The 41,644-nt window shown below is 75.0% G+C and carries 31 protein-coding genes, 2 tRNA genes and 1 pseudogene; 21 read left to right on the top strand and 13 right to left on the bottom strand.

Going from position 1 to position 41,644, the window contains the following annotated elements; genetic code table 11:
* Positions 1–211 (top strand): hypothetical protein (locus ACFV04_RS26285; protein ID WP_380532844.1); only part of this gene is annotated, 211 nt, incomplete at its 5' end.
* Positions 212–422: 211 nt separating this feature from the next.
* Here ACFV04_RS26285 and ACFV04_RS26280 read toward each other — a convergent pair.
* From ACFV04_RS26280 to ACFV04_RS26265, 4 genes are all read right to left on the bottom strand, one after another.
* On the bottom strand, positions 423–1,097 hold the full coding sequence (locus ACFV04_RS26280) for a nucleoside/nucleotide kinase family protein (protein WP_380532841.1): 675 nt from the start codon (positions 1,095–1,097) through the stop codon (positions 423–425).
* Between the two features lie 106 nt (positions 1,098–1,203).
* Positions 1,204–2,166 carry an LD-carboxypeptidase gene (locus tag ACFV04_RS26275; protein WP_380532838.1) on the bottom strand — a complete coding sequence of 321 codons (963 nt, stop codon included), beginning with the start codon at positions 2,164–2,166 and terminating at the stop codon, positions 1,204–1,206.
* 169 nt (positions 2,167–2,335) lie between these two features.
* Positions 2,336–3,340 (bottom strand): tryptophan--tRNA ligase, encoded by a 1,005-nt coding sequence (gene trpS, locus ACFV04_RS26270; protein WP_380348386.1) that lies wholly within the window; start codon positions 3,338–3,340, stop codon positions 2,336–2,338.
* 290 nt (positions 3,341–3,630) lie between these two features.
* Positions 3,631–5,199: an APC family permease gene (locus ACFV04_RS26265; RefSeq protein WP_380532850.1), complete on the bottom strand. Its 1,569-nt coding sequence runs from the start codon at positions 5,197–5,199 to the stop codon at positions 3,631–3,633.
* A 242-nt stretch (positions 5,200–5,441) separates the two neighbouring features.
* On the opposite strand from ACFV04_RS26265, the gene ACFV04_RS26260 reads away from it, so the two are divergent.
* A complete protein-coding gene (locus ACFV04_RS26260; protein WP_380532835.1) occupies positions 5,442–6,572 on the top strand; it encodes an ABC transporter substrate-binding protein in 1,131 nt (376 codons plus the stop codon).
* A gap of 180 nt (positions 6,573–6,752) precedes the next feature.
* A complete protein-coding gene (locus ACFV04_RS26255) occupies positions 6,753–8,039 on the top strand; it encodes a hypothetical protein (RefSeq protein ID WP_380532832.1) in 1,287 nt (428 codons plus the stop codon).
* A 125-nt stretch (positions 8,040–8,164) separates the two neighbouring features.
* Here the strand turns inward: ACFV04_RS26255 and ACFV04_RS26250 are convergent, their stop codons facing one another.
* On the bottom strand, positions 8,165–8,710 hold the full coding sequence (locus ACFV04_RS26250) for an NUDIX domain-containing protein (protein WP_360253147.1): 546 nt from the start codon (positions 8,708–8,710) through the stop codon (positions 8,165–8,167).
* A 128-nt stretch (positions 8,711–8,838) separates the two neighbouring features.
* Between ACFV04_RS26250 and ACFV04_RS26245 the strand changes: the two genes are divergently transcribed.
* Positions 8,839–9,795, top strand: a complete 957-nt coding sequence (locus ACFV04_RS26245) for an ATP-grasp domain-containing protein (RefSeq protein WP_380532829.1) — start codon at positions 8,839–8,841, stop codon at positions 9,793–9,795.
* A 159-nt stretch (positions 9,796–9,954) separates the two neighbouring features.
* Here the strand turns inward: ACFV04_RS26245 and ACFV04_RS26240 are convergent, their stop codons facing one another.
* Together ACFV04_RS26240 and ACFV04_RS26235 are read right to left on the bottom strand one after the other, a co-directional pair.
* A complete protein-coding gene (locus ACFV04_RS26240) occupies positions 9,955–13,914 on the bottom strand; it encodes an ABC transporter ATP-binding protein (RefSeq protein WP_380532847.1) in 3,960 nt (1,319 codons plus the stop codon).
* Between the two features lie 471 nt (positions 13,915–14,385).
* Complete coding sequence (locus ACFV04_RS26235; RefSeq protein WP_380532826.1) at positions 14,386–15,141, bottom strand: TetR/AcrR family transcriptional regulator; 756 nt, start codon at positions 15,139–15,141, stop codon at positions 14,386–14,388.
* 128 nt (positions 15,142–15,269) lie between these two features.
* On the opposite strand from ACFV04_RS26235, the gene ACFV04_RS26230 reads away from it, so the two are divergent.
* The 4 genes from ACFV04_RS26230 to ACFV04_RS26215 all read left to right on the top strand — a co-directional run bounded on the left by ACFV04_RS26230 (position 15,270) and on the right by ACFV04_RS26215 (position 21,753).
* Positions 15,270–16,982, top strand: a complete 1,713-nt coding sequence (locus ACFV04_RS26230) for a carboxyl transferase domain-containing protein (RefSeq protein ID WP_380348352.1) — start codon at positions 15,270–15,272, stop codon at positions 16,980–16,982.
* Between the two features lie 162 nt (positions 16,983–17,144).
* Positions 17,145–19,418 carry an acetyl/propionyl/methylcrotonyl-CoA carboxylase subunit alpha gene (locus ACFV04_RS26225; RefSeq protein ID WP_380532823.1) on the top strand — a complete coding sequence of 758 codons (2,274 nt, stop codon included), beginning with the start codon at positions 17,145–17,147 and terminating at the stop codon, positions 19,416–19,418.
* The gene (locus ACFV04_RS26220; RefSeq protein WP_380532820.1) at positions 19,415–20,401 is read left to right on the top strand and encodes a hydroxymethylglutaryl-CoA lyase; all 987 of its coding nucleotides are present in this window, start codon (positions 19,415–19,417) and stop codon (positions 20,399–20,401) included. Before ACFV04_RS26225 ends, ACFV04_RS26220 begins: the two co-directional genes overlap by 4 nt.
* Before the next feature lie 161 nt (positions 20,402–20,562).
* Positions 20,563–21,753: an acyl-CoA dehydrogenase family protein gene (locus ACFV04_RS26215; protein WP_380532817.1), complete on the top strand. Its 1,191-nt coding sequence runs from the start codon at positions 20,563–20,565 to the stop codon at positions 21,751–21,753.
* 183 nt (positions 21,754–21,936) lie between these two features.
* Here the strand turns inward: ACFV04_RS26215 and ACFV04_RS26210 are convergent, their stop codons facing one another.
* Positions 21,937–22,476, bottom strand: a complete 540-nt coding sequence (locus tag ACFV04_RS26210; RefSeq protein ID WP_380348358.1) for a universal stress protein — start codon at positions 22,474–22,476, stop codon at positions 21,937–21,939.
* Between the two features lie 752 nt (positions 22,477–23,228).
* Between ACFV04_RS26210 and ACFV04_RS26205 the strand changes: the two genes are divergently transcribed.
* Positions 23,229–24,350, top strand: coding sequence for an HAD-IA family hydrolase (locus ACFV04_RS26205; protein ID WP_380532814.1), 1,122 nt, complete (start codon positions 23,229–23,231; stop codon positions 24,348–24,350).
* Positions 24,351–24,549: 199 nt separating this feature from the next.
* On the opposite strand, the gene ACFV04_RS26200 is transcribed toward ACFV04_RS26205, so the two are convergent.
* On the bottom strand, positions 24,550–25,350 hold the full coding sequence (locus ACFV04_RS26200; protein WP_380532811.1) for a GNAT family N-acetyltransferase: 801 nt from the start codon (positions 25,348–25,350) through the stop codon (positions 24,550–24,552).
* A 965-nt stretch (positions 25,351–26,315) separates the two neighbouring features.
* On the opposite strand from ACFV04_RS26200, the pseudogene ACFV04_RS26195 reads away from it, so the two are divergent.
* The 5 genes and pseudogenes from ACFV04_RS26195 to ACFV04_RS26175 form a co-directional block, all read left to right on the top strand.
* Positions 26,316–27,314, top strand: a pseudogene (locus ACFV04_RS26195) (helix-turn-helix domain-containing protein); the annotation flags it as partial.
* An 839-nt stretch (positions 27,315–28,153) separates the two neighbouring features.
* Positions 28,154–28,756: an oligoribonuclease gene (gene orn, locus ACFV04_RS26190; protein WP_360253163.1), complete on the top strand. Its 603-nt coding sequence runs from the start codon at positions 28,154–28,156 to the stop codon at positions 28,754–28,756.
* 151 nt (positions 28,757–28,907) lie between these two features.
* Positions 28,908–28,983: transfer RNA gene (locus tag ACFV04_RS26185), tRNA-His, on the top strand.
* Positions 28,984–29,143: 160 nt separating this feature from the next.
* Positions 29,144–29,590: a DUF4442 domain-containing protein gene (locus tag ACFV04_RS26180; RefSeq protein ID WP_189919419.1), complete on the top strand. Its 447-nt coding sequence runs from the start codon at positions 29,144–29,146 to the stop codon at positions 29,588–29,590.
* Positions 29,591–29,714: 124 nt separating this feature from the next.
* Positions 29,715–30,578 carry a hypothetical protein gene (locus ACFV04_RS26175; RefSeq protein ID WP_380532808.1) on the top strand — a complete coding sequence of 288 codons (864 nt, stop codon included), beginning with the start codon at positions 29,715–29,717 and terminating at the stop codon, positions 30,576–30,578.
* 443 nt (positions 30,579–31,021) lie between these two features.
* Here the strand turns inward: ACFV04_RS26175 and ACFV04_RS26170 are convergent, their stop codons facing one another.
* Together ACFV04_RS26170 and ACFV04_RS26165 are read right to left on the bottom strand one after the other, a co-directional pair.
* On the bottom strand, positions 31,022–31,927 hold the full coding sequence (locus tag ACFV04_RS26170) for a spermidine synthase (protein WP_380532806.1): 906 nt from the start codon (positions 31,925–31,927) through the stop codon (positions 31,022–31,024).
* A 164-nt stretch (positions 31,928–32,091) separates the two neighbouring features.
* Complete coding sequence (locus ACFV04_RS26165) at positions 32,092–32,604, bottom strand: hypothetical protein (RefSeq protein WP_380348370.1); 513 nt, start codon at positions 32,602–32,604, stop codon at positions 32,092–32,094.
* A gap of 263 nt (positions 32,605–32,867) precedes the next feature.
* Here ACFV04_RS26165 and ACFV04_RS26160 point away from each other — a divergent pair, with 263 nt between their 5' ends.
* Positions 32,868–34,490, top strand: coding sequence for a tetratricopeptide repeat protein (locus ACFV04_RS26160; protein WP_380532804.1), 1,623 nt, complete (start codon positions 32,868–32,870; stop codon positions 34,488–34,490).
* A 48-nt stretch (positions 34,491–34,538) separates the two neighbouring features.
* Here ACFV04_RS26160 and ACFV04_RS26155 read toward each other — a convergent pair whose 3' ends face one another.
* A complete protein-coding gene (locus tag ACFV04_RS26155; protein WP_380348374.1) occupies positions 34,539–35,195 on the bottom strand; it encodes a histidine phosphatase family protein in 657 nt (218 codons plus the stop codon).
* A 188-nt stretch (positions 35,196–35,383) separates the two neighbouring features.
* Here ACFV04_RS26155 and ACFV04_RS26150 point away from each other — a divergent pair, with 188 nt between their 5' ends.
* The 3 genes from ACFV04_RS26150 (at position 35,384) to ACFV04_RS26140 (ending at position 39,783) form a co-directional block, all read left to right on the top strand.
* Positions 35,384–36,625 carry a hypothetical protein gene (locus ACFV04_RS26150; protein WP_380532801.1) on the top strand — a complete coding sequence of 414 codons (1,242 nt, stop codon included), beginning with the start codon at positions 35,384–35,386 and terminating at the stop codon, positions 36,623–36,625.
* A 141-nt stretch (positions 36,626–36,766) separates the two neighbouring features.
* Positions 36,767–38,392, top strand: coding sequence for a hypothetical protein (locus tag ACFV04_RS26145; RefSeq protein WP_380532799.1), 1,626 nt, complete (start codon positions 36,767–36,769; stop codon positions 38,390–38,392).
* Complete coding sequence (locus ACFV04_RS26140) at positions 38,392–39,783, top strand: AAA family ATPase (RefSeq protein ID WP_380532796.1); 1,392 nt, start codon at positions 38,392–38,394, stop codon at positions 39,781–39,783. The genes ACFV04_RS26145 and ACFV04_RS26140 overlap by 1 nt, the downstream gene beginning before the upstream one ends.
* 112 nt (positions 39,784–39,895) lie before the next feature.
* On the opposite strand, the gene ACFV04_RS26135 is transcribed toward ACFV04_RS26140, so the two are convergent.
* A complete protein-coding gene (locus ACFV04_RS26135; protein ID WP_380348382.1) occupies positions 39,896–40,207 on the bottom strand; it encodes a hypothetical protein in 312 nt (103 codons plus the stop codon).
* A 231-nt stretch (positions 40,208–40,438) separates the two neighbouring features.
* Here ACFV04_RS26135 and ACFV04_RS26130 point away from each other — a divergent pair, with 231 nt between their 5' ends.
* The 3 genes from ACFV04_RS26130 (at position 40,439) to ACFV04_RS26120 (ending at position 41,631) form a co-directional block, all read left to right on the top strand.
* The gene (locus tag ACFV04_RS26130) at positions 40,439–40,795 is read left to right on the top strand and encodes a hypothetical protein (protein WP_360253183.1); all 357 of its coding nucleotides are present in this window, start codon (positions 40,439–40,441) and stop codon (positions 40,793–40,795) included.
* Positions 40,796–40,931: 136 nt separating this feature from the next.
* Positions 40,932–41,489 carry a bifunctional DNA primase/polymerase gene (locus ACFV04_RS26125; RefSeq protein ID WP_380348384.1) on the top strand — a complete coding sequence of 186 codons (558 nt, stop codon included), beginning with the start codon at positions 40,932–40,934 and terminating at the stop codon, positions 41,487–41,489.
* A gap of 68 nt (positions 41,490–41,557) precedes the next feature.
* Positions 41,558–41,631 (top strand) — tRNA-Lys (locus tag ACFV04_RS26120).
* Positions 41,632–41,644 lie beyond the last annotated feature (13 nt).

Here is a 41,644-nt window from a genome sequence, read left to right as displayed (position 1 = left end):
ACCCCAGGAAATCCTGAGGCCGGGGATGTCAACATATCTGGCGTTGACTTTTGGCACGCTGTTGAGTTCTCAAGGAACGGACGCTTCCTTCGGACTGCCTTCCAGCAGGCCCTCCGGGCTTCGTTCTTTCGTGTTTCCAGCTTATCAGATGTTTTCCGCTCCGTTTCCGGGGCTTCGTTCATCCAACTCGCCGGTGTCTTCCGGGGCTTGACGCCCTGTCCGACGTTTCAAACTCTAGCCGATCCGTACTCCGAAAAGCGAATCCGCCGCAATCCGATAAAACGAACACGCCAAACAGGAACCGAGCCACGACGCAGAAATGCGAACGCAACCCAGCCCGAACCTGGGAAGTGGTGTTTCAGAGGATTGGCCGCCCCGGGACCGTCCGCGCTGATGCGTGTCCGGTGCTCCCTGCCGAGCGACTAGGAAACACTACCCCTGTCCGGTGCCGGAGGCAAACCGGCCCCGGGGACGGTCCGGGTGCAGACGGCCCGGCCCGGCTTCACGTACTCGCCGTTGGGGTGGTCGTTGCCGGTGACCCAGTGGCGGGCGGTGGCTTCGTCACGGCCGCCGTCGCGGTGGCGGCCGAGTAGGCGCTCCTCGCGGACGGCGTCGTCGGTGTGGACGTACCAGAGTTCGCGCAGCAGTCGGCGAGCGTCCGGCCAGGGGGTGTCGGAGGAGGCGAGGTAGTTGCCCTCGGTGATGACGAGGCGGGTGTGCGGGCGGACCACGTGTCGGGCGGCGACCGGTTCGTCCAGGGTGCGGTCGAAGTCCGGGACGTAGATGTCCTGGAAACGGTCGGCGGCGATGCGGCGCAGCAGGGCGACGTAGCCGTGGGCGTCGAAGGTGGCCGGGGCGCCCTTGCGGTGGGTCAGGCCGAGGCGGTCGAGCTGGGCTCCGGAGAGGTGGAAGCCGTCGAGCGGGACGTAGGCGGCGGTGCCGGGTCCTTCGGCGCGCTCGACCTCGGCGACCAGGCGGCGGGCCAGGGTGGACTTGCCGGCGCCGGGCGGGCCGGCAAGTCCGAGGATCGTACGGGCGTTGCTGCCCGGGCCGCGGAGGAAGCCGAGGGCTAGGGCGGTGAGACGGTCCTCGTTCATGGCCGCACCCTACTCACCGGGGGTTCGCGAAGCGGGGCCTTCGGTCGCCCGACGGCCGGAGCGGCCGTTCGCTCAGTGGGGCCGTTCGGCCAATGGGGCCATTCGCTCAGTGGGGCCGTTCGGCCAGTGCGGGCAGCTCGAGGGTGAGCGTGCCGGCGTCGGCGTCGAGCACGGCGGGGACGCCCAGCGGGACGGTGAGGGTGGACGGGCAGTGTCCGAAGCCCAGTTCCCAGAGCACCGGTATGCCGAGCCCGCCGAGCCGGTCGAGCATCACCTCGCGGACCCGGTCGGGCCGTCCGCAGCCCTCCCAGGAGCCGAGGGCGATGCCGGCCACGCCGTCGAGGGCGCCGGAGCGCAGGAACTGGGTGAGGAGGCGGTCGAGCTGGTAGGGGTGTTCGTTCACGTCTTCGAGCACCAGGATGCTGCCCGCGAACGAGGGCCGGGCGGCGGGGGTGCCGCGCTCCGCGGCGAGGACGTGGGTGCATCCTCCGGCGGTGATGCCGCGGGCCCGGCCGCCGACGAGTGGGGCGGCGGTGGGCGAGGTGAGGACCGTGGTGGCGGCGGGGTCGAAGAGGGTGCGGCGCAGGTGCTCGGCGGTGGGCCCGTCGGAGATGAAGGAGGCCCCGGCGGCCAGCGGCCCGTACAACGTGGCGAGGCCGAGGCGCTGGGCGAAGGCCTCGTGCAGGGAGCTGACGTCGCTGAAGCCGATGAAGGGTTTGGGTGCGGCGGCGCGCATCGCCGTCCAGTCGATCAGGTCGACCATGCGGTGCACGCCGTAGCCGCCGCGGGCGCAGATGACGGCGTCGACGGTGGGGTCGAGCCAGGCGTTCCGGAGGTCGGCGGCGCGGTCGGCGTCGGTGCCGGCGAGGTAGCCGAGGGCGGGGTGGGTGTCGAGGACGTGCGGGGCGACGGTGACGCGCAAGCCCCAGGAGCGGAGGATCGCGCAGCCGGCGGTGAGGCGTTCGGGTTCGATCGGGCCGCTGGTGGCGACAACGGCGATGTGGTCGCCGGGGCGCAGGTGCGGCGGGCGGGTCAGCCCCTGGCCGGGTGTGGTCGGGTGCTGGTCCATGGGCCGGGCCGCCTTTCGGGCGCGGGAGCGGGGTGTGGGCGGCCGCGGTGTGGTCGCGGCCGCCCGGTGACGATATGCCCCGTGTCAACCGGCCGATGTCTCCGGGGCGGGGCGGGGTCTGCGTGCGGTCCGGCCCGGTCCGGCGGGGCCTCGCCGGGGTGAGTGCTCTTCAGATCACGGCGCCCATCACGTCCCTCACCTCCGTCAGGGTGGCGTCGGCGACGGCGTTGGCGCGCTCGGCGCCGTCGCGCAGGACCTGCCGCAGGTGGCCGCGGTCGGCGGCGAGTTCGGCACGGCGGGCGCGCAGCGGGCGGAGGTGCTCGTTGACGGAGTCGATGACGACGCGCTTGAGTGCGGCGGCCCCGCCGGCACCGATCTCCTCGGCAACGGCTTCGGGGGCGCGGTCCTGGCAGAGCGCGGCGAGCAGGACGAGGTTGGCCACCTCGGGACGGCGGACCGGGTCGTAGTCGATGTGGCGGTCGGCGTCCGTCCTGGCGCCGCGGATGATCTGCGCGGTCTCGTCCTCGCCGGCGCCGAGGGTGATGGCGTTGCCCCGGCTCTTGCTCATCTTGCCGCCGTCGGTGCCGAGCAGCATGGGGGCGTCGGACAGCAGCGCCTGCGGGCGGGGGAAGACGGCGGTGCCGTCGGCGTGCGGGTAGCGCTCGTTGAAGCGTCGGGCAACGGTGCGGGCGACTTCGAGGTGGGGCAGCTGGTCCTGGCCGACGGGGACGAGGTCGGCCTTGCAGAAGAGGATGTCGGCGGCCTGGTGGACGGGGTAGGTGAACATCAGCCCGTTGACGGCGGACTGGCGGGAGTGCGCGATCTCGTCCTTGACGGTGGGGTTGCGGTTCAGCTCGGCGACGCTGACCAGGCTGAGGAGGGGCAGCAGCAGTTGGTTGAGGGCGGGGACGGCGCTGTGCGCGAAGATCGTGGCCCGTTCGGGGTCGAGACCGGCTGCGAGGTAGTCGAGGACGAGGCCCTCGGTGTGCTCGGCGAGCCGGTCGGCGATGTCGCGGTCGGTGATGACCTGGTAGTCGGCGACCACGACGAACATCCCGACGCCCTGGTCCTGCAGCCGGACGCGGTTGCGCAGGGTCCCGAAGTAGTGGCCGAGGTGGAGCGGGCCGGTGGGGCGGTCCCCGGTGAGGACGCGGTGGGCGGTCGGGTCGTCGATGAGGTCGGGCGCGGACGCGGGACCGGTGGTGGCGGACGCGGGGCCGGTGGTGGCCGCGGCAGCAAGGTCGGTGGCAATGGCGGTGGCGGTGGCGACGGTCTCGGCGGTCACGGGTTTCTCCTCGGTACGGCGGTGGTGGCGGCCGTCCGGGCGAGGGCCCGTCCCGCGGGAGCGGGAAACACAACAGGGCCGTCCATCCCGGACGGCCCTGGTCAGGCGAGTGCTGGTGGCCGTCCTAGGACGGCCACCAGTTCAGGCCCACGAAGCGCTTCATGGGCCCAAGCGTAGCGTCAGTCCGCCACCAGCGCGGGGGTTTCCTTGCGCAGCGTCTCGCCCCGGAAGAACTCCGGCCGCACCAGGGCGTAGCAGGTCATCAGCACGGCGCCGAGCAGCAGGATGCCGACGCCGATGACGAACACCGAGCCGATGCCGAGGACGGCGCCGCTGCCGTAGTCGGGGGCCCAGGCGTCGGTGAGGGTCTGCAGGAAGACCCCGCTGAGCAGCACGCCGCCCAGGAACGGGGCGATGCCCTTGAGCACCAGGTCGCGCAGGCCGGTGCGCAGCGAGCGGCGGAAGTACCAGACGCAGGCGAAGGCGGTCAGCGCGTAGTAGAAGCAGATCATCAGGCCGAGCGCCAGGATGGTGTCCTGGACGACGTTCTCGCTGATCAGGCTCATGCCGACGTAGAAGACGGCGGTGGCGACGCCGGCCGCGACGGTGGCGTAGCCGGGGGTGCGGAAGCGCGGGTGGACGGCGCCGAAGCGCGGCGGCACGGCGCGGTAGGCGCTCATCGCGAGCAGGGTCCGGGCCACCGGGATGAAGGTGGTCTGCAGGCTGGCGGCCGCGCTGGCCACCACGGCCAGGAAGAGCAGGATGCTCCACGGCGATCCGAGCACCGGACGGGCGAGCGCGGCGAAGACGTTGTCGGCGGTCCCCGGGTTGCCGAGGCCGTTGCCGGTGGTGCCGACGCCCGCGAACATCTGGGCGGCGATCGCGACCAGCAGGTACGAGCCGACCAGGGCGACCATGGTGACCATCGCGGCCCGGCCGGGGGTCTTGGCACTGCCGAGGGTCTCCTCGTTCATGGTCAGGCAGGTGTCCCAGCCCCAGTACATGAAGATCGACAGCGACAGCCCGGCCGTGAACGCGCTGAACGAGCCGACCTGGAACGGGTCGAGCCAGGAGAAGGAGAAGCCGATCGAATCGGGCAGGTCGCCGGCGGTGGCCTTGCCGACGGCGATCCCCGAGAAGAGCAGCAGCACGGCCAGCTGGAGTCCCACCAGGCCGTACTGGAACCACTTGGTGGCGGTCATCCCCCGGTAGCTCATCGCGGTGGCGCCGGCGATCAGCAGGACCACGGTCAGCAAGTGGACGGCCTGGTTCCCGTCGAGGCCGGCGACCCGGTCGCTGCCGGTCATCTCGCCGAGCATCAGGTAGAGGAAGTCGGTCGCCACCCCGGCCAGGTTGGAGAGCACGATGATGGTCGCGACGGTCAGTCCCCAGCCGGCCATCCAGCCGACCCGGGGGCCGAAGGCCTTGACCGTCCAGGTGAAGGACGTTCCGCAGTCCGGGAAGTCCTTGTTCAGCTCCTTGTAGGCGAACGCGACGAGCAGCATCGGCAGGAAGCCCGCCAGGAACACCGCGGGCATCCGGACGCCGACCGCGGTGACGGTCGGACCGAGCGTCGCGGTCAGGCAGTAGACCGGGGCGACGGTCGAGACGCCCAGCACCGCACTGCCCAGCAGGCCCACGGAACCGCCCCGTAGGCCCTTGTCCCCCGCTCCCCCGGCCGTCCCCGGGTCGGGGACTCCACCACTGGTGCCACTGACCGGGGCACCCTGCGGAGCTCCGGGCGCCATTGCCCGGCCGCTGCTCGTGTGCTCTGAGAGCTGCTGATCAAACACCAGCGCACTCTAAGTGCGGACACGGAATGTTGAATAGACCAACTCTTGGTGATTTTATGCACTGCCGATGACCTTTGCTTTCCCCTGAGCCCCCCCTGGGCCCTCTCCTGGACTCCCCCGACGGGAGCGCCCGATCGACGGCAAGATAGGTTTGCCTCACCTAACTTCGATCCGACTCGACCGTGAAGGAGCGTCGCGTGGCCCCCACCCCCGACGGCCTGGCCCTCGCCCCCCGCAGCCCCAGCCGTCGCAGGTTCCTCACCGCAGGGATCGCCGGCGGAGCGGTGCTCGGCCTCGGCGGCCTGCTCACCGCCTGCGGCGGAGCGGGCGGTTCGGGCGGATCGGGCGGTTCGGGCGGATCGGGCGGCTCCGGCGGCTCGGCTGCGAGTGGCGGGTCCACGCCCGACCAGAAGTCGGTCAAGCAGGGCGGCGACGACTACGCCACGGTGATCGAGAAGATGAAGGCTTTCGGCACCGACGCCGCCCCCGGCGTCTACCCGCGCACCGTCAGGCACGCGATGGGCGAGACCGTCATCCCGGCGAGGCCCACCCGGGTCGTGGTGCTGGACACCGGCGAACTCGACAACGTCGTCTCGCTCGGCATCCGGCCGGTCGGCGTCGTCCACACCGACGGTTCCAAGTCCATGCCCTCCTACCTCAAGGACAAGGCCGGCACCCCGGCCGCCGTCGGCACCATCAACAGCCTCAACCTGGAGGCGATCGCGGCGCTCAAGCCGGACCTGATCCTCGGCAGCCGACTGCGCGCCCAGGACCAGTACGCGCAGCTGTCCAAGATCGCGCCGACCGTCTTCTCGCTGCGCCCCGGCTACCCCTGGAAGGAGAACTTCCTGCTCAACGCGAGCCCGTTCGGCCTGGAGACCGAGGCCCGGGCGCAGCTCGACGCGTACCGGGCGGCGGCCACCGCGATCGGCGCCGCGCTCGGCGACAAGCGGCCCACCATCACGCCGCTGCGCTTCATGCCGGACCGCACCCGGCTCTACGCCGAACTCTCCTTCATCGGCACCATCCTCACCGACGTACCGCTGCCGCAGCCCACGATCGAACAGGTCAAGGAGCTCGCGGTGGAGGTCAGCCCGGAGCAGATCGACAAGGCCGACGCCGACTGGGTCTTCTACGGCGTGTACGGCAGCCCCGGCTCGACCAACCAGGACGCGGTGCTGGGCGGGGCGCTCTGGAAGACCCTCGGAGCGGTCAAGTCCGGTCAGGCCCGGCCGGTTTCGGACGAGACCTGGTTCCTCGGGCTCGGCGTCATGGCGGCGAACGCGGTGCTCTCCGACCTCAAGGGGTTCGTCGCACCCGCGAACTGACCGGGCGCCGCCGGCAGGGGGCGGAAGACGGGCCGCGACGCTTCGGCGGTCCCGCAGTGGTCCGCGGACGGTCTCCCGGTGATCTCCGCGGGCCTCTCCCGCCCACCGCCGGGTCCGGCGCTTGGAGCTGGTCGCGCCGTGCGGGAGGATCGTCGGGACCGTCCCCCGAAGGGCCCGCCGATGACCTCGCTCCACCCCACCGCAACCGACCCGTCCCTGCCCGGCCCGCCCGGGGACGACGCCGGGTCCTCACCCCCGGCCGCCGTGCCCGGAGCGGCCGCCGCGACCGGTCCGACGTGCTCGATCGCGACCGTCACCGAGGGCGGCGCAGTCACCGCCGGACCCTCCGAGGGGGCGGTCCGTCAGGGCTCCGCCTACCGCCTCGACTCGGTGCCCCGGCCGCGCAGCCGGGACGACGCGTACCTGCCCGCCGTTCCGGCGAAGGCCACCACGACGGCCCCCACGCCCACGGACGGCGATCCGACCGCGGCACGCCTGCGCTCGGCGTTCGCCGAGCGGCTGCGGGCCGCACGCGCCCAGGGCCGTTCGATCGCCGAGCTGGCGGCGGCGTGCCGTCGACCGGTAGCCGAGGTTCGGGTGCTGCTCGGCGAGGCGACCGGAGGCCGGACCGCCGCGCCCACACCCGCGGCCGCCCCCGTTCACGACCCCGAGACCGGAACCGTCACCGCGACCGCGACCGCGACCGCGACCGCGACCGGGGCAGTGGACGGCGCGGAGCCGGAGATCCGGGCCGTGGGCGGACTCGGGACCACGGGCGAGGTCGGGTTCGTCCGGTTCCCGTCGGTCTCCGCGCAGCCGTCCGGGCCGGAGGACGGTCTCGCCGCGTCGGCGCAGCGTCCGGCGCGCGATGACCTGTGGCCCCCGGCGTACCGGCGGCCGTCGCCCTCGCGCCGGCTGCGGCGGATGCACCCGCTGACCGCCCCGGACGGGCAGGGGGCGACCGCACGGGAGACGGCCGCGACCGGCCCGGCCGGGGCGCCCCTGCGTGCGGCCTCCCCGTGGACGGGTCAACCCGTCGGAGCGGCGGGCACGGCGGCGGACCGGGCTCCGTTCGGCGCCGGGGACGCGACCGCCCTGGGCGCCGACGCCCCGCACGCCGACGCCCCGCACGCCGAACCGCCGCTCGGCATCCTGATCGGCGGCAGCCCCGGCCAGCCCGAGGCCGTCGGCCGGCCGGGGGAGCGGATGCCGGTCCGGGTGGTGGCCGAGCCGATCCGGGTCGGTCGCGGCACCAGCCTGGTGGTGCTGCCCTCCTGGCGCCCCGCCATCGCCGTCTCGGTGTCGACCGAACAGCTGATCTCCGCGACCGGGCTCGGCATCGAGCAGCTCGCCGGCACCCGGCTGACGGTGCTGATGAACCCCGGCGCGCTGCACGACCGGGAGCTGGAACTGCACGGCTGGGAGCCCTGCCCGGCCGCACGGGGTCGACGCGGCGGGCGGCCCTAGGCTCTGTCCGGCCCGGTCCGGCCCGGCCTCGTCCGGTCCCGGTACGGTCGGCGGGCACGTCTCGGGCCCGGGCACGGCGGCGGACCGGGCCCGTCTCGGGCCCGGCCGGTGCCCGCCGCCGGAGGTCAGCGGACCACCGGGGCGTTCGGGACGTACCCGAGGTCGACGGGTACGGGAGGGTTCCCGTCCGCTGCCCAGCCGGAGCGGACGGCGTCCAGCAGTTCCGGAAGCCGGGGCGGCCAGAGCGCGTCGGCGTTCTCGTCGGCGAGGTCGGCCGGGGTCCACCAGCGCCAGTCGAGGATCCGGTCGACGGCGTGCACGGCGCTGACGTCGCCGACCGGGCCGCGGTGCGGTCCGCCGGTGAGGTAGACGTGCTCGTGCTGGCGGACCGGGGTGCCGTGCCAGGTGAAGTCGTGTTCCCAGGTGCAGAGCAGCGGGCCGGGTTCGAGGTCGGTCCAGCCGGTCTCCTCCCACAGTTCGCGCCGCGCGCCTTCCCACGGGGACTCGCCCGCCTCCAGGCCTCCGCCCGGCGGGGTCCAGTGGACGCCGACCTCGTCGTTCTTCGAACGGAACAGGAACACCGAGCCGTCCCCGTCCAGGACGACCGTACGGGCGGCCTGGCGGGGCACGCGTTTGCGGGGGCTCAGCAGACCGCGCATCGGATTTCGCATCGGATCACTCTCGCAGCGGCCGTCGGGGGCGTCGAGCGGATTCGTCCGTCCGGTCCGGCGACCGGGCGTTCCGCGCCGCCCGGCGCGGGCGCCGGACCCGTCCGCCCGCCCGCCGTACCCTGACGGCCATGTCCGTACCAGCGATCATCCTCCCCGCCGATCCGCTCAACCCGCGCCGGCCCGATCCGCACTTCGCCTGGGAGGCCCGGCTGCTGCGGGAGTCGGGCGGGGAGCACCACCTGGTCGACCACGACGCGCTGCTCGCCGGACGGGCCGGGGAGGCGGTCCGGTGGGTGCCGCGGGACAGCGGCCCGCTCTGGTACCGGGGCTGGATGCTCCCCTCCGCCCGCTACGCGGACTTCGCGGCCGCGCTCACCGCGCGCGGCGGCAACCTGCTGACCAGCGCGCCCGGTTACGCGGCGGCGCACGAACTGCCGGGCTGGTACGGCGTGTTCGAGGGGGCGACGCCGGACAGCGTGTGGATCCCGTCCGACGGACCGGTGGCGCCCGGGCCGGAGGAACTGGCGGCGGCCGCGGCCCGGCTCGGCGGGAGCGGCCCGGCGATCGTCAAGGACTACGTGAAGTCACGCAAGCACGAGTGGCACGAGGCCTGCTACGTAGCCGAGTTGGCCGACCTGGCGGCCGTCGGACGGGTGGTGGAGCGGTTCGTCGAGCTGCAGGGCGAGTTCCTGGCCGGCGGGGTGGTGCTGCGGCGGTTCGAGGAGTTCGAACGCGTCGACGGCGGCGTGGAGGGCACCCGTGGCAGCGCGGAGCGCACCGGGAACGGCGGGAACGCCGGGCCGGGTGCGGGCGAGCGGGCCGTGGAGGCCCGGGTGTGGTGGCTGGACGGCCGGCCGGTCCTGGTCGGACCGCACCCGGACGCCCCGCACCGGAGCGTCGAGCCCGACCTCACCGAGGTCCGGGCGCTGGTCCGGGCGCTCGGCTGCCGCTTCGTCACCACCGACCTCGCCAGCCGGGCCGACGGCTCCGGCTGGCGGGTGGTCGAGGTGGGCGACGGACAGGTGAGCGAGCTGCCGCGCGGGATCGACCCGTCGGGGCTGCTGACCTCGCTCATCACCGTCTGACGGCCCGTCGCGGGACGGGCCGCCGGGCGGCTTCCGAACGGGGCGTCCCCGGAAGCGGCGCGGAGCTCCCGGACGGGCCGCCCACCCGGCCCGGCTGCCCGCCGGCGCGGCTACCTGCCGGGACGGTTCGACCGCGCGCCGGGACGGGTCGGCCACGCGCTACCCGGCGGGGACGGTCTCGGCCGCCGGGTGGCCGTCCGCGATGAACGCCTGCCAGAGCCGGGCGTACGTGCCGCCCCGGGCGAGCAGTTCGGTGTGGGTGCCGTCCTCGACCACCCGGCCGTGGTCCAGCACGATCACCCGGTCGGCGCGTTCGGCGGTGGTCAGGCGGTGGGCGATGACCAGGGTGGTGCGACCGCCGCTGAGCCGGTCCGCGGCGTGGTTGACCGCCGCCTCGGTGGCCAGGTCGAGCGCCGCGGTGGCCTCGTCGAGCAGCAGCACGTCCGGGTCGACCAGTTCGGCCCGGGCCAGGGCGATCAGCTGGCGCTGGCCCGCCGAGAGGTTGCGGCCGCGGCCGGCCACCTCGTGGTCGTAGCCGCCCGACAGCCGGACGATCATGTCGTGCGCGCCGACCGCCCGGGCCGCCGCCTCCACCTCCGCCGCCGAGGCGCCCGGACGCCCGTACGCGATCGCCTCGCGGACCGTGCCCGCGAACAGGTAGGCCTCCTGCGGCACCACGCCCAGGCGGTGGCGGTACTGCGCCAGGTCGTAGCGGGTGAGGTCGACCCCGTCCACCCGGACGGTGCCCTCGGTCGCGTCGTAGAACCGGGCGACCAGCTTCACCAGCGTCGACTTCCCGGCGCCGGTCTCGCCGACCAGCGCCACCGTCTGCCCGGCCGGGATGTGCAGGTTCACGTCGGTCAGCACGGTCGGGGCGCCGTCCGCGCCACCGTTGTAGGCGAAGCCGACCCCCTCGAAGTCGATCTCGCCGCGCAGCCCCTTGGGCACCGGGACCGGGTCGGCCGCCGCGGCCGTCGTGGTCGGGGTGCGCAGCAGCTCGCGGATCCGGCCGAGGCCCACCGAGGCCTGCTGGTAGCCGTCGAAGACCTGGGACAGCTGGTTGACCGGCGCGAAGAACAGGTCGATGTAGAGCAGGTAGGCGACCAGCGCGCCGACCGTCAGCGTCCCGGCGTCGACCCGGGCGGCGCCGACGATCAGCACCAGCGCGGCGGCCACGCTGGAGAGGAACTGGACGAACGGGAAGTACAGCGAGATGTACAGCTGCGCGCGGACCCGGGCCTCGCGGTAGGCGACGCCGCGGGCCACGAAGCGGTCGGTGTTGGTGTCCAGGCGGCGGAAGGCCTGGACGATCCGCATGCCGGCCACGTTCTCCTGCAGGTCGGCGTTGACGGTGCTGATCAGGTCGCGGGAGCGCTCGTACTGGTCCTTGGACTTCCTGCGGAACACCAGGGTCGCGATCACCAGCAGCGGCAGCACGGCGAAGACCACCAGGGCCAGGCCGGCGTCGATGATCAGCAGGGCCGCGAAGATCCCGGCGAAGGTCAGCAGGCTGACCACGGCGGTGACCATGCCGGTCTGCAGGAAGGACGTCAGCGAGTCCAGGTCGGTGGTCATCCGGGTCATGATCCGCCCGGTCAGCTCGCGCTCGTAGTAGTCCAGGCCGAGCCGGTTGAGGTGGGCGAAGATCTTGAGCCGGAGCGTGTAGAGGACCCGCTCGCCGGTGCGTCCGCTGATCCGGTTCTCGGCGCCCTGCACCACCCAGTCCAGCAGCACCACGACCAGCGCGGTGAGCGAGGCCACCGCGACGCCGGACATCAGGCCCTTGCGGACGCCCTCGTCGATGCCGTGCCGGATCAGCACCGGCAGGACCAGGCCGGCCGCCGCGTCCAGGGCGACCAGCAGGAGGGCGATCAGCAGCGGGACCCGGAAGGGGCGCAGCAGGCGGCTCAGGGCGAAGTCGGGGTCGCCGGCCTCGGCCTCGGCGCGCGGGACGGCCGGGGTGTCGGTGGCAGGCGGCAGGGACGCGACCTGGGCGAGCAGGTCGGCGTCGGCGGTGCGGGCGGCCTTGGCCAGGGCCGGGGTGGCCAGGGCGGGCGCGGGGAGGCCGGGGGCGTTCGGGTCCGGGGTGGCTGTCTGCCCGGTGGCCGGGGAGGCCTGCGGTTCGGCCGGGGCTGCCGTTGGTGCTGCGGTCGGTGCTGCGGCCGGGGCTGTGGCCGCGGCTGTGGCGGGCGCCGCGACCGGGGTGCCGGTCGGCGTCGCGGAGGAGGCGGGCTCGGCGGTGCGGCCCGCCTCGGGGTCGGTGATCAGGGCCCGGTACCGGGGACATCGGGCGTCGAGTTCCTCGTGCGTCCCGATGTCCAGCAGCCGGCCGTGGTCCAGGACGGCGATCCGGTCGGCGAGCTGGAGGGTCGAGCGCCGGTGGGCGATCAGCAGCGTGGTGCGGCCGGTCATCACCGAGCGCAGCGCGTCGTGGATCTCCGCCTCGACCTGCGGGTCCACCGCCGAGGTGGCGTCGTCCAGCAGCAGGATCCGGGGGTCGGTGAGGATCGCCCGGGCCAGGGCGATCCGCTGGCGCTGGCCGCCGGAGAGGGTCAGGCCCTGCTCGCCGACCTTGGTCTCGTACCCGTCCGGGAGCGCGCGGACGAACTCGTCGGCCTGGGCGGCGCGCGCGGCGGCGACGACCTGCTCGTCCGTGGCGTCCGGACGGCCGTAGGCGATGTTGGTGCGGACCGACTCGGAGAAGAGGAAGCTCTCCTCGGGGACGATGCCGACGGTGGCGCGGACCGAGTCCAGGGTGAGGTCGCGCAGGTCGTGGCCGTAGAGCCGGACGCTGCCGGCGGCCGGGTCGTAGAAGCGCGGCACCAGCTGGGCCACCGTCGACTTGCCGGAGCCGGAGGCACCGACCACGGCGAGGGTCTCGCCGGGGGCCAGCCGCAGGCTGAGGCCGTGCAGGACGGGGACGGGGTGCTCGGGGTCGTAGCGGAACTCGACCTGGTCGAACTCCAGGGCGACGTCGGGGTTCCGGGGGCCGACGGCGGTGCCGTGCGGGGCGGCGCCCCCGGGGGTGGTGTCCTGTCCGGGGCCGTCCGGCGCAGTGGCGTCCCGCGTGAAGTCCAGGGTCAGCGCGTCCGGGCGTTCCTGGACCAGCGGGCGCTCGTCGATCAGCTGCAGGACGCGTTCCACGCCCGCCCGGGCCTGCTGGCCGACCGTGATGATCATGGTCAGCATCCGCACCGGGCCGGTCATCTGCGCGACGTAGGTCGAGAAGGCGACGAAGGTCCCGAGCGAAACCTGGCCCTCCACCGCCAGCCAGCCGCCGAAGGCCAGGACGGCGACCTGGGCGAGGGCCGGAACGGCCTGCATCGCCGGGTTGTAGCGCGCGTTGAGCCGGATCGAACGCAGCCGGGCCGCGAACAGGTTGTGGGAGGCCTGCTCCAGCTTGTCCAGCTCCTGGGCCTCCTGGCCGAAGCCCTTGACCACCCGAACGCCGCCGATCGCGCCGTCCACCACGCCCGCGACGGCGGCCGCCTCCTGCTGGGCGGCCCAGGTGGAGGGGAACAGGCGCTTGCGGCTGAACGCGGAGACCCACCACAGCGCGGGCGCCATGACCAGGGCGACCAGGGTGAGCGGCGGGGACAGCCAGACCATCACGACCAGCGACATGGCGAACATCAGCAGGTAGCCGGTCATCATCGGCACCATCGAGAGCAGGCCGTTGACCAGCTGGAGGTCGGAGGTCGCACGCCCGACCACCTGGCCGGTGTCCAGCCGGTCCTGGCGGTGGCCGTCGAGTCGGCCGAGCGAGCGGAACAGGTCACTGCGCAGGTCGTGCTGGACGTCGAGGGCGAGCCGGCCGCCGTAGTAGCGGCGGACCTGGGTGCACCCGAAGACCACCACGGCGGCCAGCAGCAGCACCACCGCCCAGGGGGCCAGCGAACGGGTGTGGGCGACGATGACGTCGTCGATGATCAGCTTGGTGACCAGCGGCACCAGCGCGGTGACGGCCATGCCGAGCAGCGAGGCCCCGAAGGCGAGCAGCAGGCTGCGGCGGGACCGCCAGCTGTACCCGACCAGGCGGCGCAGCCAGCCGGCGGGCTCGGTGCGCGCGTCGGTGGCGTCCGCCCCGGCGGCGGGCTCGTTGGCGGAGACCTCCGGCATCGTCGGGCCGGGGGCCGGTGGGCCGCTCGGGGATTGCTCCACCGTGGATCCGTGAGTCTCAGGCATATTTAGGGATGCTAACCATTTCGTCGAGTGGCCGCCACGGCGTTTCCGACCCGGGTGGGTTCGGGGCGGGCCGGGGCGGCCCGGATCGTCCGGTCCGGCGGACTGGGCAACATCCCGCGGCCTGCGGAGATTCCCGCTCGAACATCCGCGCGGCCCCGTCGGCCCCGTCGGCCCGTCGACCCCGTCGCCCCGGTCGAGCGCCGTGTGCCTCCAGCGTCGCCGACGATCCGCCGAACGCCCAGCGGCCGGGGACGGGCAGGCGCCCTCCTTTGGGCCTAGGGCTTGGCCGCCGGCACGGAGTGCGCGGAACAGGCCCGGGGCCCGGCGGGCGGGAAGGGCGGACGGGCAGGGCGGGAAGGGCGCGGGAAGGACGGGACGTGCGGGACGTGCGGAGCCCGGCCGGACTCAGTCGGTCACGGTCGCGGAGCCCGCGGCCGCGGAACCCGCGATCGACGAACCCACGGACCCCGGGCTCGCGACCGCCGCGTCGGCGGCAGCGGCGAACGCGCCGTGGGCGAGCGTGTGCAGCAGGGCGGCCATGCCGTCCCGCTGAAGACCGGAACGCTCGCCCTGAGTGGAACGCTCGCCCTGAGTGGAACGCTCGCCCTGGCCGGAGCGCTCGCCCTGGCCGGGGTTCGAGCCGAGGCTGTGCGGAGTGGAGTTGATCAGGCCGAAGACGGCGTGCACGGCGGCCCGCGCCACCGGCTCGGCGGCGGGGTCGGCCAGTGGCGGGTAGGCCTGCCGGACCACGTCCACCCAGAGTTCGACGTAGCCGCGCTGGAGGCGGCGGACGGTGCGGCGGTCCTCCTCCTTGAGGTTCAGCAGCTCACGGTCGTGCAGGGTGATCAGGTCGCGGTCGTCCAGGGCGAATTCGACGTGGCCGCCGATCAGCGCGTCCAGCGCGGCGGCCGGACCGTCGCCGCCGCCCGCCCGGCGGCGCCCCTCCTCCAGCAGGCGCTCGCTGATGCCGATCAGCAGGTCGGCGAGCATCGCGTCCTTGCCGGCGAAGTGGCGGTACAGGCCGGGGCCGCTGATCCCGACGGCCTTGCCGATCTCGTCCACGCCCACGCCCAGGAAGCCCCGGGCGGCGAACAGGCGCGCGGCCTCCCGGCGGATCTGGTCGCGGCGTGGGAGCGCGGAGGCTGCGGGGACGTTCGGCATGCCGTCCATCGTAGACAGTCGGGTTATCCGTCGTTAACCTGGGCGGCGTAAGTTAACGTTAATTAACGTGGATTTCCATGGGCGCACCTGGCGCCCGCCTGGTGCCGAGGGCAAGGGAGCTCTTGGAAATGGTCGTCTCAACCGCCGGCGTACCCACCGGCCTCCAGATCAGTGCAGCGAACGGCACGTCGGCGGCGCCGACCGCCGTACCGCCCGGAGCCGCCGCACCGGCTCCCCGGCTCGGCACCTCCGTCGACCCGGGCTCCGCGGCCTACCGCGCCAACACCGAGGCGCACCTGGCCCTGGTCGCCGAGCTGCGCGCGAAGCTCGACGCGGCCGCCCTGGGCGGCGGTGCCAAGGCCCGCGCCCGGCACACCGCGCGCGGCAAACTCCTCCCCCGCGACCGGGTGGACACCCTGCTCGACCCGGCCTCGCCCTTCCTGGAGCTGGCCCCGCTGGCCGCCGACGGGATGTACGACGGCGCGGCGCCCGCGGCCGGGGTGATCGCCGGCATCGGCCGGGTCGCCGGGCGCGAGGTGGTGGTGGTCGCCAACGACGCCACCGTCAAGGGCGGCACCTACTACCCGATGACGGTGAAGAAGCACCTGCGCGCCCAGGAGGTCGCGCTGGAGAACCGGCTGCCCTGCGTCTACCTGGTGGACTCCGGCGGCGCCTTCCTGCCGATGCAGGACGAGGTCTTCCCGGACCGCGACCACTTCGGCCGGATCTTCTACAACCAGGCCAGGCTCTCCGCCGCGGGCATCCCGCAGATCGCGGCCGTGCTCGGCTCCTGCACGGCCGGCGGCGCGTACGTCCCGGCGATGAGCGACCAGGCCGTGATCGTCCGCAACCAGGGCACGATCTTCCTGGGCGGGCCGCCGCTGGTGAAGGCCGCCACCGGCGAGGTGGTCACCGCCGAGGAGCTGGGCGGCGGAGACCTGCACTCCCGCACCTCGGGCGTGACGGACCACCTGGCCGAGGACGACGCGCACGCCCTCTCCATCGTCCGCACGATCGTCGCCGGGCTCGGCCCGCGGGCGGAGAAGCCCTGGCCGCTCGCTCCGGTCGAGCCGCCGGCCGTGGACCCGGCGGGCCTGTACGGGGCCGTCCCGGTCGACCCGCGCACGCCCTACGACGTGCGCGAGGTGATCGCCCGCCTGGTGGACGGCAGCCGCTTCGCCGAGTTCAAGGCCGAGTACGGCGCGACCCTGGTCACCGGCTTCGCCCGGATCCACGGCCACCCGGTCGGCATCGTCGCCAACAACGGCGTGCTGTTCTCCGAGTCGGCCGTCAAGGGCGCCCACTTCATCGAGCTGTGCGACCAGCGCGGCATCCCCCTCCTCTTCCTGCAGAACATCACCGGCTTCATGGTCGGCCGGCAGTACGAGGCGGGCGGCATCGCCAAGCACGGCGCCAAGATGGTCAACGCCGTCGCCTGCACCCGCGTCCCGAAGCTGACCGTGGTGATCGGCGGCTCGTACGGAGCCGGCAACTACTCGATGTGCGGCCGGGCCTACTCGCCGCGCTTCCTGTGGATGTGGCCGGGCGCCAAGATCTCCGTGATGGGCGGCGAGCAGGCGGCCTCCGTCCTCGCCACCGTCCGCCGCGACCAGCTGGAGGCGCACGGCGAGCAGTGGCCCACCGAGGCGGAGGAGGAGTTCAAGCGCCCCGTCCGCGAGCAGTACGAGCGCCAAGGCAACGCCTACTACGCCTCCGCCCGGCTCTGGGACGACGGCGTGATCGACCCGATGGACACCCGCACCGCCGTCGGCCTCGCGCTCACCGCCTGCGCCAACGCCCCGCTGGCACCGCCCGCCCCGTACGGCGTCTTCCGCATGTGACCCCGGCGGGACACCCCGGCGTTCGTGACCCCCTTCCCTTCCGGGTGTGACGACCGTTCCCGGGTGTGACGTCCGCGGCGCCGGTCCGACTCCGGACCGGCGCCCGACCGCCCACCGCCACCTCCTTCGTACGGCTCCCCTCGACCCGGAGGAACGCCTCCCATGTTCGACACAGTTCTGGTCGCCAACCGCGGCGAGATCGCCCTCCGGGTGATCCGCACCCTGCGGCGGCTCGGCGTCCGCTCGGTCGCCGTGTTCAGCGACGCGGACGCCGACGCTCCGCACGTCCGCGAGGCGGACGTCGCGGTGCGGCTCGGCCCTGCCGACCGCAGCGACAGCTCGGCGGCCGAGACCTACCTGCGGACCGACCAGATCCTGGCCGCCGCCCGCCGCACCGGCGCCCAGGCCGTCCACCCCGGCTACGGCTTCCTCGCCGAGAACGCCGGCTTCGCCCGCGCCTGCGCCGACGCGGGCCTCGTCTTCATCGGGCCGCCCCCCGGCGCGGTCGAGCTGATGGGCGACAAGATCAACGCCAAGGAGGCCGTCCGGGCCGCCGGCGTCCCGGTGGTCCCCGGCAGCCAGGCCACCGCGCCGACCGACGACGATCTCGTCGCCGCCGCCGACGAGATCGGCTACCCCGTGCTGCTCAAGCCGTCCGCCGGTGGCGGCGGCAAGGGCATGCGCCTCGTACGGGACCGGGCCGACCTGCCCACCGAGATCGCCGCCGCCCGCCGGGTCGCCCGCACCGCCTTCGGCGACGACACCCTGTTGCTGGAGCGCTGGATCGACCGGCCGCGCCACATCGAGGTGCAGGTGCTGGCCGACGCCCACGGCACCACGGTCCACCTCGGCGAGCGCGAGTGCAGCCTGCAGCGCCGCCACCAGAAGCTGATCGAAGAGGCTCCCTCCGTTCTCCTCAATGCCGAGACCCGCGATGCGATGGGCGCCGCAGCCGTCCGCGCCGCGGAGTCCTGCGGCTACACCGGGGCCGGCACCGTGGAGTTCATCGTCCCCGGCATCGACCCGGACGCGCCCGTCTCCGCCTCCGAGGGTGTGCGCGACTTCTTCTTCATGGAGATGAACACCCGTCTCCAGGTGGAACACCCCGTCACCGAGCTGGCCGTCGCCGTCGGCGCCGACTCGGCCCGGCTCGACCTGGTCGAGTGGCAGCTGCGCGTCGCCGCCGGCGAACCGCTCGCCTTCACCCAGTCCGACGTCTCCTTCCTGGGCCACGCCATCGAGGCCCGCATCTGCGCCGAGGACCCGGAACGGGACTTCCTGCCCACCGGCGGCCGCATCCTCACCCTGGACGAGCCCCGGGGCGAGGGCATCCGCGTCGACTCCGGGGTCGCCCCCGGAACCGTCGTCACCAGCGCCTACGACCCCATGCTCGCCAAGGTCATCGCGTACGGGCCCGACCGCGCGACCGCGCTGCGCCGGCTCCGCGCCGCGCTGGCCGACACCCGTATCCTGGGCGTCACCACCAACACCGGCTTCCTGCGCCGGCTCCTCGCACACCCCGAGGTCGCCGCCGGACGCCTGGACACCGGCCTGGTGGAGCAGACCGCCCAGCAGCAGCCGGCCCTGCTCACCGCGCCGTACTCCCCCGTCAACGCGACCGCCCCGGCCGGGACCGCGGCGCCCGCCCACCCCGCGGACGGGACCGGCACCGCAGCGGCCGAACCGCCGTCGCCCGCCCACCTCCTCTACTACGCGGCCGCGCTGGCACGGCACCTGGAACTCACCCCGGCCGCCGGCCCCGGCAGCTGGACCGACCCGTTCTCCCTCCCCTCCGGCTGGCGCCTGAGCGGCACGCCCGCCTGGACCACGCACCGACTCCGCGCCCCCGGCCAGGATCCCGTCGCGGTGCGCGTCCGCCCGATCACTTCCGGCAACGTAGCCGACACCACCGACAATCCCGCCGGGCTCGTCCGCGAGGTCGAACTCCGGCTCGGCGACGGGCCGGTGCACCGCGCCCGCGCCGCCCTGGCCGGCGACCGGCTGCACCTGACCGTCGACGGCCTGCAGACCACGTTCTCGCTGGCCACCGACGCCGGCCCCGGGCTCGCCGCCGGCCCGGTGACCTGGCTCGGCATCGAGGGCGACGCCTGGCCGCTGCACGCCTACGACCCGGCCGTCGAGCGGGCCGGCGGGGCCGGTGCGCACCACGGCGCCCTGACCGCCCCGATGCCCGGCACCGTCACCGTCGTCAAGACCACGGCGGGCGAGACGGTCCGCAAGGGCCAGCCCCTGCTCGTGCTGGAGGCCATGAAGATGGAACACGTGATCGCCGCACCGCACGACGGCGTGGTGGCCGAACTGCGGGCCACCGCCGGCGCCACCGTCGCGATGGAGGACCTGCTCGTCGTGGTCACCCCGGCCGAGGAGGCCGCCGCCGACGGTGCCGCCGCCGAGCCCGCGGGGGTGCGGTCGTGACCGCCCCCGCGCACGAGCCCGACGCCCTCGACCTGGGCCTGCCCGACCCGGTCCGCGCCCCCGGCCTGCCCGAGGAGGTCCGGATCCACGAGGTCGGACCGCGCGACGGCCTGCAGAACGAGGGCGCCCTGGTGCCCGTCGAGGTGAAGGCCGAGTTCATCGCCCGGCTCGCCGCCGCCGGCCTGCGCACCGTGGAGGCCACCAGCTTCGTTCACCCGAAATGGGTACCGCAGCTGGCCGACGCCGAGGACCTGATGCCCCGGCTCGCCGACCTGCCGGCCCGTCACCCCGGCCTGCGGCTGCCGGTCCTGGTGCCCAACGAGCGCGGCCTGGACCGCGCGCTCGCCCACCACGCCGACCACATCGCGGTGTTCGCCAGCGCCACCGAGACCTTCGCCCGCCGCAACCTCAACCGTTCGGCGGACGAGGCCATGGCGATGTTCCGCCCGGTCGTGACGCGGGCCACCGAGGCCGGCGCCACCGTCCGCGGCTACCTCTCGATGTGCTTCGGCGACCCGTGGGAGGGGCCCGTCCCCGTCCCGCAGGTGGTCCGGTACGGCGTTCAGCTACTGGAGATGGGCTGCTCGGAACTGAGCCTCGGCGACACCATCGGCGTGGCCACCCCGGGCCAGGTGGGCGCCCTGCTGACCGGCTTCGCCCGGGCCGGGGTGCCGGCCGAGCGGCTCGCCGTGCACTTCCACGACACCTACGGCCAGGCGCTCAGCAACACCCTGGCGGCGCTGCGCGAGGGCGTCACCACGGTGGACGCCTCGGCGGGCGGCCTGGGCGGCTGCCCGTACGCGAAGAGCGCCACCGGCAACCTCGCCACCGAGGACCTGGTCTGGATGCTGCACGGGCTCGGCATCCGCACCGGCGTGGACCTGCGCGCCCTGGTCGCCACCAGCGGCTGGATGGCCGAGCGCCTCGGCCGCCCGAGCCCCTCCCGCACCGTCCAGGCGCTGCTCGGCGCCGCCCGGGGCTGACCGGCCCCGCTCCGGCGCCGGCCGCGCTCCGCGCGGGTCCGGCCGGCGCCACGCACCACGTCCGCCCCCAACCACATCGCGCGACCGCCCGACCGCCAGACGGACGCCGGTCGTCCCGCTCACCGCCCGCGACCACTCGGCCGGGCACCAGGAGGATCACCATGTTCGACCACCGACTCAGCAGCGAGTACGAGGAACTGCGGCGCACCGTCGCCGAGTTCGCCCGGGACGTGGTGGCGCCGAAGATCGGCGACCTCTACGAGCGCGAGGAGTTCCCCTACGAGATCGTCCGCGAGATGGGCCGGATGGGGCTCTTCGGCCTGCCCTTCTCCGAGGAGTACGGCGGCATGGGCGGCGACTACTTCGCCCTCGGCCTCGTCCTGGAGGAGCTCGCCCGCGTCGACTCCTCGGTGGCGATCACGCTGGAGGCCGCCGTCTCGCTCGGCGCGATGCCGATCTACCGCTTCGGCACGGAGGAGCAGAAGCGCGAGTGGCTGCCCCGGCTGACCTCGGGCGAACTCCTCGGCGCCTTCGGCCTCACGGAGCCGGAGGGCGGCTCGGACGCCGGGGCCACCCGCACCACCGCGCGGTACGACGAGACCACCGACGAGTGGGTCATCAACGGCACCAAGTGCTTCATCACCAACTCCGGCACCGACATCACCGGTCTGGTCACCGTCACCGCGCTCACCGAACCGATCGCTCGTTCGAGTGAAGAGGGCGAATTCCGCTCGTCCACGCGGGAGATCTCGTCCATCATCGTGCCCACCGGGACCCCGGGGTTCCAGGTCTCGAAGAAGTACTCGAAGGTCGGGTGGAACGCGTCCGACACCCGCGAACTGTCCTTCACCGACTGCCGCGTTCCCGCGGCCAACCTGCTGGGCGAGCGCGGCCGGGGCTACGCCCAGTTCCTGCGGATCCTCGACGAGGGCCGCATCGCGATCGCGGCCCTGGCCACCGGCCTGGCCCAGGGCTGCGTCGACGAGTCCGTCAAGTACGCCGGCGAGCGCCGGGCCTTCGGCCGGCCGATCGGCGCCAACCAGGCCATCCAGTTCAAGCTCGCCGACATGGAGCTGCGCGCCCACACCTCCCGCCTGGCCTGGCGGGACGCCGCTTCCCGGATGCTGCACGGCGAACCGTTCAAGAAGGAGGCCGCGATCGCGAAGCTGTACTCGTCCGAGGCCGCCGTCGACAACGCCCGCGAGGCGACCCAGATCCACGGCGGGTACGGCTTCATGAACGAGTTCCCGGTCGCCCGCTTCTGGCGCGACAGCAAGATCCTGGAGATCGGGGAGGGCACGTCCGAGGTCCAGCGCATGCTCATCGCCCGGGAGCTCGGCGTCACCTCGTGACCGACCGGTGGTGACCGACCGGCCCTCACCGGCGCGGTCGTGACGGCACGTTCGTGACCGTCACGGCCGCGCCGGTCGCGTCCTGGGCCGAACCCGCCGGGTCGAGGAGTGGGCCGGGAGGAACGAACCGCGAGGAACGGGCCACGACGGAGGAGGCCACGCGAGAAGCGTCCGGACGGACCCTCAGGGGATCACGATCACCGGGCGGTTGGCCCGCCGCGCCAGCCGTCCGGAGACCGATCCGAAGATCTTGCCGAGCAGGCCGTGCGTCGTGCCGACGACGATCGCGTCGGCGGCGTACTCGCGGCCGACCTCCTCGATCTCGTGGCAGATGTCGCCGCCGCGCTCGACCAGGATCCACGGCACCCCGGCGAGGAAGTCCGCACAGGCGAGCTCCAGGCCGAGGACCTCGGTCCGGTGGTCCGGGAGGTCGACGAAGACGGGCGGCTCGCAGCCCGCCCAGACCGTGGCGGGCAGCCGGTTGGCGACGTGCACGATCACCAGGCCGCACTGCGACCGGCGCGCCATGCCGACCGCGTAGGCGAGGGCGCGCTCGCTCGACAGCGAGCCGTCGAACCCGACCACCACACCGTGCTGGAACGTCGGGTCGAGGGACGGCGCCGGGGTGTCCTGCGCCGACGGCTCGGGGTACCCGTCGAACGCACCGGCCGCGCCCGGGGCCGCCTCCGGACGCTCGGCGCCCGGGCCGAGCCGGCCCGTCACCGGAGGCCCCGCAGGGTCGGCCGGGGAATCACCGCGCCGCGGGCGGGGCCCCGGGCGGTCACGGCGGGCGAGGTCGCCGCGGCGGCCGAAGCCCCGCAGGGCGCGGGTGAGACCCCGGGGGCCGGGGTCCGTGCGATCGACTTCTCCCCCGGTCGCTGCGCCCGCACCGCGGGGCGTGTCCGGTCCAACCGGTCGGGGAGACTCAAAACCAGCCATGGCTCACGGCTCTTCGAGGGAGAGGGGCCGACAGAAGAGGACAACGCTGCCCGGGCAGCAGGCCCGCCCACGGGATGACGTCGGTCTGCGCCGCGCAGCACCGTATGTGACCTGTTCCTTTCAGAATACGACGGGCAGGGGGCCCAGCCCAGCGGCGAAGCCCCGGAGCGACGTTGTTCCCGCGAAAGGAGGATGCGCCCGCCGTGGCAGTGCGCCCTGTCCGCAGACGATCGCGCCCCCTCCGGAAAGGAGGTTCTCTGGAGCTTGACTGAGCGGACCGGGCGGCGCAACAGGCCCCCGGGACACCGTGACCGGACTGTCATTGATCGGCGACGATCCGTTGCGACACGTCGCGAACCGTCACGCCCCGCAGGTCCCGCACGGCCCCGCCGGCCTGCCCGCGCCCCACCCGCACCCGGTCCGCGCGGGACCCGTACGTCAGCTGCCGGAGCCCGATCCAGCCACTTCGTACGGCTTCGCGACGCGGTCTGGCATTTGCCAGGTGCATAGGCGCAGGCGCTGGCACCATGCTCGGCATGCCCCTGCTCCTGTTCGACCTCGACAACACGCTGCTCCCCCGGGACGCCGCCTTCCGGGCCTGGGCGCAGGACTTCCTGTCCGAGCACGACCTCCCGCCCGGCGACCTCGACTGGTTCGTCACCCTCGACGGCGGCGGCTACGTGCCGCGCAGCACCGTACTGTCCGCGGTCCGGCGCCGCTACGGCCTGGACGTCTCCGCCGACTTCCTGCTCGCCCACTACCGACGCGGCATCAACTCCCACATCCACTGCCCGCCCCGCCACATCGAGGCGCTGCGCGCCGCGCGGGAGGCCGGGTGGACGCTCGGGATCGTCAGCAACGGGGGCACCCGGCCGCAGCTGGAGAAGATCCGGCGGACCGGGCTGGGGCCGCTGGTCGACGGCTGGGTCATCTCGGAGGAGGCCGACTGCGTCAAGCCGGACCCGCTGATCTTCGAGCTGGCCGCCCAGCGGTGCGGCGTCGCACCGAAGGGGAACTGGGCCGAGCACACCTGGATGATCGGGGACCACGCGCCCGCCGACATCGCCGGGGCCGAACTGACCGGGCTCCGCAGCGTCTGGCTGCACCACGGCAGGCCGTGGGCGGAGAACGGCTACCGGCCGACGCTGAAGGCGGCCGGGCTGCCGGAGGCCGTCGGCCAGGTGCTCGCCGCCCGCAACGCGCCCGCGCCCCGGCCGGGGGTCCGCGCCGGCGGCCCGGCCCGGCGCGGGTCCAGCGGGACACCGGTGCGGGCGACGGCGCAGTTCGGCGCACGGCCCGGCGCACGATCGACGACGGCCGCCCCGGCGGGCCCGAGTGCGCCCGTTCCCGCGAACGCCGGGACGGGCGGGGCCTCGGTCGTCGGCGCCGGGTCCGGTGTCCGAAACCGATCCGGCGGGTTTGCCGTGATCGCCGACGGCCGCACCGACCCGGGAGCGGTCTCCGGCGCGCGGGCGGGTGCCTCGTCGGACCCGGGTGCGGACGGCCGGGCAACCCTCCCGGTCGGACGCCCGGATCCCCTTCGCCCGGCGGCCGACGGGACCGCGCCCACCGCCCGTACGGTCTTCGCCAGCGCGCCCCTGGCCGCGTCGGTCGCGGTGGCCCTCGCCCCACCGGTCACCGCACCGGTCGCGTCCTGAGCCCCGGCGGCGACGGTCACGACCACGGTGGTCACGGCGGCCGTGGTCACGGCCGTCGCCGGGTAGCGCCCCGCCGACCGGCAGGCGGCCGGACCGCAACCGGACCGCCGCCGGACCCCGGCCGGACCGCCGCCGGAAGGCGCCCCGAACGCGGCCGGGAGGCCCCCGCGCAGCGGTCGTACCGCCCGGCCGGCGCCGGTCAGCCCTGCGCCGGGGTGCGGCTCCACCAGCAGGTACGGGCCCGTTCGACGAATCCGAGCTTGCGGTAGAGCGGTTCGCCGAGCGAGGTGGCGACCAGGGTGGCCGGGCGGTCCGGGTGCGCGTGGACCAGGGCGGTCCGCAGGACGGCCCCGGCCACCCCGCGGCCGCGCCGGTCGGGCAGGGTGGCGACCCAGTACACGCCGGTGGCCCGCCCGTCGTCGTAGGTGAGGCAGGTGCCCGCCACGGCGCCGTCGTCGCGGCCGAGCCACGCTCGCCACCCGGGCTCGCCCAGCAGCCGCTCCGGGAGCGCGTCGCCGCGCACCCAGGGCCGGCGGGCGGGCAGCGGGAAGCCCTCCACGATCGCCCGTTCCACCAGCGCGAAGCTGTCGCCGTCCACGGCCTCATCGACCGTCAGGACCCCGCCCCCGTGCGCCTGCGATACCGCGGGCAGGGCGGCCGTCACTCCCTCGACCGGGCCGGGGTCGCGGACCATCACCGGCATGAGTGGCATCCGGGCGGCCCCGAAGCGGGTGAGGTCGAGCCCGCCGTACGGGTCCTCCAGCGTGAAGTGCACGGTCGACCAGTCGGCCAGCAGGTCCGCCAACTCCCGCTCCACCGCTTCCGGTTCGGTGTAGGGGCGGGTCAGCACGATGCGGTGCGCATCGTCCGGCGTACGGGCGCAGCGGACCGCCGTCAGGCCCGGGAGGACACGGGAGCGCCAGCCGTGCGCGCGGGCTTGGGCGAGCCAGAACGCGGCGGCGTTGTCGTTGGCCCGTTCGAGCCGGCTGTCGGTGTTCACGGCAGGACCGTAACCCGGCGGTCCGGATAGCGGTTCCGCCGCACCAGGCTTGGCCGGATGAAGCCTGGGAGGCGCACGACCCGCACCTGTGCGCCCTCCCGTGCACCGCCGATTTTCGGTCAATTTCGCGCCGATCCCTCCCGCTTGGGCAAATCCGCAGCCCAGACCCGCCGATCGGGCGCACGGGGCCCGGACGCCCCAGGAGCGGCCCCGCGACAACCAGCCACCGTTGCCCCGGCCCTCTTCCCAGAAGGGTCGACGGGTGCCACGCTTCGTGATCGAATGCATCACGCCAAATTGCCATGTCGACATAGCGTCGGATGGTGAACTTGTCACAACGGCAATGGTCCACCCGATAGATTTCGATCTTGGCCAGCAGTGCCGCACCACCCACACCACACCACCGAGGGGGCTTGAGCGCCTTGAGCAGGGTGAGCAGGAGCGACGCGGGTCCTGACAGCGGCCAGGCGGTGGCCGGCACCGCGGGTCGGGCCGCGAGAAGCACTGGCACCTCCGCGATCGCCGCCACCTCCCGCACCACGGGCGCCGCCCCGCACTCCTCGCACCCCGCAGCGCACCTCCCCGTCGGCGGCCCGGGCGCGGTCCCGACCGCCGCCGAGCACGGCGCGGCGGCGCCGTACGGAGGCCAGTCGCCGGCCGGGGGACACGCCGGAGGGCAGAACGCCGGCGGTCAGCCCGCCGCCGGACACCCCGTCAGCGGCGGACAGCCGGTCGGCGGACAGCCCGTCAGCCGAGGCCTCGTCAGCCACGCCCCGGCCTACGGCGGCGAGTACCCCGGCTATCCCGGCTACTCCGGCCACCCCGCCTACCCGGGCGGCGCCCCGGGCCACAACGGCGGCCCCGGGGCCGCGGGCGGTCCGCTCGGCGGACTCGCGCTCGGCACCGCGCCCGGCCACGGCCCGCTGGCCCACGGCGGCCCCGGCGCGAACGGCTCCCCGGCCTCGATGTCGGCGGCCGCCCCGCGCAAGCTGTCCGGCCGGCGCCGCCGGGAGACCGTCGCGGTGCTGATCTTCGGCGGCGCCCCGATCTTCGAGAGCTCGATCCCGCTCTCGGTCTTCGGCGTGGACCGCCAGGACGCCGGGGTGCCCCGCTACCGCCTGCTGGTCTGCGCCGGCGAGGAGGGCCCGCTGGCCACCACCGGCGGCCTGACCCTCTCCGCCCCGTACGGCCTGGAGGCCCTCGCCCGGGCCGGCACGATCGTCGTACCGGCCTGGCGCTCGATCTCCCAGCCCCCGCCGGTCGAGGCGATCACCGCCCTGCGCAAGGCCCACCACGAGGGCGCGCGGATCATCGGCCTCTGCACCGGCGCCTTCGTCCTGGCCGCCGCCGGCCTGCTCGACGGCCGCCCGGCGACCACCCACTGGATGTACGCGCCGACGCTGGCCAAGCGCTACCCGCGGGTGCACGTCGACCCGCGCGAGCTGTTCGTGGACGACGGCGACGTGCTCACCTCGGCGGGCACCGCCGCCGGCATCGACCTGTGCCTGCACGTGGTGCGCAGCGACCACGGCGCCGAGGCCGCCAACGCGCTGGCCCGCCGCCTGGTGGTGCCCAGCCGCCGCGGCGGCGGAGGACAGGCCCAGTACATCGATCAGTCTTTACCGGAGGAGATCGGCAACGACCCGTTGGCCGAGGTGGTCACCTGGGCGCTGGAGAACCTCAACCAGCAGTTCGACGTCGAGGTGCTGGCGGCTCGCGCCTACATGAGCCGGCGCACCTTCGACCGGCGGTTCCGCACGCTCACCGGCAGTGCGCCGCTGCAGTGGCTGATCACCCAGCGGGTGCTCCAGGCGCAGCGGCTGCTGGAGACCTCGGAGCTGTCGGTGGACGACGTCGCGCGCCGGTGCGGGTTCCGCTCGCCGGTGGCGCTGCGCGGGCACTTCCGCCGCCAGCTCGGGGTCTCCCCGGCCGCGTACCGGACGAGCTACCGGGCACGCCGCCCCGGGCAGCAGCCCACGGCGGCCGGTGCGCACGGCGGCGACCTCCGGCTGCCCGGCGCGCTGTCGCACGCGGCGGCCGGCGCGGCCGCGGGCGGAGCGCTGTTCGGCGGGGCGCACGGCGGACAGCCGGCGCAGCCGTTCCCGGGCGGACCGGGGGCGCCGCTGCCGGTCGGTCCGCACGGGCAGCCGCTGCACGGCCAGCCGGTCGGGTTCGGCCCGGGGCAGGTCGGGACACCGGCCGCCCAGGGCTTCCATGCCCGGGCCGGCCAGCCGTACCCGCACCAGCAGGCGTCGCCGCAGCCGCACCCCGGGCAGCAGGGTGCGGCGGGACGCGGTCCGCTGCGGCCGCCGGTGGTGCCGCCGCAGGCCGGGCCGGGTGCGGGGGCGGGACGTCCGCCGCGCACCGCCGAGCACGCGGCGGCCGAGGACGGCCTGCCCCAGCCGGGGGCGCGCGGCCAGGGCCAGGGGCACCGGAGCGCGGTCGAGCGGCCCGCGGACGAGCCCGGTGCGGCCGGGCGCGGCCACGGCGGGGCCACCGGACGGGTGCCGGCCCCCACGGGGCAGCCGGCGCCGGGGTCGGGCGAGCTCCGCGGCCGCCAGACCCGGGCTCCGCAGGTCCGCTCCCAGGGCGGTCGGCCGGCGGCCGACGGCCCCCGGGCGGGCCGCGAGGCCCGTGCCGGACGGGACGGGCACGCGGTCCGCGCCGGCCGGGAGGGCGAGCACCCGGACGGCCGCGGCGGTCACGGCGGGGCGGAGGAGCACCAGGCCGAGTCCTGTGCTCCGGCACCCCGCTCGGCTCCACCGGTCCCCGCGGCGCGTGATCGCGCCGTAGGGTGACTTGTGTGAATGACCGTTTGGTATGGATCGACTGTGAAATGACCGGCCTCGACCTCGACCGGGACGCCCTGGTCGAGGTCGCGGTGCTGGTGACGGACTCCGAGCTGAACATCCTCGGCGAGGGCGTGGACGTCATCATCCGGCCGCCGGCCGAGGCGCTGGAGCACATGCCCGAGGTGGTGCGCGCGATGCACACCGCCTCCGGCCTGCTGGAGGAGCTGGAGCAGGGCGTGACCCTGGCCGAGGCGGAGGAGCGGGTGCTCGCGTACGTGCGCGAGCACGTGCCGGAGGCCGGGAAGACGCCGCTGTGCGGCAACTCGGTGGCCACCGACCGCGGCTTCCTGGCCCGGGACATGCCGGCCCTGGAGAAGCACCTCCACTACCGGATCGTGGACGTCTCCTCGATCAAGGAGCTGGCCCGCCGCTGGTACCCGAAGGCGTACTACAACAGCCCGCCGAAGGGCGGCAACCACCGGGCGCTCGCGGACATCCGGGAGAGCATCGACGAACTGCGGTACTACCGCGAGGCCGTGTTCGTCCCGCAGCCCGGCCCGGACGCCGACACCGCGCGCGCCATCGCCGGGAAGTACCAGGCGTCGACCGACTGACCCCGGAACCACCCGGCGGGACCCCGCCGCGGGGTCCGCGGGGGTGCCCGCGTCCACCGGGGCGGAACCCTGGCGCGAGCACCCTCTCGGATCCTGTAGAGTTCTTCCTGTCGGAACGGGAACGCGGAAGCGGGAACGGACCGGACAGATGGTGGGTGTAGCTCAGTTGGTAGAGCACCTGGTTGTGGTCCAGGTGGCCGCGGGTTCGAGTCCCGTCACTCACCCCAGAGCCCGAGGGGCCGATCTCTTCAAGAGGTCGGCCCCTCGGGCGTTTTCGCGTTCCCTCACGTTCGCACTCCTCAACTCCGCCTCCCCCGGCCGGCCCCGGGTCCGGCTTTTCCGGGCGACCCCTGCCGCCGGAAGCTACCGGCTAGTAACATCGTCGCCATGACCACACCTACGATCGGCCAGATGCTCGACTCCACCGTGCCGATGGCGCACACCCTGAAGCTGGAGTACCTGGAGACCACCCCGGAGCGCGCCGTGCTCCGGCTGCCCGACCAGCCCGCGTACCACAACCACGTCGGCGGCCCGCACGCCGGCGCGATGTTCACGCTCGCCGAGTCCGCCAGCGGCTGCATCGTGCTCGCCGCCTTCGGCGACCAGCTGTCCCGGGCCGTGCCGCTGGCCGTCAACGCCGAGATCGCGTACAAGAAGCTCGCCATGGGCGAGGTCACCGCCACCGCCGTCCTCGGCCGCCCGGCCGCCGAGGTCGTCGCCGAGCTGGACGCCGGCGGCCGCCCGGAGTTCCCGGTCACCGTCGAGATCACCCGCGCCGACGGCGCCGTCACCGGTGTGATGACGGTCACTTGGACCCTGCGCCCCAACTCCTGACCGCCGCGCGGCCGGTGGCCCCGGGAACACCGCCCGGGGCCGAACCGCGCGATGACTGTCCGTGACGGCGGCCGTGACCTCACCGCCCGTCCGCTCGTTCTCGACTCACGTGCGAGCCAATCACGTGACCGAGCCCAGGCAACCCGCCCACCGCGGCGTCGCCGGCGCCCGGCACGGGATCGCCCGGTGGCTGCCCCGCCCCCGCACCGCCGCGGCCGCCGGCGCGCTGCTCGCCCAACTCTGGGGCCTCGGCGCCCCCGGCGCGTACGCGGCGTCCGCCGACCCACTGACCGAACCGGCCCGGCCCGCCGCCCGCCGCGCCCCGCACGGCACACCGTCGCTCGGCGGCCCGGCCCTCGCCGGCCCCGCACTCGACGCACCCGCACTCGACGCGCCGTCGGCCGAACGCCCCGTCGGACCGGGGCAGTCGGCGGCCGAGGCGCCGGGGCGCTCCCCCGGGACCGCCGGGGACCCGACCGGCGGCGGCACCGGGGCGGCCGACGGCACGTTGCGGGAACGGATCCGGTCCGGCGGGCTCCCCCTGCCCGGCCAGCGGGCGGCCGTCCCCGACGCCTTCGCGATCGCCTCCGGACTGCTCGACACCGCCCCCGCCCAGGACCGCCCCGCCGAGAACCCGGCCTCCCGCGAAGGCGGCCCCACCGGGCCGAACTCCACCGGCCGGCTGCAGGCCGACACCGCCCGCCCCACCGTCCCGCGGCAGAGCGAGGCGGCGGGGACTCCCCCGGTCCTGGACGCGTCCGAGACCGTCCCGGTCGGAACCCCGACAAGCCGGGACGGCACGACCACCCCCGCCGGGCCGGACGACGCGGGGACCCCGGAGACGCTCGCCGTCGCCGACACCGCCACCGTGACGGCCGTGGGCGACGGCTCCGCCACCGCGACCGCCGTCCTCGCCCCCATCGCCGCCGGACTCCTGCTCACCGGCGCGGCCATGTGCAAACACCGCGGACTGCCGCGCGGGCACTGAACCCGCAGCCCCGGCCCACGCCCCGACGACCGGCACCGGCCCGGAGGGGACGCCGCCGGCCCGGGTGCCGCCCACGACCGGCCGGAACGGCTCGCCGTTCGGCTCCCGGTCGACGGCGGCCCGACGCAGGCCGAGCACCGACGCCGGTCGCGGACCGGGGTGCCCCGCGCCCGGTCGGTGCCGCGGCCGACCGATGCGCGGCCGACCGGCCCGGGGGCGACGACGAGCACGCCCGGCGCCCGGGGGTCGGCACCTCCCGGTCGACCGGGCCGATCCGCACGGGCCCCTTCGGGGGCGACGGCGGTGCGCGCCAAGGCCGTTGCCGGCGGCGGGCCGGTCGCCGGCCGACGGCTCTCCGGCGGAGGGCGCGCACGAAGGCGCCCGTCACCGGCGTCCGACGACGGACGCACCACCGTCGGCGACGGTCCGTCAGCGGCGGTCCGTCAGCGGAAGACCCCCGGCGGTGGCTCCGGGGACGGGGCGGCCGTCGCGTCCGTGGCCGGGGCGGCGCCGGCGGCGAAGTCCGTGAGGGCGCGGCCGTGTTCGACACGGGCGTGGGCGGGATCGGAGGCGGCGCGGCGGGTCAGGTCGGCCACCGGGAGGGGCGCGTGGGCGGCGGCCAGGACGAGGTTGCCGAAGCGCTTGCCGCGCAGCACGGCGGGGTCCGCGATCAGGCAGAGTTCGGGGAAGACCGCGCCGAGGGTGGCGACCTGGGAACGGGCGAAGGGCAGGGCGCCGCCGTCGGCGATGTTCGCGGCGTACCAGCCGCCGGGGGCGAGGGCGCGGGCGGCGAGCGTGGTGAACTCGACGGTGGTGCAGTGGGCCGGGGTGCGCGCGCCCGAGAAGACGTCGGTGATGACCAGGTCGACGGTGCCCTCGGGAGTGCGCTCCAGCACGCTGCGGGCGTCCCCGCCACGCACCTTGATCTGCCAGCCCTTGTCCAACGGCAGCTCGGCGCGGACGAGTTCGGTGAGCGCGGTGTCGATCTCGGCGACCTGCTGACGGGAGCGCGGCCGGGTGGCGGCGACGTAACGGGCCAGCGTGAGGGCGCCGCCGCCCAGGTGCAGGACGGTGAGCGGCCGGCCCGGCGGGGCCACCAGGTCGATCAGGTGGCCGAGCCGACGCTGGTACTCGAAACCGAGGTGGGCGGGATCGGCGAGGTCGACCATGGACTGCGGGGCGCCGTCGATCAGCAGCGACCAGGCGGCCGGGCGATCGCGGTCGGGCCGCAGCTCGGCCAGGCCGGAGCCGACGGGGCGGGTGAGCGGCCCCTGCGCGTGGGTGCGCCCGCCCACGCCGGTGGCGGCCTCCGTCCCGCTGCCGCGCACGGCTCTGCTGCTTCGTCCCATGGTGGCCATTATCGCCGCAGGCGAGAGGGCACAGCCGCCGCAGGAGCGGCGGTCCCGGCGGTCCCGGCGGGTCTGCCGGACCGCGCCGGTGGGCGTGCTGGGGGGATCCGGCCGGTGGGGCGCGTGGTGCTCGCGAGCCCGGCGGGATCCGCACGGCACGCCCGTCAGAACGGGCCGAGGCCGCCTGCGGTGAGCGTGCAGGCGGCCTCGCAGAGAGCGGAGCGGAGGACCCAGGCGTCGGTGGGGCGCGCGGTGCAGCCGGAGCCGGAGGGCGGGATCACCCAGCGCGGGTCGGTGGCGGCGGGGATGAGGGCGCCCGCCGTACAGGAGCTGCCGGGCAGGTGCCAGGTCTCCCAGGTGCCGGCCGGGACGAGGAAGGAGACGGTGCTGCCGTTGCGGCTCTGCAGCACGGCCCCGCAGGCGCGGCGCAGTCTGAGGATGTCGACGGCTTCCAGGCCGTGCCGCAGGGCTACCGTCACGGTGTCGCAGCCGGTGACGGGGGTGCCCTCGTCGGGGACGGCGTGCTCGCGCCGGGGGCCGCCGCAGGGGGCTCGGCCGCCCTCGACCGGACCCCGGCCGGGGATCCGGTCGTCGGCCGGGTCGGGCAGCAGGGCGGGGGCTGCGCCGGCGAGCACGCCCCCGGCGACGGGGCGGTGCTGCGGCAGTCCGGTGGCCATCACGGGCCCTCCTGTACCTCGTCGGATCCGGAAGCGCAGCCGCCCGGAGGGGCCACCGGGCTGGGACGTGCCGGGGCGACGGCCTGGGCTTCCACGTATCAGGACAACGCGGCGAACGCATCCCGGGCCACGGGGCGCCTTACAGCAAGGCATGGCATTTCATGGCAGATATCCCGCAACATGGCCCGCTTTGACCGGTATTGTCAGCAGATCTCCCGCAAACCCCACGTGTCCGCACGGTGACTCCGAGTACTCTCGGCGCCATGGCAGCCACCCCACCGGCCGAGCCGAACCGACCGTCCCCCAACCCCGTGATGCGCGCGCTGCGCGGCGACCGCTCTCCCGGCGAGTTCGCCGTGGCGGTGCGCCGGGCCGCCCGCGAGATCGGCGAGCACGTCTCCTGCGACGCCCGCTACGTCGGACGGGTCGAGTCCGGTGAGATCCGCTGCCCCAACTACGCCTACGAGCGGGTCTTCCGGCACATGTGGCCGGACCGCACGCTCAGCGACCTCGGCTTCGCCCCCCGCACCGCCGTCCGCCGCCGTCCGGCGGACGGCGGCGGCGGACCCGCCGGGCTGCCTCCGCTCCACCCACCGTTCCCGCCCCTGCCCGCCCCGCGCTCACCACTCTCCACTCAACTCCCGTACGCTGCCTCGCCGTACGCGAATCCAGCCGCTCCGGAGGGCCCCCCGTGGCCGAGTCCCGGCGCGGTGCCCAGGGGGCCCGATGGATCGCCCTATCTCGACGAGGAGAACGACGACGTGCGTCGCCGTACGTTCCTGGCCGGCGGCACCACCGCGCTGGCCAGCGTGATCGGCATCGACCGGCCGGCCGCGGCCGCCGGTCGCCAGGCCGGTGCCGCCGGCGCCTCCGGTGTCCGCACCGGCCCGGGCGCCTTTCCCGGTGCGGAGTTCACCGCACCGTCACTGCTCTCGGCCGAGCCCCTGGTGCCCGGCCGGCCCGGGCCGGTGCCGCCGCTGCGCCGGGTCGGGGCCGCCGAGGTGCTCGGCGTCGAACAGGCCGTCCGGGACATCCGGCTGGCCGACGACGCGCACGGCGCCGACGCCCTGTACGAACTCGCCGGGCAGTCGCTGCGCACCGCGTACGCACTGCTCAACGAGGGCGAGTACAGCGCCGACACGGAACGCCGGCTGCAGGCCGGGGCCGGCGAACTCGCCATCTCGGTGGGCTGGTTGGCGCACGACTCGAACCGGCTCTCGGACGCCCGCTCGTTCTACGCCGAGGCCCTGGCCACCGCCCGGATGGCGGGGGACTCCGCGCTGGAGGCGCACGTCTTCTGCAACAGCGCCTTCCTCGCCCGCGACGCCGGACGCCCGCGCGAGGCACTGCGCGCCGCCCAGGCCGGGCAGGTCGCCGCCCGGGAACTCGGCTCCCACCGGCTGCTCGCCCTGCTGGCCATGCGCGAGGCCGGCGCCTGGGCCCTGCTGCAGGACCGCACCGCCTGCGAACGCGCGCTCGGCCGGGCGTACGCGCTGTTCGACCGCGGGCCCTCCGAGGCCGATCCGGAGTGGATGTCCTTCTTCGGCGAGGCCGAGGTCGCCGGTCTCCAGTCGCAGTGCTGGTCCGCGCTCGGCGACTGGGACCGGGCCAGCGAGCAGGCCGGGCTGGCCATAGCGCTGCAGGAACCGCACTTCGTCCGCAACCGGGTGCTGTACACCGCCGAACTGGCCCACGACCGGCTGGGCCGGGGGGACCTGGCGGGGGCGGCGTACCACGGCTCGTCCGCCGTGGCCCTGTTCGGCGACGTCCGCTCGGCCCGGATCCGGAGCATGCTGGCGGACACCGCGGGACGGCTGCGCCCGCACGCCGCGGTGCCCGAGGTGCGCCGGTTCCTGGCCGAGTACGACCGGGCGGCAGCCGCCTAGCCGGACCGCCCGGGCACGCCCCGGGTGGAGCCTGCCGCCCCGGGCGCGTCAGTGCCCGGCGGTCAGCCCGTCCAGGTGGGAGAGGTCGTTCCAGATCTCCACCGCCGGGGCGCCGTACTCCCAGGACAGCACGCACAGCGCCGCCGTGCCGAGCTTGAACCGCTGGGCGAACTCGGGCGGCAGGCCCAGCCAGCGGGCGGCCAGGATGCGCAGCAGGTGGCCGTGCGCGAACAGGACGACGTCCTGGTCGGCGCAGTGCATCACCGTGGTGTCGGGATCCGGGACGCCGTGCTCCTGGTGGAGGCCGGCGAGGAGGGCGTCGACCCGGGCGGCCACCTCGGACAGCTTCTCGCCGCCGGGCACGCCGTCCCGCCAGATCAGCCAGCCGGGGTGGTCGGTGGCCCGGATGTCCGCGCCGGTGCGGCCCTCGTAGCGGCCGTAGTCCCACTCCATCAGCTCCGGACGCTCCACCGCGCGGTCGCCGAAGCCGGCCAGCGCGCAGGTCTCCTCGGCGCGGCCGAGCGGGCTGGTGTAGACGAGCGCGTCCGGCAGCCCGTTCCACGGGGCCGCGGCGAGGCGGGTGCCGAGGGCCCGGGCCATCGCGCGGCCCTCCTCGGTCAGCGGGATGTCGGTGCGGCCGGTGTGACGGCCGGTGGCGGACCACTCGGTCTCGCCGTGGCGGACGAGCACGATTCGGGCGGGCATGGGGGGCTCCTCGCAACGGGGCGGCGGCAACGGTCGGTCTCACCCTTGAGCACCGGGTTCCATGATCCCCCACCCGGACGGCGGCCACGATCGCGGGCCGGTGCGGACGGCCGTCTCGCGGTGGTTCCTGCCGTGAACGGCCGGTCCGTACCGCGTTGTCGGACCCGGATGCGACACTGGGCCGCACCATGAACGTCTCGACGAACGTCCCGCCCCGCGGGTCCGCTGAGCCGCTCGCCCAGCGGCTCGCCGAGCTGCGCGGACCGGCCCCGCAGCGCAGTCTGACCGCCCGCGCCCTCGCCGCCCTGGCCGCGAATCCGGGCTGCCACCGCCGCGCGGTGCTCGACGCGGCCGGGATCGACAAAACGGCGCTGGCCGCCCGGCTCGGCCGCCCGGCCCCCTTCGGCCAGTCCCCCTTCGCGATCGCCCGCGGCGTGATCTTCGAGTCCCGGCTGAAGGCGGACGACTACGCGGCGCTGCTGGAACCGCTCCGCCGCCACCTCGACGTCCCGGTGGACGGCCACGCCCCGCTGGAGGTGCCGGACCTGCTGCAGCGCTCCGGCCCGGCCGTCCGCGCCGACCGGACGGCCCAGGCGCTGGCCCGGGCCGCCGCCGACCCGGAGGCCTGGACACTGCTCGACCACCCGCTGCTGCGCCTGGACGTGGCCGGCAGCACCGCCTACCTGGAGCCGGACGCGCTCGTGGTGCACGGCGGCCGGTGCACGGTGGTCGAGATCAAGTCCTTCCCGGTGCTCGACGGCAGCGCGGACCCGGCCAAGGTCGGCGCCGCCGCCCGCCAGGCCGCCGTGTACGTGCTCGCGCTCCAGCAGGCAGCCGCCTCGGCCGCCGGCGTACCCCTGGCCGACGACCCGTACACCGAGCAGCGGCTGCCCGGCAGCCCCCGGACGAGCGTGCTGCTGGTCTGCCCGAAGGACTTCGGCAACCGGCCGACCGCGGTCGCCGTCGACGTCCGCCGCGAGCTGGCCACCACCCGCCGCCAGCTGAGCCGGATGACCGGCATCGGCCGGCTACTGGACGCGCTGCCGCCGGACGCGGACTTCGACCTGGCCTCCGACGAGGCGGGCGCGCCCGCACGCTCCACCGAGCAGCTGACCGCCTCGGTCGAGGCCGTGCCCGCCGCGTACAGCCCGGACTGCCTCTCGACCTGCGAACTCGGCTTCCACTGCCGCGCCCGGGCCCGCTGCGGCGACCGGGTCGAGCAGCTCGGCCGGGGCGTACGGGGCGAGCTGGGCAGCATCCGGACGGTCGCCGAGGCACTGGCCGCCGCCGGTACCAAGGCCGACGACACGGACGGCGCCGACCACACGGACGGCACCGACGACGCCGCCGAGCGCCTGGCCTACGCGGCCGCCCTGCGCGCGGAAGCCCTGGGGGCGGAAGCCCTGCGCGTCTGCGAGGCGGGCGCATGAGCGAGCGAGTCAGTAGGCGGTGCGCGTGGGCGAATGCCCCCGCCGAGGTCTGCGGGGCGGGCGCATGAGCGAGCGCAGCGAGCGAATCAACAGGCGGTGCGCGTGGGCGAATGCCCCCGCCGAGGTCTGCGAGGCGGGCGCATGAGTCTTCTGACCACCCTGGCCCGGCTGGAGGCCGTCCGCAGTGGCCGGGCCGAGCCGCTGGCCACCGTCCGGCACCGGCACCTGTCCGACCGTCCGATGGTGCTGGTCCCGTTGACGGCTGCCGGTGAGGCGGGCGCTCCGCTGGCGGTGATGCTGGGCACCGACCGGGACGCGCCCCGGCTGCACCTGGTGCCGCAGCCGCTCAACCGCACCCTGCGGTTCGACTTCCTGGCCGAGCTGGCGGCGGACCTGCTGCCCTACCTGGAGTCCTTCGCCGACGACGTCGAGCAGATCGAGGGCTCCGAGAAGGACCCGGAGACCGGCGAGAAGACCCAGGTGTTCCGCGAGCTGTGCGCGGACGCCCCGCAGTTGATCGTGCCGAACGGCGCGGGGGTGCGCCACCTCGCGTTGATCGGCCGCTCGACCCGCTTCCGCCGCACCGTCGAGGACGAGGAGCCGGGCCCCTACCCGGCGCCGGTCCGGGTGCCGCTGCTGGGCCGCTGGCTGACCCACCTCACCGACCGCGCCCAGGTGCCCGGCTCCAGCCTGTTGCTGCCGATGACCGGTCTGCTGGCCCGGCACTGGGCGACCGGCCAGAGCCACCTGGAGGACCAGCACCTGGCCGCCCGGCTGGCCTGGCACAACCCGCCTCCGGGCCTGACCGGTGCCGAGGCGGCCGAGCTGGCGGAGTCCGCCCGGGACGAACGGGGGCAGTTGCTGCACCCGCCGGCCGGTCCGGCCACCGATCCCCGTTTCGACGAGGTGGTGCTCGCCCCGGCGATCACCCGGTACGACTCCGCCGTGGGCGCCCTGCAGCACGCCGTCGAGGAGCGCGACGAGGCCGCCGCCGAGCGCGCCCGGGCGGCCGTGCGGGCGGGCGTCGGGCAGTTGGAGGAGGTGCTGGCGGCCGTTCTGCTGCCCACCTGGCGGGACGTGTGGCAGGGCGTGGATCTGCTGCGCGCCCTGCCGCCGGCCGGTCACCTGGAGGAGCGCTGGGCCGGCGACCGCTGGTCCTACACCGGCCACCGGGACCGTGTGGTGGCCGGTGAGCCGCCGCAGCCCCGGCAGGACGACGCGGTCACCGCCGCCCGCAAGCTCGCCCAGCGTGAGCGCGAGCAGGCCCGGTTGGACGTCCAGGAGGCGCTGGACGACCCGCTGGCGATGGCCGAACACCGGCTGTCCGGCGAGGCGTTCAGCGGTGTGGTGACGGAGGTGGTGCCGGACTGGGACACCTCGGGCCGCTCCGCGAAGCCCCGCCCGCTGGTCACCCTGCGCACCTCCGACCGCCCGCATGCGGACCTCGGCCGGGAGGCGCACCGGGTGTGGGGGTCCGCCCGGACGGAGGCCGGGGGAGGGCCGCCCGCGCAGAAGGCCGAGGTGGTGGCGGTCGACGCCGCCGCCGGCACGATCACGTTGCGGGTGCTGTCCGGCATGGGCCGCCGGAAGGAGCCCGAGCCGGGCAGCCTGCCGGAGCCCGGCGAGCAGGTCACCTTCACCCTGTTCGAGTTGACGGTCCGCCAGTCCGCGCCGCTGCCGGAGCCGGACGACACCCCGTGGACGCACGGTGGCCCGCCGGGCGCCGCGTCCGTTCCCGCCCCGTCCGTCTCCGAGGAGTGGGAGTGATGGCCACCTCGAACCCCGGTCCGGGCGGGACGTCCTGCCCGGTGCCCGAGCAACCCCCGGGCGCGGCCGCCGACGCCGCCGTGGCCGGGATCCTGGCGGCGACCGTCCGTCCGGCGGCCGGTGCCCCGCGCGGCGTGGTGGTGGATTCCCCGCCGGGCGCCGGGAAGTCGACGCTCGTGGTGCGGGCCGCCCGCGAGCTGGTCGAGGCCGGCGAACGGCTGATGATCGTCGCCCAGACCAACGGCCAGGTGGACGATCTGGTCGGCCGACTGGCCGAGAAGGCGCCGGACCTGACGATCGGCCGGCTGCACGCCGCGGACACCCGTCCGGGCCCCGAGGTGCTGAAGCACGCCAACGTGACGCCCTCGGACAAGGTCGCCGACCTGGTCGAGCACGACGTGGTGATCTCGACCTCGGCCAAGTGGCAGTGGGTGCGGGCGGAGGCGCCGTGGCGGCACGCGATCGTCGACGAGGCGTACCAGATGCGTTCGGACGCGCTGCTCGCGGTGGCCCGGCTGTTCGAGCGGGCGCTGTTCGTCGGCGACCCCGGCCAGCTGGACCCGTTCACCGTGGTCGGCACCGAGCAGTGGGCGGGCCTGTCGTACGACCCGTCCGGCAGTGCCGTGGTCACGATGCTGGCGCACAACCCGCAGATCCAGCCGCACCGGCTGCCGGTCTCCTGGCGGCTGCCCGCCAGTGCGGCGCCGCTGGTCTCCCGGGCCTTCTACCCGTACACCCCGTTCCGTTCCGGCACCGGGCCGGACGACCGCAGGCTGACCGCCGCCGTCCGCCCCGACGGCTCGGCGCTGGACGCGGCGATCGACCGGGCCGCCGAGCACGGCTGGGCGCTGCTGGAGCTGCCGGCCCGGCACACCGTGCGGACCGACCCGCAGGCCGTGGCGGCGGTCGCGGCGACGGTGCGCCGGCTGCTGGAGCGCGGGCTGACGGCGCACTCCGAGCAGGGTGAGGCCCCGCTCACCGCGGACCGGATCGCCGTCGGCACCGCCCACCGCGACCAGGCGGCGGCGGTGCGCGCGGCCCTGCTCAAGGTGGGTGTCCCGGTGGACGGGGCGGCCGGGCCGGCCGTCACGGTGGACACCGCCAACCGGTTGCAGGGCCGCGAGTACGACGTCACGGTGGTTCTGCACCCGCTTTCGGGCCGCCCGGACGCGACCGCCTTCCACCTGGAGACCGGCCGGCTCTGCGTGCTCGCCTCCCGCCACCGGCACGCGTGCATCGTGGTGGCCCGGGCCGGGATCGCCGAGTTGCTGGACGAGCACCCGGCCACCGAGCCGGTGCAGTTGGGGGTCCCGGTGGCGTTCCCGGACGGCTGGGAGGCCAACCACCAGGTGCTGCACCACCTGAGCGGCCACCGGGTCCGCCTGGGGTGAGGGTGCGGCCCCGGTCCCGGCCGGGCCCGGTACCGGTCGGTGCCGGTCGGCCCCGGTCCCGATCGGGCTTCGGTCCCGATCGGACCCCGGAACCGACCGGCCCGGGTGCCGGTCAGTCCTCGGTCTCGCAGACCGCGAAGGCCTGGACGGCCGTGTGGTCGGCCTGCGCGTACCAACTGGTCGCGTCCCGGGACGGGCCGTTGTAGGTGACGGTGTCGTGCGTGCCGGCCGGCAGCTGGTAGCCGCCGCCGGTCAGGTGGGTGCCGCTCGGGCAGGTGGCCTGCGACGGGCTGCCCGGGGCGCTGACCGCGCCCTGCACCACCACGGCCGTTTCGGCGGCGACGGCCGGTACTGCTGCTGCGGCCACGCCGAGGGCGGCGGCGGTCAGCAGGACGCCGGCGGGCAGGATCGTCCGCGCGTGCATGGGATCTCCCTGGGGTGTGGGTGACTGGATTGCACCGGGGACAACCGATTCGCACACGATCCGGATGCGCGGCGCTCGCAGCACACCCCCGGCGCGCGCCGGGGAATAGCGCCCGCACGCGCACCGTTCCGTTACCGGCCGTCGCCGCGAGACAATGGACGACGGCCACGACCCGGGCGGCGCAACCCGGAGCAGCTGCCCGCCCCACCGAGACCCCGGAGGTGTCCGTCCATGCCCGACTCCCCTGCAGAGTCGACCGAGCCCACCCGGCGCGTGCGTCCGGCGCAGCTGCTGTTCGAGCCGCAGTCGGCCGACCCGGAGCCGGAACGATTCTTCGACCTGGAGTCGATCGACGACCCGGCGGAGCTGCTGCGCCGCTCCACCGAGCTGGCCCTGGCCTTCCGGGCCGCCGCCGAGCGGGCCACGGACTTCCAGGCGGTCGCCGCCGCCCAGCTCGCCGACCCGCGCCGCTTCGACGCGCTGTCGGACACCGAGGTCGCCCTGCGGGCGGACTGGACCCCGGACTACGCCGCCAAGATGATCGAGTACGGGCGCACCCTGCTCCAGCCCCGCCGCCACGAGGACTGAGCGCCGCACGCGTCGTACCCGAACACTGGCCACTGGCATATGCGCGGCGGGGAAGGGTACGCCGTTCCCCGCCGCCCTGTCCGGCGAACCGGCCTTTCAGCCGCGCCGCGAGCGCGCACGGCGCAGGCTGCTGTGCGTGGACATCTGGACGCATCAGTCGGTGGAGTACGTCAGCGTGGCCGGGGAGGCCTGGCTCGCCTCCGCCAGCGAGTACCCGCGCAGCATGCGCGCCCTCTGGGAGACCCGCCCGTGGGCGCCCTCGGTGCTGCCCTGCGGGCGCGCCTTCGACGTGATCAGCATGCCGGCCCTGTTCGGCCGCCGGGTGCTGGACGAACTGTGGGCCTCCGGCCCGGGCTGCGGCCCGGTCGCGGCCCACCGGGGGCGGACCCTGCTGTTCGTCCAGCCGGGCGCGGCACCCCGGCTGCGCCGGCTGCTGGCCTGGGAGGAGTGGGCCCGGGACGTGCCGCCGCTGCTGTGCCACGGCAAGGGCGACACGGTGACCGTCCCGCCGCTGCAGCGGATGCTGAACAGCCCGGACTCCCCCGGTCTGGGCGCCGGCCGGTGGATCGTCGCCCCGGAGGACCGCGAGCCCTGGCTGCCCGGCGCCTCCGTGCTGCTGTGGGCCTGCGTGCGGGCGGCGCGGGAGCCCGGCGCGCCGGTTCCCGCCGGGGCGGCCGTCGTGACCGGAGGGTGAACGCGGGGCGACCGGTATTCGATTTTGGCTCGGCCGCGCGGCGCTGCTAGAGTCTTCTCTGTCAGCAGGCGCCGCTAGCTCAGTTGGTTAGAGCAGCTGACTCTTAATCAGCGGGTCCGGGGTTCGAGTCCCTGGCGGCGCACAGACAGCCGGAA

It is taken from the genome of Kitasatospora sp. NPDC059599, from assembly GCF_042735125.1.
GTDB lineage: Bacteria > Actinomycetota > Actinomycetes > Streptomycetales > Streptomycetaceae > Kitasatospora.
Note: the sequence above shows the minus strand (reverse complement) of the source record. Positions and strands in the feature narration are given on the sequence as shown.

What these genes read in the sequence shown, in the direction of transcription:
- ACFV04_RS26280 (WP_380532841.1), bottom strand. Translation starts at nt 1,097, where the DNA reads ATGAACGAGGACCGTCTCACCGCCCTAGCCCTCGGCTTCCTCCGCGGC.
- ACFV04_RS26275 (WP_380532838.1), bottom strand. Translation starts at nt 2,166, where the DNA reads ATGGACCAGCACCCGACCACACCCGGCCAGGGGCTGACCCGCCCGCCG.
- ACFV04_RS26265 (WP_380532850.1), bottom strand. Translation starts at nt 5,199, where the DNA reads ATGGCGCCCGGAGCTCCGCAGGGTGCCCCGGTCAGTGGCACCAGTGGT.
- ACFV04_RS26255 (WP_380532832.1), top strand. Translation starts at nt 6,753, where the DNA reads ATGACCTCGCTCCACCCCACCGCAACCGACCCGTCCCTGCCCGGCCCG.
- ACFV04_RS26250 (WP_360253147.1), bottom strand. Translation starts at nt 8,710, where the DNA reads ATGCGAAATCCGATGCGCGGTCTGCTGAGCCCCCGCAAACGCGTGCCC.
- ACFV04_RS26245 (WP_380532829.1), top strand. Translation starts at nt 8,839, where the DNA reads ATGTCCGTACCAGCGATCATCCTCCCCGCCGATCCGCTCAACCCGCGC.
- ACFV04_RS26240 (WP_380532847.1), bottom strand. Translation starts at nt 13,914, where the DNA reads ATGCCGGAGGTCTCCGCCAACGAGCCCGCCGCCGGGGCGGACGCCACC.
- ACFV04_RS26235 (WP_380532826.1), bottom strand. Translation starts at nt 15,141, where the DNA reads ATGCCGAACGTCCCCGCAGCCTCCGCGCTCCCACGCCGCGACCAGATC.
- ACFV04_RS26230 (WP_380348352.1), top strand. Translation starts at nt 15,270, where the DNA reads ATGGTCGTCTCAACCGCCGGCGTACCCACCGGCCTCCAGATCAGTGCA.
- ACFV04_RS26225 (WP_380532823.1), top strand. Translation starts at nt 17,145, where the DNA reads ATGTTCGACACAGTTCTGGTCGCCAACCGCGGCGAGATCGCCCTCCGG.
- ACFV04_RS26215 (WP_380532817.1), top strand. Translation starts at nt 20,563, where the DNA reads ATGTTCGACCACCGACTCAGCAGCGAGTACGAGGAACTGCGGCGCACC.
- ACFV04_RS26205 (WP_380532814.1), top strand. Translation starts at nt 23,229, where the DNA reads ATGCCCCTGCTCCTGTTCGACCTCGACAACACGCTGCTCCCCCGGGAC.
- ACFV04_RS26180 (WP_189919419.1), top strand. Translation starts at nt 29,144, where the DNA reads ATGACCACACCTACGATCGGCCAGATGCTCGACTCCACCGTGCCGATG.
- ACFV04_RS26170 (WP_380532806.1), bottom strand. Translation starts at nt 31,927, where the DNA reads ATGGGACGAAGCAGCAGAGCCGTGCGCGGCAGCGGGACGGAGGCCGCC.
- ACFV04_RS26165 (WP_380348370.1), bottom strand. Translation starts at nt 32,604, where the DNA reads ATGGCCACCGGACTGCCGCAGCACCGCCCCGTCGCCGGGGGCGTGCTC.
- ACFV04_RS26160 (WP_380532804.1), top strand. Translation starts at nt 32,868, where the DNA reads ATGGCAGCCACCCCACCGGCCGAGCCGAACCGACCGTCCCCCAACCCC.
- ACFV04_RS26155 (WP_380348374.1), bottom strand. Translation starts at nt 35,195, where the DNA reads ATGCCCGCCCGAATCGTGCTCGTCCGCCACGGCGAGACCGAGTGGTCC.
- ACFV04_RS26150 (WP_380532801.1), top strand. Translation starts at nt 35,384, where the DNA reads ATGAACGTCTCGACGAACGTCCCGCCCCGCGGGTCCGCTGAGCCGCTC.
- ACFV04_RS26145 (WP_380532799.1), top strand. Translation starts at nt 36,767, where the DNA reads ATGAGTCTTCTGACCACCCTGGCCCGGCTGGAGGCCGTCCGCAGTGGC.
- ACFV04_RS26140 (WP_380532796.1), top strand. Translation starts at nt 38,392, where the DNA reads ATGGCCACCTCGAACCCCGGTCCGGGCGGGACGTCCTGCCCGGTGCCC.
- ACFV04_RS26135 (WP_380348382.1), bottom strand. Translation starts at nt 40,207, where the DNA reads ATGCACGCGCGGACGATCCTGCCCGCCGGCGTCCTGCTGACCGCCGCC.
- ACFV04_RS26130 (WP_360253183.1), top strand. Translation starts at nt 40,439, where the DNA reads ATGCCCGACTCCCCTGCAGAGTCGACCGAGCCCACCCGGCGCGTGCGT.